41 protein-coding genes and 3 pseudogenes (2 of these 44 running past the window's edge) are annotated in these 57,671 nt (G+C 70.9%); 16 read left to right on the forward strand and 28 right to left on the reverse strand.

The window, feature by feature from the left end; translation table 11 throughout:
• A protein-coding gene (locus ACFY30_RS14395) for an alpha-galactosidase (protein WP_390845509.1) crosses the window boundary here: on the reverse strand, positions 1-1,549 show its 5' portion. The gene continues 623 nt to the left of window position 1, outside the view; 1,549 of the gene's 2,172 nt are visible here — the first part of the coding sequence; the start codon lies at positions 1,547-1,549; its stop codon lies off the left edge, out of view.
• Between the two features lie 69 nt (positions 1,550-1,618).
• Here ACFY30_RS14395 and ACFY30_RS14400 point away from each other — a divergent pair, with 69 nt between their 5' ends.
• Positions 1,619-2,692: a LacI family DNA-binding transcriptional regulator gene (locus tag ACFY30_RS14400; RefSeq protein WP_390845510.1), complete on the forward strand. Its 1,074-nt coding sequence runs from the start codon at positions 1,619-1,621 to the stop codon at positions 2,690-2,692.
• A gap of 50 nt (positions 2,693-2,742) precedes the next feature.
• On the opposite strand, the gene ACFY30_RS14405 is transcribed toward ACFY30_RS14400, so the two are convergent.
• Positions 2,743-3,528, reverse strand: coding sequence for a hypothetical protein (locus ACFY30_RS14405; protein WP_390845511.1), 786 nt, complete (start codon positions 3,526-3,528; stop codon positions 2,743-2,745).
• 213 nt (positions 3,529-3,741) lie between these two features.
• The gene (locus ACFY30_RS14410) at positions 3,742-4,929 is read right to left on the reverse strand and encodes a cytochrome P450 (protein ID WP_390845512.1); all 1,188 of its coding nucleotides are present in this window, start codon (positions 4,927-4,929) and stop codon (positions 3,742-3,744) included.
• A 334-nt stretch (positions 4,930-5,263) separates the two neighbouring features.
• On the opposite strand from ACFY30_RS14410, the gene ACFY30_RS14415 reads away from it, so the two are divergent.
• The 4 genes from ACFY30_RS14415 to ACFY30_RS14430 all read left to right on the forward strand — a co-directional run bounded on the left by ACFY30_RS14415 (position 5,264) and on the right by ACFY30_RS14430 (position 10,870).
• Complete coding sequence (locus tag ACFY30_RS14415) at positions 5,264-6,901, forward strand: serine/threonine-protein kinase (RefSeq protein ID WP_390845513.1); 1,638 nt, start codon at positions 5,264-5,266, stop codon at positions 6,899-6,901.
• A gap of 229 nt (positions 6,902-7,130) precedes the next feature.
• Positions 7,131-7,805, forward strand: a complete 675-nt coding sequence (locus ACFY30_RS14420; protein ID WP_390845514.1) for a glycoside hydrolase family 11 protein — start codon at positions 7,131-7,133, stop codon at positions 7,803-7,805.
• A gap of 450 nt (positions 7,806-8,255) precedes the next feature.
• On the forward strand, positions 8,256-9,464 hold the full coding sequence (locus ACFY30_RS14425; RefSeq protein WP_390845515.1) for a DUF3500 domain-containing protein: 1,209 nt from the start codon (positions 8,256-8,258) through the stop codon (positions 9,462-9,464).
• Positions 9,461-10,870, forward strand: coding sequence for a HupE/UreJ family protein (locus ACFY30_RS14430; protein WP_390845516.1), 1,410 nt, complete (start codon positions 9,461-9,463; stop codon positions 10,868-10,870). Before ACFY30_RS14425 ends, ACFY30_RS14430 begins: the two co-directional genes overlap by 4 nt.
• A gap of 129 nt (positions 10,871-10,999) precedes the next feature.
• Here the strand turns inward: ACFY30_RS14430 and ACFY30_RS14435 are convergent, their stop codons facing one another.
• The 5 genes and pseudogenes from ACFY30_RS14435 to ACFY30_RS14455 all read right to left on the reverse strand — a co-directional run bounded on the left by ACFY30_RS14435 (position 11,000) and on the right by ACFY30_RS14455 (position 14,958).
• Complete coding sequence (locus ACFY30_RS14435) at positions 11,000-12,091, reverse strand: pectinesterase family protein (protein WP_390845517.1); 1,092 nt, start codon at positions 12,089-12,091, stop codon at positions 11,000-11,002.
• A gap of 92 nt (positions 12,092-12,183) precedes the next feature.
• Positions 12,184-12,305 (reverse strand): annotated as a pseudogene (locus tag ACFY30_RS14440) (deaminase); the annotation flags it as partial.
• Between the two features lie 7 nt (positions 12,306-12,312).
• Complete coding sequence (locus ACFY30_RS14445) at positions 12,313-13,341, reverse strand: NAD(P)/FAD-dependent oxidoreductase (protein WP_390845518.1); 1,029 nt, start codon at positions 13,339-13,341, stop codon at positions 12,313-12,315.
• The gene (locus ACFY30_RS14450; RefSeq protein WP_390845519.1) at positions 13,326-13,874 is read right to left on the reverse strand and encodes an isoprenylcysteine carboxyl methyltransferase family protein; all 549 of its coding nucleotides are present in this window, start codon (positions 13,872-13,874) and stop codon (positions 13,326-13,328) included. Before ACFY30_RS14450 ends, ACFY30_RS14445 begins: the two co-directional genes overlap by 16 nt.
• A 7-nt stretch (positions 13,875-13,881) precedes the next feature.
• Positions 13,882-14,958 carry a type III polyketide synthase gene (locus ACFY30_RS14455; RefSeq protein WP_390845520.1) on the reverse strand — a complete coding sequence of 359 codons (1,077 nt, stop codon included), beginning with the start codon at positions 14,956-14,958 and terminating at the stop codon, positions 13,882-13,884.
• A gap of 108 nt (positions 14,959-15,066) precedes the next feature.
• On the opposite strand from ACFY30_RS14455, the gene ACFY30_RS14460 reads away from it, so the two are divergent.
• A complete protein-coding gene (locus ACFY30_RS14460) occupies positions 15,067-15,942 on the forward strand; it encodes a UbiA family prenyltransferase (protein WP_390845521.1) in 876 nt (291 codons plus the stop codon).
• A 184-nt stretch (positions 15,943-16,126) separates the two neighbouring features.
• On the opposite strand, the gene ACFY30_RS14465 is transcribed toward ACFY30_RS14460, so the two are convergent.
• The 3 genes from ACFY30_RS14465 to ACFY30_RS14475 all read right to left on the reverse strand — a co-directional run bounded on the left by ACFY30_RS14465 (position 16,127) and on the right by ACFY30_RS14475 (position 19,817).
• On the reverse strand, positions 16,127-16,369 hold the full coding sequence (locus ACFY30_RS14465) for a DUF5302 domain-containing protein (protein ID WP_390845522.1): 243 nt from the start codon (positions 16,367-16,369) through the stop codon (positions 16,127-16,129).
• 111 nt (positions 16,370-16,480) lie between these two features.
• Positions 16,481-17,896, reverse strand: a complete 1,416-nt coding sequence (locus ACFY30_RS14470; RefSeq protein WP_390845523.1) for a DEAD/DEAH box helicase — start codon at positions 17,894-17,896, stop codon at positions 16,481-16,483.
• Between the two features lie 280 nt (positions 17,897-18,176).
• Entirely contained in the window at positions 18,177-19,817 is a 1,641-nt protein-coding gene (locus ACFY30_RS14475; RefSeq protein WP_390845524.1) for an MFS transporter, read from the reverse strand.
• A gap of 375 nt (positions 19,818-20,192) precedes the next feature.
• Between ACFY30_RS14475 and ACFY30_RS14480 the strand changes: the two genes are divergently transcribed.
• The 3 genes and pseudogenes from ACFY30_RS14480 (at position 20,193) to ACFY30_RS14490 (ending at position 22,121) form a co-directional block, all read left to right on the forward strand.
• Positions 20,193-21,191 carry an Lrp/AsnC family transcriptional regulator gene (locus ACFY30_RS14480; RefSeq protein ID WP_390845525.1) on the forward strand — a complete coding sequence of 333 codons (999 nt, stop codon included), beginning with the start codon at positions 20,193-20,195 and terminating at the stop codon, positions 21,189-21,191.
• A gap of 46 nt (positions 21,192-21,237) precedes the next feature.
• Positions 21,238-21,548: pseudogene (locus ACFY30_RS14485) on the forward strand (helix-turn-helix transcriptional regulator); the annotation flags it as partial.
• A 57-nt stretch (positions 21,549-21,605) separates the two neighbouring features.
• Entirely contained in the window at positions 21,606-22,121 is a 516-nt protein-coding gene (locus tag ACFY30_RS14490) for a MarR family winged helix-turn-helix transcriptional regulator (RefSeq protein WP_390845526.1), read from the forward strand.
• A 120-nt stretch (positions 22,122-22,241) separates the two neighbouring features.
• Here the strand turns inward: ACFY30_RS14490 and ACFY30_RS14495 are convergent, their stop codons facing one another.
• On the reverse strand, positions 22,242-22,634 hold the full coding sequence (locus tag ACFY30_RS14495) for a nuclear transport factor 2 family protein (RefSeq protein ID WP_390845527.1): 393 nt from the start codon (positions 22,632-22,634) through the stop codon (positions 22,242-22,244).
• A 38-nt stretch (positions 22,635-22,672) separates the two neighbouring features.
• Entirely contained in the window at positions 22,673-23,305 is a 633-nt protein-coding gene (locus tag ACFY30_RS14500) for an MBL fold metallo-hydrolase (RefSeq protein WP_390845528.1), read from the reverse strand.
• Between the two features lie 500 nt (positions 23,306-23,805).
• Between ACFY30_RS14500 and ACFY30_RS14505 the strand changes: the two genes are divergently transcribed.
• Positions 23,806-23,958, forward strand: coding sequence for a hypothetical protein (locus tag ACFY30_RS14505; protein WP_390845529.1), 153 nt, complete (start codon positions 23,806-23,808; stop codon positions 23,956-23,958).
• Positions 23,959-24,267: 309 nt separating this feature from the next.
• Here ACFY30_RS14505 and ACFY30_RS14510 read toward each other — a convergent pair whose 3' ends face one another.
• From ACFY30_RS14510 to ACFY30_RS14545, 8 genes are all read right to left on the reverse strand, one after another.
• Positions 24,268-27,195, reverse strand: a complete 2,928-nt coding sequence (locus tag ACFY30_RS14510) for a discoidin domain-containing protein (protein ID WP_390845530.1) — start codon at positions 27,193-27,195, stop codon at positions 24,268-24,270.
• A 27-nt stretch (positions 27,196-27,222) separates the two neighbouring features.
• Positions 27,223-28,683: a glycoside hydrolase family 32 protein gene (locus ACFY30_RS14515; protein WP_390845531.1), complete on the reverse strand. Its 1,461-nt coding sequence runs from the start codon at positions 28,681-28,683 to the stop codon at positions 27,223-27,225.
• Positions 28,684-28,783: 100 nt separating this feature from the next.
• Positions 28,784-31,084, reverse strand: coding sequence for a glycoside hydrolase family 3 N-terminal domain-containing protein (locus ACFY30_RS14520; protein ID WP_390845532.1), 2,301 nt, complete (start codon positions 31,082-31,084; stop codon positions 28,784-28,786).
• Between the two features lie 152 nt (positions 31,085-31,236).
• Positions 31,237-32,121 (reverse strand): carbohydrate ABC transporter permease, encoded by an 885-nt coding sequence (locus ACFY30_RS14525; protein WP_390845533.1) that lies wholly within the window; start codon positions 32,119-32,121, stop codon positions 31,237-31,239.
• 6 nt (positions 32,122-32,127) lie between these two features.
• Complete coding sequence (locus ACFY30_RS14530; protein WP_390845534.1) at positions 32,128-33,114, reverse strand: carbohydrate ABC transporter permease; 987 nt, start codon at positions 33,112-33,114, stop codon at positions 32,128-32,130.
• Between the two features lie 33 nt (positions 33,115-33,147).
• Positions 33,148-34,446, reverse strand: a complete 1,299-nt coding sequence (locus ACFY30_RS14535; protein WP_390845535.1) for an extracellular solute-binding protein — start codon at positions 34,444-34,446, stop codon at positions 33,148-33,150.
• A 495-nt stretch (positions 34,447-34,941) separates the two neighbouring features.
• Positions 34,942-35,949 (reverse strand): LacI family DNA-binding transcriptional regulator, encoded by a 1,008-nt coding sequence (locus ACFY30_RS14540; RefSeq protein ID WP_390845536.1) that lies wholly within the window; start codon positions 35,947-35,949, stop codon positions 34,942-34,944.
• A gap of 187 nt (positions 35,950-36,136) precedes the next feature.
• Positions 36,137-37,138 carry a LacI family DNA-binding transcriptional regulator gene (locus ACFY30_RS14545; RefSeq protein ID WP_390845537.1) on the reverse strand — a complete coding sequence of 334 codons (1,002 nt, stop codon included), beginning with the start codon at positions 37,136-37,138 and terminating at the stop codon, positions 36,137-36,139.
• Between the two features lie 344 nt (positions 37,139-37,482).
• On the opposite strand from ACFY30_RS14545, the gene ACFY30_RS14550 reads away from it, so the two are divergent.
• Entirely contained in the window at positions 37,483-40,032 is a 2,550-nt protein-coding gene (locus tag ACFY30_RS14550) for a GH32 C-terminal domain-containing protein (RefSeq protein WP_390845538.1), read from the forward strand.
• 1,059 nt (positions 40,033-41,091) lie between these two features.
• Here the strand turns inward: ACFY30_RS14550 and ACFY30_RS14555 are convergent.
• The 4 genes from ACFY30_RS14555 to ACFY30_RS14570 form a co-directional block, all read right to left on the reverse strand.
• Positions 41,092-45,453 carry a trypsin-like peptidase domain-containing protein gene (locus ACFY30_RS14555; RefSeq protein ID WP_390845539.1) on the reverse strand — a complete coding sequence of 1,454 codons (4,362 nt, stop codon included), beginning with the start codon at positions 45,451-45,453 and terminating at the stop codon, positions 41,092-41,094.
• Between the two features lie 75 nt (positions 45,454-45,528).
• Positions 45,529-45,861, reverse strand: a complete 333-nt coding sequence (locus ACFY30_RS14560) for a CU044_2847 family protein (protein WP_390845540.1) — start codon at positions 45,859-45,861, stop codon at positions 45,529-45,531.
• A gap of 237 nt (positions 45,862-46,098) precedes the next feature.
• Positions 46,099-46,851, reverse strand: coding sequence for a DUF4241 domain-containing protein (locus ACFY30_RS14565; RefSeq protein WP_390845541.1), 753 nt, complete (start codon positions 46,849-46,851; stop codon positions 46,099-46,101).
• A 177-nt stretch (positions 46,852-47,028) separates the two neighbouring features.
• Positions 47,029-47,445, reverse strand: coding sequence for a hypothetical protein (locus ACFY30_RS14570; RefSeq protein WP_390845542.1), 417 nt, complete (start codon positions 47,443-47,445; stop codon positions 47,029-47,031).
• Here ACFY30_RS14570 and ACFY30_RS14575 point away from each other — a divergent pair.
• Entirely contained in the window at positions 47,444-47,947 is a 504-nt protein-coding gene (locus tag ACFY30_RS14575) for a tetratricopeptide repeat protein (RefSeq protein ID WP_390845543.1), read from the forward strand. The genes ACFY30_RS14570 and ACFY30_RS14575 overlap by 2 nt on opposite strands.
• A 179-nt stretch (positions 47,948-48,126) precedes the next feature.
• Here the strand turns inward: ACFY30_RS14575 and ACFY30_RS14580 are convergent, their stop codons facing one another.
• On the reverse strand, positions 48,127-49,011 hold the full coding sequence (locus ACFY30_RS14580) for a LysR family transcriptional regulator (RefSeq protein WP_390845544.1): 885 nt from the start codon (positions 49,009-49,011) through the stop codon (positions 48,127-48,129).
• A 261-nt stretch (positions 49,012-49,272) separates the two neighbouring features.
• Here ACFY30_RS14580 and ACFY30_RS14585 point away from each other — a divergent pair, with 261 nt between their 5' ends.
• On the forward strand, positions 49,273-50,391 hold the full coding sequence (locus ACFY30_RS14585) for a M20 family metallopeptidase (RefSeq protein ID WP_390845745.1): 1,119 nt from the start codon (positions 49,273-49,275) through the stop codon (positions 50,389-50,391).
• A gap of 59 nt (positions 50,392-50,450) precedes the next feature.
• Positions 50,451-51,254: a DUF6585 family protein gene (locus tag ACFY30_RS14590; RefSeq protein ID WP_390845545.1), complete on the forward strand. Its 804-nt coding sequence runs from the start codon at positions 50,451-50,453 to the stop codon at positions 51,252-51,254.
• Between the two features lie 580 nt (positions 51,255-51,834).
• On the opposite strand, the gene ACFY30_RS14595 is transcribed toward ACFY30_RS14590, so the two are convergent.
• Together ACFY30_RS14595 and ACFY30_RS14600 are read right to left on the reverse strand one after the other, a co-directional pair.
• Positions 51,835-53,634, reverse strand: a complete 1,800-nt coding sequence (locus ACFY30_RS14595) for a coagulation factor 5/8 type domain-containing protein (RefSeq protein WP_390845546.1) — start codon at positions 53,632-53,634, stop codon at positions 51,835-51,837.
• Positions 53,635-53,905: 271 nt separating this feature from the next.
• Positions 53,906-54,853 (reverse strand): annotated as a pseudogene (locus ACFY30_RS14600) (glycoside hydrolase family 16 protein); the annotation flags it as partial.
• 682 nt (positions 54,854-55,535) lie between these two features.
• Between ACFY30_RS14600 and ACFY30_RS14605 the strand changes: the two are divergent.
• Both ACFY30_RS14605 and ACFY30_RS14610 read left to right on the forward strand, forming a co-directional pair.
• Positions 55,536-56,840: an ABC transporter substrate-binding protein gene (locus ACFY30_RS14605; RefSeq protein ID WP_390845547.1), complete on the forward strand. Its 1,305-nt coding sequence runs from the start codon at positions 55,536-55,538 to the stop codon at positions 56,838-56,840.
• Between the two features lie 113 nt (positions 56,841-56,953).
• Positions 56,954-57,671 carry the 5' portion of a carbohydrate ABC transporter permease gene (locus ACFY30_RS14610; RefSeq protein WP_390845548.1) on the forward strand. Its footprint extends 230 nt past the window's final position, so the window shows 718 of its 948 coding nt (coding positions 1-718); its start codon is at positions 56,954-56,956; its stop codon lies beyond the right edge, outside the window.

The following is a 57,671-nucleotide window of genomic DNA, read 5'->3' on the forward strand; positions in this document are numbered from 1 at the left end:
GCAGCTGGACGACCGCGAGCTGGGCGTAGTCCATGCGCAGCCCGCCCGACGCGCAGTTCTCCAGGACGAGGCCGGGGTGCCGGTCGAGGAGGGAGCCCAGCCAGTCGAGGTGCGCGCGGTGGTGCCCGAGCAGGCCGGCGCCCGCGCTCTCGGTGCCGTTCTCGGTGCCGGGCCCGATGTTGACGTTGTAGTCGAGCTTCAGATAGCCCACCCCCCAGTCGTCCACGAGCCGGTCGACGACCCGGTCGAGGTGGGCGCGGGCGGCGGGGTGGCGCAGGTCCAGGTGGTGCCGGCCGTGTTCGGTGACCCGGACTCCGCCCCGCCGGAAGAACGCCTCGGGTGGCAGGGTGCGGGCCAACGGGCTGCGCACGCCGACCACTTCGGGTTCCAGCCAGAGTCCTGGGGTCATCCCGTGCGACCTGATGGCGTCCAGCACCCGCTGGATGCCGCCGGGAAAGCGGCGGCCCGAGGCGTCCCAGGCGCCGACGGCGTCCCACCAGCCCTGGCCGTCGTCGTCGTACCAGCCCGCGTCGACGACGAAGACCTCGGCGCCCGCGGCGCCCGCCGCTTCGACGAGCGGCAGGAGCTTGTCGGTGGTGGGGTCACCCATCAGGGTGTTCATGTAGTCGTTGTAGATCACCGGGAGTGCCGTGTGGTCCGGGTGGGCGCGGCGTATCCGGCGGCGGTGGGCGGTGAGTTCACCGAACGCGGCGTCGAGGCCGCCGCCCCGGGCTGCGACGAGGACGGCGGGGACGGTGGTGAACTCCTCGCCCGGTGCCAGGGTCTGGTGCCACTGGTGATGGGCGTCGTCGGGTCCGAACAGCGCGACGTAGGCGGCGCCCTCCCGTTCGCCGGTCTCGTAGCGCCAGCCCGCGCTGGACTCGATCTGCCAGAGCCAGGCGCGGCCCGCCCGGTCGGTGAGCGCGGCGATCGGCAGGTGCCGTCCCGTGGACCAGCTGCCCTGCGAGTACCGCTCGAAGCAGCCGCGTCCTTCGTGGCCGTGGGCCGGCCGGCTCAGGGAGACGACGTGGTCGCGGAAGGGCGAGTGCCGCCAACGGCACTCGGCGAGCCAGTCGTTGTCCGCCCAGTGGAGGGTCAGGCCGTCGAGCCCGCCCACGGCGTCCCCGATGCCGCCGAGGGCCAGGCTCGACACGCTCTCCAGCCGGAGCGGGGCGCTTCCCTCGTTGACCAGGCGCACCTGCGAGCGGAGGAAGCCGGCGCCGGGGCGGGTCCGCAGGGTGATGTCGGCGCCGAGCCCGGTCACCGGGTCCGCCAGCCGGAACGTCGTGCACTGCCCGTCCCCGTCCTGGACCGTCTCGTGGCTTCGGTGGGCCAGACGGCCGCCGACGGCGGTGTCGATGAAGCGTTCTCCCGACCAGGTGCGGCCGTGGCCGGTCGCGGTGACCTCGACGAGGGGGAGCAGGGTGTTCCAGTCCTGGCCCGGTGCCCCCAGCCGGACGGCCCCGGCGGAGTCCGCCACGGCGTGCAGTCCGAGGACGTCATGGGACCAGAGAAGGGACCGCTCGGCTGCTCCGACAGCGGTGGTCAACGCGGTTTCCCTCCCGCGGGTGCGGTCCTTCCCTTGACGGGCGGTGGTGTCACCGCTGACAATCCTGACATGGATGTGACCGGTCACACAAGCCCCGGCAGCCACTCGGGCCCCGGACGGGAGCCCCGGAAGGCGGCCGGCATCCGGGACGTCGCCCGGGCCGCGGGCGTCTCGTACCAGACCGTCTCACGGGTCATCAACCACTCCCCGAACGTCCGCGAGGAGACGCGCAAGCGGGTCGAGGCGGCCATCCAGACGCTCGGCTTCCGACGCAACCCCACCGCGTTCGCCCTGGCCAGCGGCGTGACCCGGTCGGTCACCGTCCTGACGTCGAACACGACCCTCCACGGCTATGCCGCCACCCTTCAGGGCCTGGAGGAAGCCGCCCGCGCCGCGGGCTACTCGCTCGGCGTGAAGGTGCTGACACCCGAGGACGACCTGGACCGCACGATCTCCTCGGCCGCGGCCGACGGGGGCGGACTGATGGTCATCGGCTTCGACCGACTCGGCGCCACGGCACTGGGCCGGGTCCCGGCGGACGTGCCGTGCGCCGCGGTCGTCGAAGCGCCGCCGCACGGCCGGACTCCGCCCCGTCCGGCCGTGTGGGCCGACGACCGCGAGGCGGCCCGTGCCGCCACCGCGTACCTGCTGCGGCTCGGGCACCGGACCGTGCACTACGTCGCCATCCCCACGTCAGCGGGCACCGGGCACGCGGAAGGCCCGCGCGCCCAGGGCTGGCGGGCGGCCCTGGAGGCGGCCGGCGTCACCCCGCCCGGGCCCCTCGGCGGCGGGGGCTGGGACGCGCGGGCCGGCTACGACGAGGGCCGAAGGCTCGCCGGCGACCCGGACGTCACGGCGGTCCTGTGCGGCAACGACGACCTGGCCCTGGGCGTGCTGCGCGCCCTGCACCACGCCGGGCGGCCGGTGCCGGAGGACGTCAGTGTCATCGGCTTCGACGACGCCCCGCACGCCGGGTACCTCACCCCCTCCCTCACCACCGTCCGCATGGACTTCCAGGGACTGGGCCGCGACGCCTTCGAGCTCCTGCGCGGCCGGTTGGAGCGCGACCACCGGCCCGCCGCCGCGACCTTCACCGGCACCGAGCTGATCATCCGCGAGAGCTCGGGCGGCGCCCGCGCGTGAACCCGGCGGCGCGACGAGCCGACGGCCGTGCGCGGCGCCGCCCCGCACCCTCACCTGACGTCGACGAAGTCGCCCGCCGCCGTGGCCGGGCCGGTGGTGGCGGTGCCGGTGAAGAGGAAACGGAAGTAGCCGTCGGTGCCGGCCCTGGTGGTGGTCCTGAGCGTGCCGCTGCTGCCGCTGGTGACGGTCTTCAGGGTCGTGTAGGTGGAGCTGCCCTTCTTGCGGAACTGCAGCAGCACCGGCCGGTCCCGGTAGCCGGTGTAGGTGCCGCTCTCCCAGTCGGCGCGGGTCAGCCTGCCGGTGACCGTGATGGTCCTGCCCTTCTTCACCGGCTCGGGCGAGGCGTTCACCGTCACCTTGGCGTACCGCTTGAACCGCGCCGTCCCGGCGGCGTCGATCTCGGTCCAGTCGTCGCCGGCGTCCTGCGCGCCGGCGAGCACCTGCCAGGTCCCGGCGAGGCCGTTGTGGTCGAAGTCCCGCGCGGCGTCCACCCCGAAGCTCACCTTGCAGGTGGAGGTGGTGCGGTCGGTGGGCGACACGGTGCAGGTGCCCGCCGGCGGGTAGGCCGGCAGGATGGCGTCGGCGTCGTCGGTGTTGGGCCCGTGCCACAGATAGGCCCAGGACGCGAGGACGCCGTCCGGGTCGGTCGCCGTCCAGGTGAGGGTGACGGTCTTGCGGGTGGTCAGGCCGAGCACGATGTCCTTGCCTCCGTTGACGACCACGTTCGAGAACGTCGTGTCGGACGCGGCTCGGTCCGCCGCTCGGGCGGCCGGGACCAGCGCGGCGGACAGGGCGGTGGCAAGGGACAGGAGGGCGAGGGCGGGGCGGGTGCGCATGGAATCCCCCTCAGGGATCGCTGGGCCCGCCGTCTCCTCACGGCGGAGCCTGATGAGGTGTCACATGGGCTAGACCCACGAGACCCGGTCCCGGTTGCCCTCTCACCGACCTCTGCCCCGCCGACACGGCCTCGGGAGCGGCCGCCGGTCGCCCGTCGCCGGCAGCCGCTCACGCCAGACCGCAGCCCCTCGCGTCAGGCCGTCGTCCTCGCCTCAGGCCGTCCTCCTCGCGACGAGCCGGACGGGGACCTCGGCGTACGTGTTCAGGATCGTGTTCTCCGCGATCACCGGATCACCGGTGAACTCCACGCGCTCGACGGACTCGAGCAGCGCGTGGAACAGGGCGTGCAGCTCCAGGCGGGCCACGCCGTGGCCGACGCATCCGTGCGCGCCGTGTCCGAAGGCGAGGTGGTCGCGGGGGTTGCGGCGGAAGTCGAACTCGTCCGCGCGCTCCCACTTGCGCTCGTCACGGTTCGCGGAGGCGAAGAGGGCCCACACCCGGGCGCCCTGCGGGATCGTCACCCCGCCGAGCTCCGTGTCGCGCGCCGCGACGCGGGTGAGGCCGCGCACCGGACTCTCGAATCTGAGCAGCTCGTTGATCGCCGACGCCACGAGTCCGGGCTCGGCGCGCAGTGCCGCCCACTGGTCCGGGCGCTCGGCGAAGACGACGAGGAGATGGCCGATCGCCGCGGCCGTCGTCTCCAGCGACGGGCCGATGAAGTCGACGAGGAGGAGGGGGCACTTCTCCTTGGGGATGACCCCCTGGTCGGCGGCCTCCAGCATGGCGGCGCCGGGGCTTTGGGGCGCGAGTTCCCTGTTCGCCGCGAGCTCGTGGGCGAACTCGAACAGGCGCCGCGTCATCTCCATGTTGTGCGGGGTGCGTTCGGTGACCGGGCCCAGGAGGTCGTTGCCCACCTGTCCCCACGCGTAGAGGTGCTCACGATTGCGGTCGGGCAGCCCGAGGAAGTCGGGGATGACCAGCATCGGTATCACCTGGGCCAGTTCGGTGACACCGTCGATCTCACCGCGGTCGAGGACCTCGGCGACGAGGTCGCGCGCCTTCCCGGCGATCTCCTCACTGCGCCCGCGCAGGGAGCCGGGCCGCAGTCCGGCCCCGACGACGGAGCGCAGCACGTCGTGTTCCGGCGGGTCGCTGACGAGGGTGACGCCCCGCATCATCCGGTTGACATCGGCGTTGAATCCCACGCCCTCGCCGGAGAGGAAGGTGCCGTGGTCGGCCAGCACGGCTCTCACCTCGTCGTAGCGCGTGATCGCGTACACGTCCGGTTCGCGCAGCCGGACGACGGCGCCCAGCTCCCGCAGGTGCCGGTACTGCTCGTAGCGGGTGCGCTGGTCCGAGGTCGCGAACATGTCGATCTCGGTCGTGGGCACGACGGCCACGGATTCCTCCTTGAGCGGCTGCGACGGTCGGCGAGCTGGGTCCAGGTACGGGAACGGGCGGCTGGAAGACGCCTCCAGAGCCTGCTCGGGGGAGATCACCGCAAACCCGGGGCGGGTGGCGATCTGACGGCCGGCGGTGAAGTGAGTTCGGCCGCCGGCTCGACCTGACGGTCACGCGCCTGCCGTCGAGCTGAGCGCGACGGCGTCGGGGCGGACCCTCCCTCCGCGGCCGCCCCGCCCGCCGCCGTATTCTTCTGCGCGCCCGCACTCTCCCGCACGGCGGCGCCGTGCCGCGAGGGAGCGGACACGGGGTGAGGGACAAGGGGGAACGTACGTGCAGCCATTGGAGGCCACGGATCCGGACGCCGTCGGCGGCTACCCGCTGCTGGCGCGGCTCGGCGCGGGCGGCATGGGCCAGGTGTACCTGTCGCGCACCCCGGCGGGCCGCCCGCTGGCGCTGAAGACGGTCCGCCCGGATCTGGCCGCGGCGCCGGACTTCGAGCCGCGCTTCGCCCGCGAGATACGCAGCAGCGACCGCGTCCGCTCTCCCTGGACCGTGTCCGTCGTGGACTTCAGCCGGCCCGGCCACCGTCCGCAGTGGCTGGCGACCGAGTACGTCGCCGCGCCCTCGCTCGCCGAGTGGGTCATGGCGCACGGCCCGCTCCCGCCCGCCGCCCTGCGCGCCCTGGCCGCCGAACTCGCCGCCGCCCTGGGCGCGGTGCACGCCTGCGGTCTCACGCACCGGGACGTCAAGCCGTCCAACATCCTGCTGGCCCGCGAGCGCCCGATGCTCATCGACTTCGGCATCGCCCGTGCCGCCGACGACTCCCGGCACACCCGCACCGGCGGTGTCATCGGATCGCCCGGCTACCTCGCCCCCGAGCAGGTGTCCGGAGGCGTGGTGACGGACGCGGGAGACGTCTTCTCGCTCGCCGCGGTCCTGGTGTACGCCGCGACCGGCGACAGCCCGTTCCAGCATCCGGGCGAGGACGTCTCGGCGGCCTCGCTGCTGTACCGGGTGGTCCACGACGACCCCCGCCTCGACGGTGTGCCGGATGATCTGGTGCCGGTACTCCGTCGCTGCCTGGCCAAGCAGCCGGAACACCGGCCGGGCAGCGCCGAGCTGACCGGGCTTCTGCCCCGCGAGCGGGAGTCCGGCGGCTGGGAGCACGCCCTGCCGCCCGGGCTCCAGGACGACCTCACCCGCCGCGCGGCGGAGGTCTCGGCCCTCTGCGCGACGGCCCCCGCCACGGTGCCGCCCCCGCCCCCGCCCCTGACTCCGCCGGTGCGTGCCGGGGCGGCCGCGACCCCGCCGATGCATCCCGGCGCCGTCGCCGCCCATCCCGTGCATCCCGTGCACCATCCGGGCGCCGTGGCGGCCCCACCGCCCGCCGCCGCTCACCGGCGTCGGCGGACCGCCCGGACCGTCGTCGCGGTGACCGCCGGTGCCGTCGCCGCCACGACCGCCGTACTGCTCCTGCGCCCCTTCGGCGACGGCGACGGGGAGAAGGGAACCGGGGCGGACCCGACGAGCGGCCCGACGGCTTCCACCACCACCGCCGCGCTGTCCCGGAAATGGGAGGGCGTCTGGACCGGCGAGGGTCCCGGCAACCCCGACGCCGACGGGCGGCTCCAGCCCCGCACCGACTCCTTCGTGGTCACTCTGACCCTGCACACCGCCGCCAAGGGGGACATCGCCGGCAAGCAGGTCAGCGAGGTCTCCGAGGTCGGCACCCGACGCGAGGTGGGCTGCACGGAGGCCCTCGAACTGCGGGGGGTGCGTGGCTCCACGGCCACGTTCGAAGCGGTGACCAGCCACCCGACCGATCGCTCGAACTCCTCGCTGACGTGCGAGAAGGGTCATGTGTACGTGGTTCAGCTGACCGCCGACGACACCCTCCGCCTCGGGGAGGAGGGTGCCCAGTCGGCCGGCGCCCCCTCCGAACTGCGCCGCGCTCCGGGCACGGACTGAGTTCCACCGGAAATTCTTCGAAACATTCGAGGCGAGGTCCTGGGTCATCCTCACCCCAAGGCCGTGATCACCGCGACCGAGGAGAGTGGCGTGGCCAAAACCCATGTATCACACGCTCTCCGGCGTCGAAACATTTCGTAACAGATGCCGAAACTATTGACGCTTGATGAGGGCAGGTCAACACTGCGACCACATTCCCGGCCTCACCAAGAGGAGGAGGAACCCTCGCATGAACGTCGTACCCGCACACCCGACGACCCGCAGGACCGCCTGCGCCATGCTGCTGGGCGCCGCATCGGCTCTCGTACTGCCCGGCACCGCCCGCGCCGCCACCGTCATCACCACGAACCAGACCGGCACCAACAACGGCTTCTACTACTCGTTCTGGACCGACGCGCAGGGCACGGTCTCCATGACCCTGGACTCCGGCGGCACCTACGGCACGAGCTGGAGGAACACCGGGAACTTCGTCGCCGGCAAGGGCTGGAGCAACGGCTCGCGCAGGACCGTGAGGTATTCGGGCAGCTTCAGCCCCTCCGGCAACGCCTACCTGGCCCTCTACGGCTGGACGTCCAACCCGCTCGTCGAGTACTACGTCGTCGACAACTGGGGCACCTACCGGCCGACGGGCGCGTACAAGGGCACCGTCACCAGCGACGGCGGCACGTACGACATCTACCAGACGACGCGGTACAACGCGCCGTCCGTCGAAGGCACCAAGACCTTCAACCAGTACTGGAGCGTGCGGCAGTCGAAGCGGACGGGCGGCACCATCACCACCGGCAACCACTTCGACGCCTGGGCCCGCGCGGGGATGCCCCTCGGCAGCTTCAAGTACTACATGATCCTCGCGACCGAGGGTTACCAGAGCAGCGGGAGCTCCACGATCACGGTGTCGGCATGAGCGCCGGACTGCGCCGGGTCACCCGACCCTGAGGACGACTTTGGGGACCGGGCCGGGCGCGCGGTGACACCCGGAGCGCTGACGTGCCGCCCGGGCACCCCTCTTCCCAAGGGGTGTCCGGGCGGATCGTCCGTCGCCCGACGTCACCGCCGGACGTGACGCGACGCCGTCACGGCGGCTGAAGCCGCGATGAGAGCAACCTGTCAACGAGCCAAGTACTTCTCATCGATATGCGGCCTCCGCCATCCAAATGGGACGCGCCCCGGGACTCGCGCATTGAGCTGTCAACAATTTTGCTGATAGTCCTCTCATCCATCACGCGCGTGTCCTCGACGGTGCCGCCCGCCAAGTCGGCGCACCGTACCCACTCTTGTCTTCAGGGAGTTGTTCGTGAGCAGAGAGAGAACAAGCCGGGCGCGTAGCCGACGGACTTGGCGGGGCATAGCCGGCGTGGCCGCCGGTGTGGTCCTCGTCGGTGGCGGCTTCGTGGCGGCCAACGCGGCGACGACCACGGGCGACGCGAAGAAGGCCGGCGTCCACTATCCGGTCGACAAGAAGGCCACCGGCGTCGCGGCCGTGGTCAGCGCCGCGAACGCGTTCCTGAACACGCTGGACTCCGACCAGCAGGCGGAGACGGTCCTGGACTTCTCCCAGGCGAACGCGACCGCGTGGTCGAACCTGCCGTGCGGCTCGTCCTGCCGGCCCGGCATCCAGACCGGCTCGCTGAGCGACGAGCAGCTGGCCGCCTTGAAGAACGTGCTGAAGACAGCACTGGGGACCGGCAAGGACACCGGCTACGAACACGTCCTGCAGACCCTCCTGGCCGACGACCAGCTGGCCTCGGCGGAGAGCTCCGGCTCCGGGCCCTCCGCGCCGTCGGGCAGCACGTCGAGCGACCCCTCGGCCACCGCCTCCGCCTCGGCGGACCCGAGCGCGACCGCCACCGACGCCCCGACGGGCACCCCGCCGTCCGGCGACCCCGGCGGCGGTGCCGGCGGCGGCGGGTACGGAAGTGACATCTACTTCCTGGCGTTCCTGGGCACCCCGTCGGCGGACGGCACGTGGCAGCTGCACTTCGGCGGCCACCACCTCGCGGTGAACATCACCTACAAGGACGGCAAGGTGTCCGGCGCCAGTCCGTTCTTCACCGGCGTCGAGCCCACCAGCTGGACCGCGGACGACGGCACCACGTACGAGCCGCTGGGGACGTTCCGCGACGGCCTGCTGGAGCTGACCGGCAGCCTGAGCACGGAGCAGCTGGCTGCGGCCAAGCTGTCCGAGTCGTTCAGCGACGTGCTGCTCGGCCCGGGCGAGGACGGCCAGTTCCCGGAGACCAAGCAGGGCATCAGGGCCGCCTCGCTGTCGCCCAAGCAGAAGAAGCTGGTCCTGGCGGCGATCCACCCGTGGATCGCCGGTGTGGACGACGCCACCGCCAAGCAGCTCATGAAGACGTACACGCGTGAGCTCGACCAGACCTACATCGCCTACTCCGGCGGCACGGGTCTGGACACCCAGGGCGACTACGTCCGCATCGACGGCCCCGGCGTGTGGATCGAGTTCGTCTGCCAGAACGGCTTCGTCTACCAGGACAAGGTCCACTACCACACCGTGTACCGGGACCACACCCGCGACTACGGCAGCGAGTTCTCCTTCTCATGACCCGACCGCGAAACTGGCTGACCACAGCACTGCGTCTGGTGGCCGGGATCGCGATCGCGGTACCGGCGGCGCTCCTCACCGGGGCGTCGCCGGCCGCCGCGCATCCGATGCCGCACTCGGTGGTGGAGCTCGACGTGTACCAGGCCTCGGTGAGTGCCCGTCTGGAACTTCCGGCCGACGACTTCTCCCGGGCCAGCGGGATCGATCTGAGCGACACCACCCAGGCCACGCTGTCCGGTAGGGCCGAGGCCGTCCGGACCTATCTCGGCCGGCACATCCGCCCGGCCACCACCGGGGGCGAGGCCTGGGACGTCAGCACCGGCAGCCTGCGTCTCAGCAGCACCGAGCAGACCTCCACCGGCCCCTACCGGGAGCTGGTCGCCGAGGTCGTGCTCACCCCGCCGGCCGGTGCGGACGTGCGCCACTTCACCTTCGGCTACGACGTCATCGTCCACCAAGTCGTCACGCACACGGCTCTGGTGACGGTACGTCAGGACTGGGCCGCCGGGCAGATCGGCGGCGAGGGCGCCACCCAGGTCGGCACCATCCGGATCGACACCCGGACCATGACCGTCCCGGCCCTGAAGGTCGACCTCGACGACGGCAGCGCCTGGCGCGGATTCCTCGCCATGGTGAGGCTGGGCGGCGACCACATCCTCACCGGCACCGACCACCTGCTGTTCCTGCTGATCCTGCTCCTGCCCGCACCGCTCGCGGCCGGCGGACGGCGCTGGGACGGCCTGGTCGGCGTCCGGTCCGCGCTCGGCCGGATCGGCCGCACCACGCTCGCCTTCACCGCCGGCCACTCCGTCGCGCTGGCCGCCACCGCGCTCGGCCGCCTGGACATCCCCGGCCGGCCGGTCGAGGCGTTCATCGCCGCCAGCATCCTCGTCGGCGCGATCCACGCCGTCCGCCCCCTCTTCCCGGGCAAGGAGGCGCTCGTGGCCGGGGTCTTCGGGCTCGGCCACGGCATGGCGTTCTCCTTCGTCCTGGCCGAGATGCACCTGTCCACCGGGCAGCTCGTGACCAGCCTCCTCGGCTTCAACCTCGGCATCGAGCTGGTCCAGCTCCTGCTGGTCTGTCTCGCCCTGCCCTCCCTGCTGGTCCTCGCGCGCCTGCGCGTCCAGCCCGCGCTACGGCTGGCCGGCGCCCTGCTCACCGGCACGGCGGCCCTCGGCTGGCTGGCCGACCGCCTCGGCCTGCCCAACCCCGTCGCCCGGGCGGCCGACAGCGCCGGATCCCACACCACCCCGCTGCTGGCCGCCCTCACGGTGACCGCACTCGCCGCCACCGCCTGGACCCTGGCCATCCGCCGCCCGGCACGCCCCGGACCGGCCGAGCCCCCCGCGGCGACGAGTCCCGAGCCTGAAGAGCGGCACGCGGCGGCCGGAGCGGGTACGGGATGAGGGCGCGCAGGTGCGCGACGGGAAGCGGCTGTTCCCGACGGCACCGGGCGGGGTGAGCCGGCCCGGTGCCGTACGGCGAAACGCCAGACATGGGTTCCGAGCGGCGACAGGGGCTGCTCGTTTCGCGGTCTACGCGGACGGCGTCCAGCCGTTCAGCCAGTCGGCGATCTCGTAGTCCGCGGCCTGGCTCGCCGTCAGGAAGGGCCGGTCGGAGCTCGCCGTGCCCGCTCCCGCACCGGAGTTGGCGTATTCGGCGAAGCGGTCGTCCTTCCAGGAGAACCCGCTCATGTCGGTCCATGGCGCGCTGCGCACGAGGGCGCCCAGCGAGCTGCTGCGGACGATCGCCTCGGGGTCGAGGGACGCGTCCCCGCCCGCGTGCCACGGGCGGCCGAGATAGGTCGCCCCGGTGGTGCCGGACCCGGTGATCGAGCTGTTGATGACCAGGAAGCCGTGGTACGCGGCCGGCGTCGACGGCGCGAACACGATCCCGTAGCTGGTGCGGTCGCTCTTCACCGTGATCGCCGTCTTGTTGATGACGGCGGTGGCACCGCCGAAGACGAAGTCGACGTCGCCGCTGATGATCGCGTTGTTGATGTACACCCGTGCCCGCAGCGAGGTCGACCGGCTGTGCAGCAGCAGCGTGTCCTGGTTGCCGTCGAAGATCACGCCGTCCAGCACGGTCCGGTCGCCGGCGGTGTAGAGCGCCACCGCCTGCTCGTTGGCGTAGTCGTGCGCCGCTTCGTCGAAGTCGTTGGCGACGGTGAGGTTGCGTGCCTGGAACTCGTCCGCGTAGGCGGTGACGGTCGCGCTGCCGCCCGTGCCGTAGGTGGTCCCGTCGCCCTTCGGGCTGCCGGAGGCCACTCCGTACACGATCTTCGTGGAGCTGCGGCTGCTGCCGGTGCCCTGGAAGGTGACATAGGGCTTGTCGGCCGGCACGGTCACCTTCTCGCGGTAGGTGCCGGGCGCGATGGAGATGATGACGCGTGAGGAATTGCCGGACGGTACGGCGTTCACGGCCGCCTGCACGGTGGTGTAGTTGCCCGAGCCGTCCGCCGCGACGGTGATCGTTGCCGCGGCCGACGCGGTGCCCGTGCCGCCGAGCGTCGCGCCGGCGGTGACCCCCGCCACGAGGGCGAGGACGGCCGGCCGTCCCCAGGCCGGCCGCAGCCGGCGGTGGCGGTGCTGCTGGGTTCGGGTTCGGTGTCCCGTGTTGGTCGTCATGGCCTTCAGTCGCTGCCGAAGCCGGAGGAGTTGCCGGTCGGCGCCGTCGCAGCCTGGACTCCCGTGGGCCCTCGCCTCATCTCGCCGGAACAGAACAGGTGGTGCGTCACACCGCCCGGGCTGGGCACGACCGCCGAGCGGAACCGGTCGAGCAGCTCGTCCGGGGAACCCGGAGTCGTGGTCCGGACCGGAGCTCTACCGGCGACACCGCCACACGCGCTTCACGCCAGGCCGTTGACCAGCCCGGTGAACAGGGAGGGAAGGCGTACGGCGGCGGGGACGATCAGGCCGGCGAGTCGGGGGTGGCCACGGAGGCGTACCAAGGTGTGGGTGAGCAGACGGTGGCGGCGTGAGGCCCGGCGCCAGGCGTGTTCGTAGTCCAGGGGCCGGCCGCCTCGGACGCAGCGGACGAGCTGGGCGGCACCGGCCAGGGCGAGGGAGATGCCTTCGCCGGTGAGCGCGTCGACGTATCCGGCGGCGTCGCCCACCAGCAGGACCCTGCCGGCCACCCGGCCGCGGACCCGTTGCCGCAGCGGCCCCGCACCGCGGACGGCCGAGGAGGCGTGTGTGGACAGGCGGGCAGCCAGCGACGGAAAGCCGGCGAGCTGCACGTCGAACGGTGCCCGCTCGCCGGTCAGGATGGCCACGCCGAGCAACCCGGGCCCCAGCGGGGTGACGTAGGCCTCGGCTCGCGCGGACCAGTGGACCTCGACGTGGTCGGTCCAGGGCGCCATGGTGAAGTGTCTGCGCAGCCCGTAGCGGTGCGGGCGCGGATCGGGCAGGTCCAGGCCGAGGTGCCGGCGGACGGGCGAATGCAGGCCGTCGGCGGCGGCGAGGTACCGGGCCGTCAGCCCGGCTGCGGTGACGCTGCCGGCGTCCTGGCGGACCGTCGCCGCGTCGATCTTGACCGGGTGCACCGGGACGCCCAGTTCCGCCGCCCGCCGGGCCAGAGCCGCGTGCAGGTCCGTACGCCGCACGCCCAGGCCGCGTCCGTGGCGGAAGCCGGCCTCGGCGTGCCGGCCGTCGTCCTCGGCGTCGAGGTAGCGGATGCCGCGCAGAGGGTGCCCGGGCGGGGCGATGCCCAGTTCGGCGAGGGCCCGCACCGCGCCCGGCATCAGCCCTTCGCCGCAGGCCTTGTCCACCGGCGTCGGCCGGGGTTCGGCCACGGCCACCTCGAGTCCGGCGCGGGCGGCGTGGATCGCGGTGGCGAGTCCGGCCGGCCCGCCGCCGACGATCAGCAGGTCGAGCACGGCGGGGTCGCGGAGGCCGAAGACGGGGCGGACCGGGCCAGGGCCGCGTTCTCGCAGCGGAGCCGGACGGTCAGGAGGGGCAGGTTGAGCAGGGTGAAGGCGGTCGCGGTCAGCCATGCTCCGTGGACCAGCGGCAGGGCGAGTCCCTCCACGACCACGGCGAGGTAGTTGGGGTGGCGCAGCAGACGGTAGGGGCCGGTGCTGACCAGCGGCAGGCCGGGCACGACGATGACGCGGGTGTTCCAGCGAGGTCCGAGGGTGCTGATGCACCACCAGCGCAGCGCCTGCGCCCCGAACGTGAGGGCCAGCATCGGCCAGCCGAGCAGCGGCTGGAAGGGCCGCTCGGCGAGCTGGGTCTCAGCGAGGCAGCCGGCCAGCAGTCCGGTGTGCAGGGCGACCATCACCGGGTAGTGGCCGTCCCCGTACGCCACGCCGCCGTGCGCGCGGCTCCAGGAGGCGTTGCGTCGCGCGACGACGAGTTCGGCGACCCGCTCGGCGGCCACCAGCAGGATCAGCAGGGTGTAGCCGGTCATCCGTCACCTACCAGCGCAGGAGCACGAGTTCGGAACTGAAGCCCGGCCCGAGCGCCAGCAGCAGGCCGGGTGTCCCGGCCGGGGGCGGGCGCAGGGCCAGGGTGTCGCGCAGGATGTGCAGTACGGAGGCGGAGGAGAGGTTGCCGACGCCGGCGAGCGAGCGCCAGGTCAGCTCCAGCGCGTCGGGCCCGAGGCCGAGTGTCTCCTGGAGGGCCTCCAGCACCTTGGGGCCGCCGGGGTGACAGACCCAGCCGGTGATGTCGTCCGGCTTGAGGTCGTGTGCGGCCAGGAAGGAGCGCACCTCCTCGCCCAGGTGGAGCCGGACCAGTTCCGGCAGTTCGGCGCCGAGCACGATGGTGAAGCCGCTGTCGCCGATGTCCCAGCCCAGGGCGTCCTCGGTGCCCGGGTACAGGCGGCCGCGGGTGGCCACCACCCGGGGTCCGGCGTACTCCTGGAGGCGGGGATGGTTCCGGCCGACGGCGACCAGCGCGGCGGCACCGTCGCCGAAGAGCGCGCCGGCCACCATGCTCTGCACGGAGGTGTCCCCCCGGCGCAGGGTGAGGGAGCACAGCTCGACCGAGAGCAGCACCGCGACCTGCTCCGGATGGCCCTGCAGGTAGTCGTGGATCCTGGCCAGCCCGGCGGCACCGGCGGCACAGCCCAGGCCGAAGACCGGCACGCGCTTGACGTCCGGCCGCAGCCCCAGCCGCCCGGCCAGCCGGGCCTCCAGTGACGGGGCCGCGATACCGGTGACGGAGGTGGTGAAGACGAGGTCCACCTCGTGCGGGACGAGCCCGGCCCGGTCCAGGGCGCCTCGCAGTGCCTCCTCGCCGAGCCGCAGGCCCTCCTCGATGAACAGGTCGTTGGCCTGGCCGAAGCCCTGCAGCAGGGCGTACCGCTCCAGTGGCAGGGCGAGGTGACGGGTGCGGACACAGGACGTGGCGTGCAGACGGTCCAGCACGCCGCGGTCCCCCGGCGGGACTCCGGCTCCGCGGGAGCACATCGCCGCGAGCGCATCGGTGATCTCGCGCTGGTGGTAGCGGTGGGCCGGCAGCACTCCTTGGACAGCGGCGATACGCGTCATTCGGCAAGAATAGAGAGGAGCATGACGAATCCTCACAAGGCGCACATCATGGGCATTTCGCGTGTGGCAGCCGAGGGAGCGAGGCGGCCACGCCTACCATTCGACGGCGTGCACAGCGTCGGAACCTCGTCCACTCCGGCCACCGCGGGCCCTCGCCGCGGGGCCGGGCGCGCCGTCGGCCTGCTGCTGGCCGCTCACCCCGCGCCCTCGGCGGCCGTGACCGCGGTGGTGACCGCGCTGGCCGCCGCATCGGGGCGGGGCGGCGCCGGTACGGTACTGATCGCGGCGGCGGTGCTGACCGGGCAGCTGTCGGTGGGCTGGAGCAACGACGTGATCGACGCCGACCGCGACGTGGCCGCCACGCGCCACGACAAGCCCCTGGCGACCGGGGCGGCGTCCGCGCGGGCGGTGACCATCGCGGCCGGCTGCGCCCTCGCGGCCTGTGTGCCGCTCTCCCTCGCGAACGGGTGGCAAGCGGGAAGCGCGCATCTGGTCGGCGTGGCCGCGGCCTGGGGCTACAACCTCGGCGTCAAGCGCACCGTCTGGTCGTGGCTGCCGTACGCGGTCGCCTTCGGGCTGCTCCCCGCGTTCGTCTCTCTTTCCCTGCCGGGCAGCCCGTGGCCGCACTGGTGGGCGTCGGCGGGCGCCGCGCTGCTGGGGGTGGGTGCTCACGCCGCGAACGTCCTGCCGGACATCGACGACGACCTCGCGGCGGACATCCGCGGCCTGCCCCAACGCGGTGGCCACCGCGGCGCGCGGACACTGGCGGCGGCGGCGCTGGCCGCAGGCTCGGCCGTGCTGGTCCTGGGCCCGGCGGGACCGGTCGGCATCCCCGCACGCGCCGGGCTCGCGGCGGCCTGCGCACTCTCACTCACCGTCGCGCTGTGGCCGGGCGGGCGGAGCCGGACCCCTTTCCTGTGCTGCCTGGGCCTGGCCGCCTCCGATGTCGCCCTCCTGCTCCTGCGCGGCGCGCGTCTCGCGTGACGGGGCAGCCGTGTCGAGCGTCCGGGTGCGTTCCTGACCGCCCGGCACGAACGAGGCCGCGCTGCGGGCCGAAGCCGGGGATCTGCCGACGTCCGGGCGGGGCGGCTGCGGCGTCTGCCGCGGGAGGTCCGGTGCCGTCGACGGCACCGGCCTGTCGCGCCGGCAGATCAAGGAACTGATCGGCTCAGCCGCCGCTCTTGCGCCGGAACGACCGCTGGCTCGCGGCCGGTCCGTGCGCTCCGCGGACCTTCGACCCCTCGGCGTTCGCAGCAGGGTCGGCGGCGTCCGCCTGCGCACCGCGCTTGCGCGCCAGTGCCTCCCGGAACTTGCGCTTCAGGTCGTAGTGGCCGTCGCTGTCGGGCGCCAGTGCGGACGTCTCGGGGTCAGCCGGCTCCGAACCTTCTGTGGACGCAGACTCTGCGGTCATGGTGATCTCCTGGGTTCGGGCAGTGGGATGCACAGCTTGTCATGCCGAGCGCAGTGCTGGGCGCCGACACCGTCATGGCTACGGCCCGGCAGGGTCCCCGCGCAGCCGCTCTCAGCCGCCGCGACGCACCAGGGCCGCCTTGCGGGCCTCCGCGAGCTTGCGGGCCTCGGCGGCCCTGCGTGACGTGCCGCCGGCCCCGCGGGAGGTGTCCTTGCTCGTGCCCAGGCCGCGGAACGGAGCGTTGGTGTTCTTGGGCCGGGGTACGGCGGGCCCGCCGTCGAGCGGGATGCCGGAGGGTGCCTTCGCCCCGGTGATCCGGCTCAGCGCCGCCTCTCCCGAGCGCACCTTGGTGACGGTCGCCTCGATGCCGGCCTCGGCCAGCACCCGGCTCAGCTCACGGCGCCGGCCCGACAGCACCAGCGTGACGACGCTGCCCGACTCACCGGCTCGGGCGGTGCGGCCGGCGCGGTGCACATAGTCCTTGGGGTCGGTGGGCGGGTCGACGTTGACCACGAGATCGAGGTCGTCGACGTGCAGGCCACGGGCCGCGACATTGGTCGCCACCAGGACGGTGACCTGGCCGTTCCTGAACTGCGCGAGGGTCCGGGTGCGCTGCGGCTGGGACTTGCCGCTGTGCAGGGCCGCGGCGGGCACTCCGCTCGCCCTCAGATGCCGGGTGAGCTGGTCGACGGCGTGCTTGGTGTCCAGGAACAGCAGGACGCGGCCGTCGCGGGCGGCGATCTCCGTGGTCACGGCGTAACGGTCGGGGCCGTGGACGACCAGTACATGATGGTCCATCGTCGTGACCGCGCCCGCGGAAGGGTCCACCGAGTGGACGACGGGGTCGTGGAGGTAGCGGTGGACCAGCTGGTCGACGTCGCGGTCCAAAGTGGCCGAGAACAGCATCCGCTGGCCCTCGGGGTGCACCTGGTCGAGCACCTCGGTGACTTGCGGCAGGAAGCCCATGTCGCACATCTGGTCGGCCTCGTCGAGGACGGTGATCCGTACCCGGCCCAGGCGGCAGGCCCCGCGCTCGACGAGGTCGTGCAGACGGCCGGGCGTGGCCACGACGACCTCGGCCCCGTCGCGCAGCGCGGCGGCCTGCCGGCCCACCGACATGCCGCCGACGACCGCGGCCATCCGCAGCCGCAGCGCGTCGGCATACGGCGCGAGCGCCTCGGTGACCTGTTGGGCCAGCTCCCGGGTGGGCACCAGGACCAGGGCGAGGGGCTGCTTCGGTTCCGCGCGCCGCCCGGCGGTCCGGGTGAGCAGCGGCAGGCCGAAGGCGAGCGTCTTGCCCGATCCGGTGCGCCCGCGCCCCAGGACGTCGCGTCCCGCGAGGGCCTCGGGCAGTGTGGCCGCCTGGATCGGAAAGGGCTCGCGCACACCGAGGTCGTCAAGCGTTCGCAGCACCTCGGCCGGCAGGCCCAGACCGGCGAAGGAGGCGACCGGAGGCACCGTGGGGGCAGTGGCCACGGACGGGGCGGGACCGCCGACGGAGGTGCCGGGGCGGGCGGGGTGAGTCATGGAGAGCCTTCCGCAGGGGGAACGTACCGAAGAAGGCCCGGCGGGAATGAGCATCCGATATCGGAGGGCCTGAGTGTCACGAGCACGCAAAAGTAGCAGGGTAACACAAAGTGACAGCCTCGTGCCGTGGAGCTGACCGCCCCTCCCTGCGCCCCGTCCCCGCGGTGAGCCCCGGCCGGGGAGCGGCACCGGCCGAAGAGCGGCCCCGGCCGGGGAGCGGCATCGTCCGCGGCCCGGTACCTGACCGGCGCGGACGATGCCCCTCCCCCTCCTCGACCGGTCAGGCGCGCTGGTGTCCCAGGGGCTGGGCCGGGCCGGCCTGGGCGTCCTCGGCGGCGTCCGGGCGACCGAGCCGTGCCGCGCTCCCGTCCTTCGCCGCGCCCTCTGCGACCTGCTGCTTCGAAGGGCGCAGCAGGACGACGGCGCACGCTGCGGCGAGCACCGCGAGCATGGCGGCCACCACGAGGCACAACCGCAGGCCGTCGAGAAGGGACTCGCCCAGGGCACCGTAGACCTGACCGGCTGTGGAGCCGAGGTCCATCCCGGCGACCGCGCCCAGGCCGCCCTCCTCGGCGGTGGCCACGACGGTGTGGGCCTGGGCGCCGGTCACACCGGCGTCGGCGAGGTGGCCGGGCAGGGTGTGCACGGCTCGGGTGGACAGCAGGGCGCCGAGGACGGCCGGGCCGAGCGCGCCGCCGACCTGGCGGAAGGTGTTGTTGGCGGCCGAGGCCATGCCCGCCAGGCGGTGCGGCACGGCGGCGACGGCCGTGGCCGTCATCGGCGTGGTGACGAGTCCGATGCCCACGCCCAGCACGATCAGCCGCCAGGCGATCGAGCCGTAGGAGGTGTCGGCGTCGAGGTCCGTCATGGCCAGCAGTGGCCCGGCGATCAGGAGCAGACCTGCGGTGATCATCCAGCGGGCCGGGACGCGGTGCATCAGTCGTCCGGCCGGGGCTCCGGCCACGATCGCGGCGACGGGTACGAGCAGCAGCCGTGCGCCGGCTTCCAGGGTGCCCAGCTGCTGGACCATGCCGAAGTACAGGCTGAGGACGAAGAAGAAGCCGATCAGTCCGAGGAAGGTGATCAGGGCGATCAGGGCGGTGGCGGTGAAGGCCGCGCTGCGGAACACCGCCAGGTCCAGCATGGGGCTCGCGCTGCGCCGCTCCACCAGCACGAAGGCGCCCAGCGCGACGACGCCCAGCGCGAGGGCGGCGGCCACCTTGGGGGCGGTGAAGGAGTCGGCGCCGCCCTCGATCACGCCGTAGACGAGCGCCGTGATGCCCACGGCCGCGGTGATCTGGCCGGGCCAGTCGAGCTTGCGCCCGTGCTGGGCACGCGAGTCGGTCAGCAGGGGGGCGGCGACGGCCAGCGCGACCAGCGGGAGGGGAACGGACAGCAGGTAGATCCAGCGCCAGGCGAAGTGATCGAGGATGACGCCGGCGATGACCGGGCCGACGGCCAGGGCCGCGAGCAGGGCCATGGCCCACATGCCGATGAACTTGCCGCGCTCACGGTGGTCGGGCACCGCGTGGCTGATCAGCGCCAGGGTGGTGGGCAGGAGCGCGGCCGAGCCGAGACCGGCGAGGGCCTGTCCGGCCCACAGCGTCTGGATGTCCTGCGCGCACAGGGCGACCGCCGCGCCCGCCGCGCAGCAGAACAGTCCTGACAGGAAGACCTTCTTACGGCCGTGCACATCGCCGAAGACTCCGGCGGTCAGGATGAAGGCCGCCATGGGCAGGACGAACGCGTCCTGCACCCAGGACAGTTGGGCGGTCGAGGTGTTCAGTGCCCGCTGGATGGCGGGCAGGCTGACCGCGACGGTGGTGATCGGCAGGTAGGCGACGAACACGCCGAGGCAGGCCACGACGATGGTGGCCGCCCGCCGGTCGGTCGGCCTGATCGCCGTTGTGGTGGCGTTCACGGACATTCTCCGCTTTCTCCCGTGCGGCGTGGTGGTGCCGCGGTCGGTTGGGTGGGGCAGGGGTGGGCGCACGGGGCTGCCGTGCCGGGGGCGGGCGGCCCTGACCTGCGGGCCGCCTCGTCCGTGCGGCGGGGCCCGGGGTCCGGAGCGCCCGCAGGGGGATGCGAGGAAGACGCTCCGGGCCGGTCAGGGAGTGGCGGCGACGCCCCGCCGCACGGACGGGCCGGCCCGCAGACCGCCCGCGTGCTCATGGGAGTCACGTCCTTCCCTCAGGACGTGGACCAGCATCCGCCTCGAAGCCTTCGGCCATGAACTCAGCGACCCGAAGCGAACAAAAACCTCTACACGACGGGGAGTGCATGGAAGACTCCCTCCATGATCGACGCTGTGGACAGGAAAATCCTCCACGCCCTGCAGTGCGCGCCCCGTGCCCCGTTCCGCCGCATCGGCGAGGTGACCGGGGTGTCGGAGCAGACGGCCGCCCGGCGTTACCACGCGCTGCGCCGCAGCGGGGTGATGCGGGTGGTCGGTCTGGTGGATCCGGCGGTGCACGGGCAGGCCCGGTGGGTGGCCCGCATCCGTTCCCGCCCCGACCGGGTCGGGCCGCTGGCGGACTCCCTGGCCAGACGTCCGGACATCGCCTACGCCGGCCTGGCCTCCGGCGGCTCGGAGATCATCTGCATGATCCGCTCCCCCGTGGAGGCCGAACGCGAGGACGTCCTGCTGCGCCAGCTGCCCCGCTCCGCCTCCGTCCTCGACGTCGGCATCGACCTGGTCCTGCACACCTTCGGCGAGACGGGGACCAGCGAATGGACCGGCTACGGCGCCGGCCTCACCCCCGACCAGGTACGGCAGCTCACGGGCGACGGGCCCCCCGTCCCCGCCGGCCCCCTGCGGACCCCCACGGACGAGGACGCCCCGCTGCTGGCCGCCCTGGCCGAGGACGGCCGTACCACCCACACCCGCCTCGCCGGGCTCACCGGCTGGTCCCACGCGCGCGTCGCCCGCCGGCTGGAGGCGCTGGAGACCTCGGGCACGCTCGTCTACGACGTCGATCTGCTGCCCGAACGCCTCGGCCATGCGCTCAACGCCACCCTCTGGCTGCGCGTCGCCCCCGCCCGCCTCGAACAGGCCGGCGAGGAACTCGCCCGGCACGCCGAGGTCGCCTTCGCCGGCGCCGTCAGCGGACGGCACAACCTGATGGCCACCGTCATCTGCCGCGACGCCGAGGACTTCTACCGCTATCTGACCACCCGCGTCGCCGCCGTCGACGGCATCGACGCCTACGAGGTCAGCATCCGCGTCCGCCGCCTGAAACAGGCCGCCTCACTCATCTTCCACGGCCGCCTCGTCCATCCGGCACCACCCGGCTGACCGCCGCGCTCCGGTCCGGCCACGAACGGGACGGCGGATCGGGTAGCACTACGCCGAGCCCTTCCGATCGAGGACGTGGCGCGGATGTCCGGCATGAGCGTCTCCGCCTTCCACCGCAACTTCCAGGCCGTGACCGCGATGAGCCCCATCCAGTTCCAGAAGCAGATCCGGCTCCAGGAGGCCCGGCTGCTGCTCCCGGCCACCCGGGCGACGTCACCGGAGTCGGCCACCGCGTCGGCTATGACAACCCGTCACAGTTCAGCCGCGAGTACCGCCGCCGCCTCGGCGCGCCCCCCCAGCCGGGACGCCGCCCGTCTGCGCCACGGCGTGCACGCTCCGGCGGGTGTCCTCCCCTGAAAAGCGGTAGCCTACAATTAACCTGTCCATGGAAGATAATTCTTCGGAAGACGAGTGATGGCTGACGCCGACCTGAAGCGGCTGTACCGGGAGCTGGTCTCGCTGGAGATCGAGCTGTGGGACGGCATCGAGGGGCGGTTGAAGGCCGAGTACGACCTGCCGCTGACCTCGTTCGAGGTGCTGCACCTGCTGCTGCGGCAGCCCGGGCGGCGGATCCAGGACATCGCGGAGAAGTTCTCGATCACCGTGGGCGGCACGAGCAAGGTGGTCGATCGCCTGGAGACGGCGGGCCTGTGCGAGCGGCGAGCCAATCCGAACGACCGCCGTTCCTCGATCGTGGAGCTGACACCCGAGGGGCGGAAGCTGGTGGACGGGGCGCTGAAGGTCTTCGAGGAGGAGCTGGAACTGCGTATCGGGTCGGTGATTCCCGAGCAGTCCGTACGCGAGGTGACGGCGGTCCTCAGCACGCTGCGGGCAGCCGGACGCGCCCTGGACGGGGAGCGGAGGGCCGCCGCGCAGACACCCCTGCCGGCCGTGCGGGCGCCGAAGCAGCACGGCCGACCGGCACCGTGAGCCGCGACGGCTCTGCGGTGCCGGTGGGCTGACGGCCGGGGCCGGACGAGGGGGACATCGGCCGGCAGGACATGGTGCGCCCTCGGCCCGCCGCCGGTGGAACGCTCGTGAGTGGTACTTCTAGCCCCAGAAGGCGTCTTCGGCGGCCGGGTCGGCGGAGAAGAGCCACATCTCGGTGATCTTGCCGTTCTCGATGCGCAGGAGGTCGACGCCGTCCATGCTCATCGACGCGTCGTCATGGCTGCCGGTGAAGTGGATGGTGGCGGCGACCAGGTCGCCGTTGCCCATGAGGGTGCGGATCTCGTCGATGGCGAAGGTGCCCCGGCTGGTCTCCATCATGCTGCCGAGCATCTGGAAGACGGCACCCTGGCCCTTGTGCTCGCCGGAGAACCGGTTGGCGCCGGGCTGGTGCCAGACGATGTCGGCGTCGAGGAGTTCGCCGAGAGCGGCCAGGTCTCCGGCCTGGACGGCCTGGAAGTAGGTGCGGGCGACGTCGATGTTCGCGCTGTTCATGTCGTTTGCTCCTGGATCCTTGTGCGGGGGGGTGGGGACTATCGGGCGAAGTCGAGGCGGTCGGCGAGGCCGGCTTCGGTGAACGCGGCCTCGATCTCGTTCCGGCCTTCCTTGTCGACGGGAGCGAACCTCCCGGCGATCTCCTTGACGTGCTCCAGTGCGGCGTTGTCACCGCTGACGTAGACCGGGGGCAGGTCGTCGGAGGTGAGCATGAAGCCGACGACGTCGCCGGTGACCGGTTCACAGCCGACGGGGCCGTGCCGCGCGGGTACGCCCGTGACGGTCACGGTGCCGCCGTCGGGCCGCCGGAGCTCGGCGGTCTCCCAGAAGGCCAGCCCCTGCGCGTCGCCGCCGAGACGACCGGCGCCGCCCTCGGTGGTGAAGACGACGGGCACCTCGGACAGGAAGGCGCGGCCGGCGTTGTCGAGGTTGTCGTCGTGGGTGTCGTGGGAGAGCAGGATGGCGTCGATGCCGCCCAGGTCGGCGGCGGTGACGGGCGACGGGTCGGTCTTGACGAGCTTGTGGTCGCCGGGCAGGGGCATGGGGTACTCGCCGGGCGGGTCGAAGGTGGGGTCGGTGACGAACCTGAGCCCGCCGTACTCGATCAGGGTGGTCGGGCCGCCGTACACGTGGACGGGGATCTTTTCGCTGGCGGCGCCGGCGTCGGACATCTGGGGCCTCCCGGTCGGGGAACTGTGAGGACGTGTGTGGGGGGACAGGCCGTGCGGCGGGTGCCGTGCGGGCCCGCACGGCCGGTCAGGGGGCGGGTGCGGAGAAGACGCCGAAGTAGTGGCCGGCCGTGTCCCGCAGCCGGGCGAAGGTGAAGCCCGCGGAGTCGGAGACCGGCTCCATCAGCACCTCGGCGCCCAGCCGGTGCCGAACTCGAACCAGGCGACCGAGTGGAAGGCGGGCACGGTCATGACACTCACTCCTGACGACGAGGACTCTCCGAGGCACGCCCGATCCGGAGGGTGATGGCCGCGCTCCGCTGGAGCGGCTCACAGGCCCGGTCAGCTGGAGCAGGCAACCAAGGCCCCGGATCGGCCGCCCGCCCAGCAAACCATTTAGATTCCACGGAAGCAACTTCCAGAGATTATTGTTCTCCGTGATGCAGATTCGGGAACGGGGCCGACCCGGGCGCGGGCGGCCGGCAGCAGAGAGGAATCCCGTCGTGGAACCGGTCGAGATCGAGGAACACCGCGAACAGCTCGACGCGATCGTGGCCGGCCCGCTGGCCGGGCACGGGCTGCGGCTGCGCTTCGACGAGGTCGTCCACCACGACGACAACGTCACCCTGCGGCAGCGGCCGGCCGGCCCGGCGTGAGCGCGACGCACCGGCGGCGGTGTCAGGTGACGGCGTCGGGCTCGGGGACCGCTCCGCTCTCACCGCAGCGGACAGGTCCGTGACCGCTGTGACCCGCGACGAGCACGCCGTCGTGGACGGCGCACACGTCGTGGCCGCCGCCTACTCCTCCCCAGCCGGCCCGCGTGGTGTTCTCCGCCAGCGGAGAACCTGTGTATCAGCGACTGCACGCCGAGCCACGGCCATCGGTCGCGAAGCAATTCGCGTCTCTTCTGTGACGCCAGAAGCCCCGGCCGACGAGAGCCGGGGCGATGGCGCCGCACCGTCATGTCAAGCGCCGTAGACGGTCAATTCTGCGATTGACCACCAGTTGCTCGCGACATCGCCGGTGTTGACGACCTTGATGTGGCGAGCCGTCTGGGCCGGGAAGGAAATCAACTCGACTCGCTGGCCGTCCGCCATGGACGAGACCTTGGTCCAGTCGGTTCCGTTCGCGGAGACGTACACGTCCGCGCTTCGCGCGTAGTCGCCGATGTTGCTGCCGCAATCCAGCAGGATCTTGTCGAACGTCCGCGTCTGCCCCATGTCGACCTGGATCCAGAGACCGTCGTACTGGCCTGTTCCGGAGCTGTACCGGGTGCCGGAATCGCCGTCCAGCATGTTCGCGGGGCCGTCGTCGTACGGGCTCGTGTCCGAGGTCGTTGCCGTCCAGCCCGTCCGCGACAGCGCCGGGCCCAGGTCTATGACGTCGAAGGAGGCTCCACCCGCGTCCGCTCCTCCGGCTCCGTTCACCGAGACCTCGTACGTCCCCACCGGCAGCCCGCTCGGCACGTACGCGCTGATGCTCGTGTCCGACCAGCTGTCGATCTCGGCGAAGAGTTTCCCGAAACGCACCGTACCCAGCCCCTGCGCGTCACCGAAATGGGAACCGCTGACCGTGAACTTGGCACGCGGTATGCCTCGCTCCGGCTTCAGGCTGGTGAAGACCGGTGCGGGGAAGCTCGACAGCTTCTGCGTGGTGAACATCGCCGACGTCCCGCTCGGCAGGGTGTAGGTGTACGAGCCGTCGGCGGACACCGGGAAGCCCTGGCTGCCGGCGGTGCCGTTGAACACCGCGGTGACCTGCGCCCCTTCCGGACTGGTCCACGTCTTCAGCTGGAGGCCCCTGGGCACCGCTGTCGGGGCTGCGATCGAACCGGTGCCGCTCGAGGATCCGTACACGTTGATTTCGGCGATGCCCCACCAGAAACCGGATGCCGCGACACAGACGATGCGAATGTACCGTGCCGTCCGAGCCGGCAAGGTGACGGCGATCTTCCCTATGTTCCCGCTGCCGTTCGCGACCGCGCTGCCCCAGTCGGCCCCGTCGTCCGAGACGTAGATCTGGTACTTGGTGACGTAGTCGAAGGAGCTGCCTTCTCCGGTGGCGAAGACGATCTTGTTGAAGCTCGTGGGACGTCCCAGATCGATCTGGAACCAGGCGCCGCTCGTCGTCCCCTGACCGAGATTCCACCGGGTGTTGATGTCGCCGTCGATCGCGTTCGCGGCCGCACCCCAGTCCGGGCTCGACGAGGCCGTCGCGGTCCACCGGCCACGGCTCAGTGACGTTCCGGGCGTCCGGATGGACGCTCCGACCGGAAGGGAGTACGTGAGCAGCTCGCTTCCGGTGCGGACGGCATTCTGGTAGGGCAGGAGTGCCGGGTCGTACGTGACCGTGATCGGACCGGACGACGACTTGAACGTGAAGTCATGGGTCGGATCAAAGACGTTGGTCGCCGCGGGGGTACCGCCGCTGCGCCGACCCGCATACGTGAACGTGACGGCGTCGCCGGCGTTCAGCGTGTAGTCGAAGGACTGTGTTCCGTCCGCCACGCTGAAGGTCTTCGCGGCGCTCGCCGAGTTGTACGCGATCAGGACCTTCGAGCCGTCCGGATTCTGGAACGCGACGCTCTCGATGCTTCCTTCCCCGAAGGTGTTCGAGTAGATGCGATGCGCTCCGGGCTTCACGAACCTGCTGGCGTGAGCGAGTGCGTGGTAGTCCACGTTGTAGGAGACCTGTCCGCTGTCCGGATCGACCGTGACCAGTCCCCGGCACATGGGGATGCCGTTGGTGTCGCTGTTGAGCGGCCCCAGCTTGGGGTCGAGCGCGGTGTTCCAGAGCATCACGCCGTTCGCCCAGTTGCGCATGCCCTTGATGATCCACGTGCCGAGCGCGTCATGGAACGCCGTCTCGTCGTCGCCCTGCCAGACGCCTCCGCTCGCCTCCGTGATGTACGTTTCCTTGCCCGGATAGTCGTTGTGGACCAGCGTCTGGTACGTCGGGTTGCCGCTGTAGATGTGCCATCCGGTGCCCACCGTGTACGGGGAGGCGGCGGGGTCGCTGAAGATCGTCTCGGGGTACGAGGGCACATCCCAGTTGTGGTCCCAGGCCAGGATCTTCGTGGAGATGCGGTTGGCCGCGAACGCCTGGCCGATCTCCTGGATCACCTGGGATTCCTGGTAGGCGGACAGGAACATGCCGGGCCAGCTGGGCGTGCCCATGGGCTCGTTCTGCGGCGAGATGTAGGAGATCGGCACACCGGCCTTGCCGTAGGCCTTGATGAACTTCACGAAGTAGTCGGCCAGCGCGGAAGCGTACTCACTCCTGAGGGTGCCTCCGATCATGGAGTCCGAGGTCTTCATCCAGCCTGGCGGACTCCACGGGTTGGCCATGATTTTGGCGGACGGGTTCAGTGCCAGAGCCTGCCGCAGGACCGGAATGATGTACTTCTCGTCGTGCTGGACCGAGAAGTGGGACAGCGTCGGGTCCGTCTGTCCCGCCGGCATGTCGTCGTAGGAGTAGTTTCCGGAGGCGTTGAAGTCCGTGGCGCCCATCGGCGTGCGGATCAGGCTGAGGCCGATGCCCTTCGAGGGATCGTACAGCTGCCGCATCAGCTTCGCTCGGTCAGCGGTGGACAGCTTGTCGATGAGCCAGGCGGAGGAGTCGGTCATGGCCGCCCCGAAGCCCTGGATCCTCTGGTACTTGACGCTGTCGTCGATCTTGATCGTGAGCGGGTTGTCCGTGCTCTTCGTCCGGAACAGCACATCGCTCTGGCCGGCGAGCCACTTCTTGGCCGAGATGTCGGTCAGCCAGACCTGCACGGCAGAATTGCGTGACGAGGTGGCGGCGGCAGCGTTGCCGGAAACCTGGGTCCAGGCGGCGGCGACGCCGATGGCGGTGGTGAGGAACTGACGTCGTCCAAGACCGTACGAGCTCATTGAGGATCCTCCTTCAGACCTGTTCGTTCAGTACTGCTCTGCGGCGCCGGTGGCCGGCGTCTTGATCACGAGTGGGTGCAGCTCCCACGCGTCGACCGCGTAGCCGAGGCGTGTGCCCGGTGCGGTGCGGGCCTGAAGTCGCCACGGGCCCCGCCCTGCCGGGTAGAAGCGCAGCGTGAGGACCTGGCCGGTGGTGGTCAGGAAGACCTCGGCGATGGAGTGGTCGACGACCACGCGCAGGTCGATGGGTTGCCCGATGGGGCAGGGCATCCGGTAGGAGCCACCGCGGGCCCGGGGGTCCAGGGAGGCGTGGTCACGGTCGACGACCAGTTCACCCGCGTCCGGATCCAGGCGGATGTCGAGGTGTTCGGCGCCGTCCGTGGTGGTGAGCAGCCGCAGGCCGACGGCTCCGGTGGGCTCCAGACGGGCCGTCAGGTCGAAGGCGCGGCCCACGTCACCGAGGTCCACCGGCTCCGGGCCATCGGTCGCGCCCTCGGCATGCAGGGTCTGCGCACCGCGCAGGGCGAGCAGTTCGGTGGCGGGCCGCTGGCGCAGCGTGCCGTCGGCGCCGACGTGGATCTCGCGGGGCAGGGTGAGGACGCCGGCCCATCCGTCCGCGGCGGCCCAGGCTTGGTCGCGGGCTTCCCATGACCAGCCCCACAGCAGACATCTGCCTCCAGGTGCGCGCAGCAGGGCGGGTGCGTAGCAGTCGGGACCGTGGTCCGCCCACACCGGTGCGCCGGCCTCGAAGTGGCCGGCGTGCTCTTCGCCGATCAAGGCCGCGACCCGCATCGGGCCAGTGGGTTCGGTCCAGGTGCTGAAGATGAGGGCCCCGAGTCCGCCGGCCGCCGGGAGGTACTGGGGGCATTCCCAGCCGTCGCCGGTCAGCTCCTCGGTGCCGCCGACGGGCTCCGGGTGACGGGCGGCGAAGGGGCCTCGGTAGGTCCAGTTCTCCAGGTCGGGCGAGTCGTAGAGGAGGGCGGCGGCGCGGCCGTCGGCGAGGGCGGCGCCGACCAGCATCCGCCAGCCGTCGCCGTCCTGCCAGACGTACGGGTCGCGGTACATGGTGCAGCCCTCGGGCCAGGCGGGGATAATCGTTTCTCCACGCGGGCTGAAGGTCTGGCCGCCGTCGTGGGAGACGGCACAGGTGACCGGCTGGTGCTGGAACGAGCGGTCCTCGCGGTGCGCGGAGTAGAAGGCGACGACGCGGTCGCCGTCGGAGACGGCGTTGCCGGAGAAGCAGCCGTCGGCGTCCACGCCACCGGGCGTCGGGGACAGGGCGACCGACCGTGGCTCCCAGGTCAGCAGGTCGGGGCTGCGGAAGTGGCCCCAGTGCAGGTTCGCGTGTGTCGCGCCGTACGGGTTGTACTGGTGGAAGACGTGGTAGTGGCCGTCGTGGAAGACCAGCCCGTTGGGGTCGTTGAGCCAGTTGCGGGGCGGCCGCAGGTGCGCCACGGGGTAGTGCGCATCGCGGGGTGTGGTGGACACACGCGTGCCTTTCGGTGGTTCGGAGGGGCCCGCCCAGCCGGGTCAGGGATCGGCTGGGCGGGGGCTTCGAGCGGCCTTCGCACGGCCTGCGAGCGGCGCTTCAGGCCCGGATGCGGAAGTGCGCGCTCAGCTGCTGCTCCCGCCGTGAGCTGGGGCCGACGCGGAGCGCGAAGTCACCTGGTTCGACCACGCGGCGGTTGTCGGCCGTGACGAGGGAGCAGCGTGCGGCGGGGACGCCGATGCCGACGTCCAGACTTTCGCCGGGCGGGATCTCGACCTGGGTGAAGGCCTTCAGCTCCTGCTCGGCCCAGGTGACGCTGGTGGTGAGGTCGCTGACGTACGCCTGGACCGTCTCCAGGGCCGGACGGCTTCCGCTGTTGGTGAGTCTCACAGTCGCCTGGACGGTGCCGTCCGCGGGCACGTCGTCCTCGTGCACGGTGAGGTCGGAGTAGGTGACGGTGGTGTAGCTGAGGCCCTCGCCGAACGCGAACAGGGGGTCCTGGGTGAGATCGGCGTAACGGTCCCCGTGCTGGCCGCGCACCTGGTTGTAGAAGACGGGCTGCTGTCCGACATGGCGGGCGAAGGAGACCGGGAGCCGGCCGCTGGGCTCGATCAGCCCGAGAAGGAGTTCCGCGATGGCGCGGCCACCGCGCATGCCCGGGTTGAACGCCTCGATGAGTGCTGCCGCGTTCAGAGCGGAGTCCGGGAGGCTGCTGGGCTTGGACTGGGCGAGTACGACGACCATGGGTGTGCCGGTGGCGGCTACCGCCTCCAGCAGGGCGAGCTGGCCTCCTTGGAGCTCGAGGGTGGCCGTGGAGCGCACCTCGCCGGTGAGGGCGATGGTGTCCCCCACGACGACGACGGCGTAGTCGGCGGCCTCGGCGGCGGTGGTGGCCTCCCGGAGCTGTGCCTGGTCGACCGGGGCCGGGGTGAAGACGGGCGGCTGCGGCTGGCCGTCGGGCCCCGTGGACCACTCGGTGGGGTCGAAGGCGAGGCTTTCGATGTCGGCTCCGCGGGCGTACGTGATGGTCCAGTCGGCCGGGGCGACGGCGCGCAGGCCGTCGAGCACCGTCTCCACCGACTCGCGTGGATGGCCTTCGGGCATCCACGGGACCTGTCCGGTGGCGCCCGCCCAGTCGCCGAGCATGGCTTGCGGGCTGTCGGCGTTGGGGCCGATGACCGCGATGGTCCGTGGTGTGCCCTGTCCTGCGGCGCGGCCGGTTCCGTCCGGGGCGAGCCCGCCTTCGAGGGGCAGGATGCCCTCGTTGCGCAGCAGCACCAGGGAACGGCGGGCGGTCTCCAGGTTGAGGTCGGCGTGTGCGCGGCAGCCGATCACCTGCGCCTGCCGCTCGGGGTCGGGCCTGCGGGGGTCCTCGAAGAGCCCGAGTTCGAACTTCAGCCGCAGCACCCGCCGTACCGCGTCGTCGATCTGCTTCTCCTCGACCAGGCCGCGGGCGACCGCCTCCTGCACGCCCTCGAAGAACGCCGGCGTGGCCATGATCAAGTCGTTGCCGGAGTTGACGGCGACCGCCGCCGCCTCGACGTGGTCGGCGCAGACCCGCTGGTCGTAGACCATCCGGCCGACGTTGTCCCAGTCGGTCACCAGCGTGCCGGTGAAGCCCCACTCGTCCTTGAGTACGTCGTTGAGCAGCCACTGATGCGCGGTGATGGGCACGCCGTCGATGGACTGGTAGCCGAGCATGAACGTCCGGCAGCCGGCCCGGGCCGCCTGCTCGAAGGGGGGCAGGAACCACGAGCGCAGCTTGCGTGGGCTGAGATCGGCCTCGCTCGCGTCCCGTCCGCCCAGGGTCTCGGAGTAGCCCGCGAAGTGCTTGGCGCACGCCAGCACGGCTGTCGGGTCGCTCAGGCCCTCCCCCTGGTAGCCGCGCACCATCGCCGCGCCCAGCTCGCCGATCAGGAAGGGGTCTTCGCCGAACGTCTCGTTGATCCGGCCCCAGCGCAGGTCCCGGGTGATGCACAGCACCGGAGAGAACGTCCAGTGGATTCCGGTGGACGCGATCTCGGTCGCGGCCACCCGGGCGACCCGCTGGAGCAGAGCGGGATCCCAGCTGCAGGCCATGGCCAGCTGGGTCGGGAAGACGGTCGCGCCCGGCCAGAACGAGTGGCCGTGGATGCCGTCGTCGCCGGTCAGCAGCGGAATGCCGAGCCGCGTCCGCCGGGCCAGCTCCATGGCCTCCGGCATCAGCGCGGGTGTGACGTGCAGGACCGAACCGGCCAGCTTGGCCGACACGATGTCCTCCAGGTCCCCGTGCTGTGCGTCGAGCGTCAGCAGCTGCCCGGCCTTCTCCGGCAGGGTCATCCGTGACAGCAGGTCCTCGATCCTCGCTTCCACGGAAGCTTCCGGATCCAGGTACACCGCGGTGCGGACGGGCTGTCCCACTGTGGGCTCCAAGTCATCAGTCGTCACAGGTCATCAGTCGTCACAGGTCATCGGTCGGGACGGGTCGGGACGTCGATGGCGGCCGGGTGGACGGTCGCCGCCGGTCAACGGGTGCCGCCGGTCAACGGGTGCCGCCGGTCGACGCCGGTGTGTCACTTCAGGCCGGTGGTGGCGATGCCCGCCACGAACTGGCGCTGGAAGAGGAGAAAGACGATCATCACCGGCAGCAGGACGATCACCGCGCCCGCGAGCAGGATCCCGAAGTGGGTGAAGGACTGTCCGCTGCTGGCCAGGGCGAGACCCACGGGGAGGGTGTACTGGCTCTCGTTCTGGGCCACGACCAGCGGCCACAGGAAGTTGTTCCAGGAGCCGAGGAAGGTGATGATCCCCAGGGTGGCGAGGGCCGGCTTGGTCAGCGGGAGGATGATCCGCCAGAAGATGGCCAGCTCGCGGCAGCCGTCGACGCGGGCGGCGTCGATCAGCTCGTCGGGCAGGGTGGAGATGAACTGCCGCATCAGGAACACGCCGAGCGGCGTGGCCAGGAACGGCAGGATCAGCCCGAGCAGGGAGCCCGTCAGCTTCATGTTGGCCACCAGCACGTACAGCGGTACGAAGGTGACCAGGGCGGGGACCATGAGCGTCCCCATGACCAGCAGGAAGACGGCGCGCTGTCCGCGGAACTCCAGCTTGGCCAGGGCGTAGCCGAGCATCGAGCAGAAGAGGAGGTTTCCCGCGGTGACGGCGAGGGCCACCGTCACGGAGTTGGCGAACATGCTCGTGAAGTCGAGCTTGCCGAACAGTTCGCCGTAGTTGGCGGTGGTGGGCCTGGTGGGGATCAGGACGGGCGGCGTCCTGCGGATGTCGGCCTCGGGCTTGAAGGACCCGGAGAGCATCCACAGGAACGGCGCGATCATCAGCAGCAGGGTGCCGGCGAGCGGTACGTACAGCCAAGGGTGTCCCCAGGTCCGGCGGACGTGGCGGCGTCGTAGAGCCCGGTCCGTGGTCGAGGGCGTGGCGGAGGAGGCGACTGTGGTCACGGGGAATCAGTCCTTGTCTCGCAGCAGCCGGAACTGCAGTACGGTCAGCGCGACGATGAGGACGAAGATGACGTAGCCGGCGGCCGACGCCATGTCGTAGTTGCCGTTGCCGAACTGGCCGTAGGCGTACAACGTGGCCGACAGGGTGGAGTCCAGCGGGCCGCCCTGGGTCATCACGAACGGCTCGTCGAAGAACTGCAGGTAGCCGATGCCGGTGGTGACGGCGGTGAGCAGCAGCGCGGGGCGCAGGAGCGGGAAGGTGACCCGCCAGAAGCGCTGCCAGGCTCCGGCGCCGTCGAGTTCGGCCGCCTCCATGAGGGACTCGGGCACGGACTGCAGTCCGGCCAGCATGATGATCATGACGGTGCCGAGATTGCGCCACACCGCCATCACGATCATGACGGGCAGGGCGAACCGGGTGTCGGTCAGCCAGGACGGACCGTCGATCCCGAACCAGCCCAGGACGGCGTTCACCAGTCCGGAGCGCGGGTGCAGGAGCGTCTTCCAGACCACGGCCACGGCCACGATGCTGGTGATCACCGGCAGATAGAAACCGACCCGGAACACGGCCCGGAAGCGGCGGATGCCACGGTCGAGGGCGACCGCCGCGGCGAGCCCGGCGGCCAGCGTCAGCGGCAGGCCGACCAGGACGAAGACGGCGGTGTTGCGCAGCGCGTGACGGAACTGCTCGTCCTGGAAGAGCCGGACGTAGTTGTCGAGCCCGACGAACGACACGTTCAGCGGGGTGCGCAGGTCGGCGCTCTTGGTGTCGGTCAGGCCCATCATCAGCGACCACACCACCGGCAGCAGCAGGAAGGCCGCGAAGAGTGCGAGGAACGGGGCGGCGAGCACCCAGGCGGCCCGGGCCTGCCGGCCGCGCGCCGTGCCCCGGGGCGCGGAGCGCCGGCGGCCGGCACTCCGCTCCGGCTGTGCGGTGCTCTGCTCCTGGGCGTCGCCCCGGCTGGGGAGCGTTTTCGTGGACATGGATCTCATCCGTCCGTCCGAGGGCTGCTCATGCGTCGGTGCTCAGCGGCCGGTGCCGATGCTGGTGGCCTTGGACTGCAGCGCCTGCTGCACCTCGGCGACGGTGGCCTTGCCGAGGGTCAGCTTCTCCAGTTCGGAGTCGATGGCGTCGGCGATCTGCTGCCAGGTCGTGATGGCGGGCGGCGCCTTGCTGACCTCGAGCTGCTCGGCGAACGCCTTCATGTTCTCGTCCTCGGTCAGCTTCCCCACCGTCCACGCCTCGGGGGCGGGGGGCAGGCTGCCGCTGGCCTTGGCATAGGCCGCGAGGTTCTCGGGCTCCGTGAGGAACTTGGCGAACTTCCATGCCGCGTCGGAGTTCTTGGCGTCCTTGAACACCGCCAGGTCGCTGCCGCCGGCGAACCCGGCGGGCTTCTTGGTGTACGGCACCGGCATGGTCTTCCACTTGCCGTCGAGCTCCGGGGAGTCCTTGTGGAGGCTGCCGCCGGCCCACGCGGCCTCCTGGTACGTGGCGGTCAGCCCGTCCCGGAAGTCCTGGAGGTTGTCCGCCTTGTCGGTCGGCGCCAGGCCCTGCTTCGGGACGCTCGCGTAGTACTCCAGCGCCTTGGCGACCTCGGGCGAGTCGAAGGTGAACTTCCCGGTCTCGGCGTCGTAGATGTCACCGCCCTCCTGCCACACCATCGGCAGCAGGAAGAGCCAGGAGTTGAAGCCCATCACCAGCCCGGTGGCGTGGCGCAGCTTGGGGTTCTGCTTGCCGGCGGTGGCCTGGACGGCCTTGAGGTCCTTCAGGTATCCGTCCCGGTCGCCGGCCAGGGCGCCCTTGATGCCGGCCTTCGCGGTGATGTCGGTCCGGTAGTAGACCGCCGTGGTGTCGGCGATGAACGGCACGCCGTAGGAGGTGTCCTTGTACTTGGTGGTGTCCCACTGGCCACGGTAGAAGTCCGACGACTTGATCGACGTCGGGGTGGCCTGGAAGCCGTTCATGGCGGCCATCTCGGCCATCCAGGTGGTTCCGACCAGGGACATGTCCGGTGTGTTGCCGCCGGCGATCGCGGTCGTCAGCTTGTCGTGGGCGCCGTCCCAGGGCACCGCCGTGATCTGGACCTCGACGTCGGGGTTCTGCTGCTCGAACTTCTTGGCCAGGCTCTCGAGGTTCTTGTCGGTGTCGCCCATGGACCACATGACGACCTTGCCGGTGGCCTTGCCGCTGCTGAGCTTCGCGGGCGCGTCCTTGCCGGTGCCGGAGTCGGCGCTCCGGCCGCAGCCGGTGGCCACCAGGGCTGCCGTGACGGTGACGCACAGGACCTGAACGGTTCTGACGGTGTGACGAGTAGTCGTACGCATGGGTGCGGCTCCTTGCCGTGGGAAGCGATACGGGCGCGGGGGGGGCGGCGAAGGGTGGAAACAGGCGGGGCCCGGACGGGGCGGCCCGCGAGGTGGAGGCCGTCCGCGGTGACGGCGGCATCGACGGTCGGCCGCAGGTCGCGGCTGGGACGTCCGACGCGGGGTGAGTGGCGGCCGGGCGGGGTGTGCCGGGCGCGCCGTCGGGTGTTCCGGATCGGAAGGCGCCGGAGGAAAGGGCGCCTCGGCGGTGACGCGTGAGCGCGGTCCCGCGTGGACGGTGGTGAAACCGGCCGGTGAACAGGCCGGTCGCGCAGCCGCGTTGAGCGGCTTCAGGTGGAGCTCAGTGGAGGCGGACGACCTGCCGCCCTGTCCGAGGGCCGGTCGGGTCGGTTCCGTGGCTTGCTGGAGTCCGTCCCCGCCTGCGGGGCGGGCCGGTCGGCGGAGACGTACGGTTCGAAGCGGTACTGACCTCGCGCGTGTCGCGATGCCGTGGCGTCAGTTCGAGCTCGGCTTCGACGTCGAGCCACGGACCACGAGGCTGGTGGGGATGATGCGCGACGGGACGGCCTCAGGCGATCCGCGCACGTGGTCCAGCAGCAGACGCGCCGCCGCCTCACCCATCTCCCTCATCGGCTGTCGGACGGTGGTCAGTGCCGGATAGGTGTACGACGCCATCTCGACGTCGTCGAAGCCCACCACGGCGACATCCTGCGGAACCCAGAGACCGGCCTCGTGCAGGGCGACGAGCACGCCGGCCGCCGAAGGGTCGTTGTGCGCGAAGACCGAATCGAACTCCAGGCCGTCCGCGAGAGCGCGCGCAACCACACTCCGGCAGCGGTCGAAGTCGAAGTCGCCCCGAACGATGCCGCGTTCGCCGATCTCGATCCCGGCTTCCGCGTAGACGTCGACGAAGCCCTCCAGCCGTTCCCGGGTGCAGCCGAACGCCTCGGGACCGGTGACCACCAGAGGACGACGGCGGCCGATGTCCAGCAGGTGCCGCGCGGCCTGCGCACCCCCCTCCCGATTGGTGGTGGCCACGTAGGGGAATCCCGGCCGCTGGAAGCGATCGTCGATCAGCACGACCGGCAGCCCCGCTTCGTGCAGTTCCGTGATGTACCCCATGGCGCCCTCGGGCTCTATCACCAGCAGGCCGTCGAACGACTTGGCGGCGACCTGCAGACCGAGCCTGCGCAGTGACTCCTCACCGCGGTTCCAGGTCAGCATGCGCAGCCCGAAGCCCTCGGTCTCCAGCGTCTCGACGACCGCCTGCACGATCCCGGCCCAGGCCCAGGCCATGTCCGGGACCAGCATGCCGATCATCTGGGTCGTGCCGCGTGCGAGCCCGACTGCCCCGGCGCTCGGCACATAGCCCAGCTCGGATATCGCCTCGCGGACCTTCAGGACGGTGTTCTCGTTGATCTCGCCTTTGCCGTTCAGCACGCGCGAGACCGTCGTCTTGCTGACGCCGGCCCGTGCGGCCACGTCGGCGATGGTGACTCCCATGCCACCTCCTCTCCCTCCGCACAGGGGCGGGAGACGTCCTCCCGCGCCGAAGGGCTGATCGTACAGACCCGGTGGAACCGGTACCGGCATCGGTTCCGGAACCGGTTTCGGTACCGGTTCCGGCAGTGAAGCACCGGGAGGCTCGCGCCGTCAACACACCGGAAACAACTCGTTCACGGGGAAGTCGTCAGCCGTCCCCGGGAGCGGGGAGTTCGCCGGAGCCGCGGGCGAGGTAGCGGGTGGGCAGCACGCGGTGACGGGCGGGTCCGTCCTCGCCCTCGAGTCGCTCGAACAGCAGGCCCGCGGCCTCCCGGCCGATCGCGGCGTGATCCTGGGCGATCACCGAGATGCCGGGTTCGAGCAGGTCGGCGAGGGGCAGGTCGTCGAAGCCGACCAGCGCCACGCGGCGCTGCAGCCCGAGCTCCTGCAGGGTCATGCGGGCCCCGACGGTCAGGAGGTTCTGGCCGGAGACGAGTGCGGTGGGCGCGTGTCCGAGGGCCAGGAGTTCACGGGTGGCGGCCCGGGCGGCTTCCGCGCCGTGCAGGCCGCGCCTCACGAGAGACGGGTGCAGGACGCATCCCACCGAGGCGAGCCCCTCCACGAATCCGGCGTACCGCTCTTCGGCGGTCCAGATCGAGCGGAGGTCGCCGAGGAAGGCGATGCGCCGGTGGCCTGCCTCACGCAGCCTTCTCACCGCCGCCCGCACGCCCGCGCGGTTGTCCACGGTCACGGTGTCCACCTGCGACGCCGTGCTGGGACGGTCCATGCAGACGACGGGTGTGCCGGTGCGGCGGGCCGCGTCGAGGTCGGTGTCGTTCCGCCCGGTGGGTACCACGACGAGGCCGTCGACCCGGCGGGCGGTGAAGGTCTTCAGCAGGCCGCGTTCCCTGGCCGGGTCCTCGTCGGTGGACCCGGCGAGGAGCAGCATGCCGTGCTCGGCGGCGGCGTCCTCCACCGCACGGTGCAGCGCGGCGGAGAAGGGATTGGCCGCGTCCTCCAGGACGAGGCCGAGGGTGCGGGTGCGGCGGTCGGCCCGGCGCAGGCTGCTGGCCGTCAGATCGTGGCGGTAGCCGAGCAGTTCGGCGGCGCGGGTCACCCGTTCCGCCAGGTCAGGGGTGACGGGCTTGCCGTTGACGACCCGCGAGACGGTGGCGATGCCGACCCCGGCCATGGTCGCGACGTCGCGCATGGTCGCCGGTCGCCGACCTGTGTCGTTCTGCTGGCTCGGCAACGTTTTCTCCCGCGGATCGATGGGCATCGGTGCAGCCCACTCGATCCTCGCATTCGGGGGTTTTTCTGCACAGGGTCTGGACTTCGGCGACAGGGTGCCCGTACGTTCGGCGAAACGTTTCCAGCCGCTGGCTGGAGCTGCCGGTGCCGCGCTGCCCCCACAGCAGGGCTCGCCCGTGGCCTTGGACCAGGCCACAGCGAAGCCGCCGCCCGTACCCGCGCCCGACACGCGTCAAGCGCCACTCGTCACGCGTCAGTCCCCCTACGGCTGAGCCGAAGCCCGCCCGCCTGCAAGGAGCCGCCATGTCCAGCACCATTCGTCCGCGCCGCAGACTCCTGGCCGCGCTGGCCGTCCTGTCCGGGCTCGGCCTGGTCGCCGCCTCTCCCGCCACGGCCGACACGCTCTACCACGAGCGGTACCGCCCCCAGTTCCACTTCACCCCGGACCGGAACTGGATGAACGACCCCAACGGCCTCATCTACTACAAGGGCCGGTACCACCTGTTCTTCCAGTACAACCCGTCCGGCAACAGCTGGGGCAACATGTCCTGGGGTCACGCCGTCAGCACCGACCTCGTGCACTGGAAGCAGCTCCCGGTGGCCATCCCCCAGGACGACCAGGAGATGATCTTCTCGGGCAGCGTGGTGCTGGACAGGAACAACAGCACCGGCTTCGGGACCAGGAAGAACCCTCCGCTCGTCGCCGTCTACACCAGCGCGCAGAAGGCCTCCGGCAAGCAGCAGCAGGCCCTTGCCTACAGCACCGACGGCGGCACCACCTGGACCAAGTACTACGACAACCCGGTGCTCGACATCGGCTCGAACAACTTCCGCGACCCCAAGGTCTTCTGGTACGCCCCCACCGGGCGCTGGCTGATGGCGGTCTCCCTCGCCGACCAGCACAAGATCGCCTTCTACAGCTCCGCCGACCTCAAGCACTGGACCCACCAGAGCGACTTCGGCCCGGCCGGCGCCACCGGCGGGGTGTGGGAGTGCCCGGACCTGTTCCCGCTCCCCGTCGACGGCGACCCGAAGAAGACCAAGTGGGTACTGGCCGTCAACCTCAACCCCGGCGGCATCGCGGGCGGCTCCGGCGCCCAGTACTTCGTCGGCGACTTCAACGGCAAGAAGTTCACCTCCGACGACGACGGCACCTACACCCCGCCGAGCGGTACCGTCATGCAGGACTTCGAGTCCGGCTCCTTCGGCGACTGGACGGCCACCGGAACCGCGTTCGGCAGCGCGCCGGCGACCGGGGCGGTGGACTGGCAGTCACAGGTCACCGGCTTCGAGGGCAAGGCCTTCGCCAACAGCTTCCACGGCGGCGACGCCTCCACCGGCACCCTCACCTCGTCCGAGTTCACGGTGACCAGCGACTACATCAACTTCAAGGTCGGCGGCGGCAACCACCCGTACCAGCCCGGCACCGTCATGGGCGACCAGCCGACACCCACCGGCGAAACCCTCGCCGACTTCGAGGGCAGCACCTACACCAGCCCCATCGGCGACTGGACCACCACCGGCGACGCCTTCGGCACCGGACCGGCCCGGGGCACCCTCCCCAACCAGGGCCAGGTGTCCGGCTACCTCGGCAACGGCCTGGTCAACAGCTTCCTGAACGGCGACGCCTCCACCGGCACCCTCACCTCACCGGCCTTCACCATCGACAAGAAGTACCTGGACTTCCTCATCGGCGGCGGCTATCACCCGGCGGGCTCCGACGCCCCCACCGCCGTGGAGCTCGTCGTGGACGGCAAGGTGGTGCGCTCCGCCACCGGATCCAACGGCGAAGCCCTGAACTGGTCTTCCTGGGACCTGTCCGACCTGCAGGGCAAGCAGGCCCAGATCAAGGTCGTGGACGACAACACGGGCGGCTGGGGTCACCTCAACCTCGACCAGGTCGTCCTCTCCGACACCCAGGCCAAGCCCCCCTCCGTCGAGACCGGCGTCAACCTGCTCGTCGACGGCAAGGTCGTCCAGAGTGCCACCGGCGCCGACTCCGAGAACCTCGACTGGGCCTCCTTCAACACCATGGCCTACAAGGGCAAGCAGGCGCAGATCCAGATCGTGGACGCCAACTCCGGCGGCTGGGGACACGTCCTCGCCGACCGGTTCACCGCCGCCGACCAGCCCGCCCTGACCACCACCCAGCGCGCCCACTGGCTCGACTACGGCGCGGACTTCTACGCCGCCGGCACATGGACCGACGCACCCGGCGGCCGCCGCGTCATGATCGCCTGGATGAACAACTGGAACTACGGGCAGGCCATCCCCACCAGCCCGTGGCGCAGCGCCGACTCCTTCCCCCGTCAGCTCTCCCTGCGGACCGTGAACGGCGAGGTCCAGCTGATCCAGCAGCCGGTCCGCGAACTGACCGCCCTGCGCGGCGCCGGCACCAAGGTGCCCAGCACGCGCGTCACGAACACCACCACCCCCCTCGCGGTGCACGGCGGCAGCCAGGAACTCCAGGCCGACCTCACCGCCGGCACCGCCGACCGCTTCGGCCTGGACGTCCGTACCGGCGGCGGACAGCGCACCCGCATCGGCTACGACACCGCCACCGGCGAGGTCTACATCGATCGCACCGACTCCGGCGCCACCGATTTCGACCCCGCCTTCTCCGGCGTCCAGCGCGCTCCCCTCGGTCTGCACGGCGGCCAACTGAGCCTGCACGTGCTCGTCGACGCCTCCTCCGTCGAGGTCTACGCCCGGAACACGCGCGGCGAACAGGTGGTCCTCACCGACCAGGTCTTCCCCGACCCCTCCAGCACCGGCATCGACGCCTTCGCGGAAGGCGGCACCGCCACCCTCGACCACCTGCAGGCCTGGCAGCTGAAGTCCATCTGGCGGTGACGAGCCCGAGGTCCGTGCGCCGGACGGCCGGAGCGGCTACGGCGTGCGGCTCCTCGGCGAGGTGGGCGCCGAGCGGACTCCTCGCGCGCCGGCCACCGTCCCGCAGGGCCGCGTCCTCCCCGGTCCGCGGCGGAACTCACAGTCGTCAGCTCCCCGATGAACTCGTGCGGTGCCCTGTCGTGCGGGCAGCGGCCGGCCTCGGCGCCGAGCAGGGTGGCGGTGACCGGCGGTAATCAGAGGCTGGAGCGGTGACGACTCGGGCCGTTTCCCCGGTCTGGCGGACCGCGGCAGCAGACCAGCAAGCCAGACGTTGCGAGCGCCCCGACAGCGGCCGACCCGGCGCACACCGCACCGGCTCCGCGACGCCCGAAGCCCTGAATCCGCACGCCAGATGAGACGTTTCCGCAGGTCACAGACCTGCACAGTGGGGCGGGTGGGACTCGAACCCACGGCCGACGGATTATGAGTCCTTTGAGGATCTTGGCGACCCTTGTCGATCAATGCCCGTCCTGGCCGTTTTCCCAGGTCAGACGAGGTCTGGCGCCGCACTCCTTCTCGACCCTTGTCAGTCTTTTCCGATCCTTGTGTCCAACCTGCGTCCAGAACGCGTCCTGGAAGGACAAGCCCAACCAGCTTCCGAGACGATCGCCCCAGCTCGGGAGTGCGCCTCGAACTCGCCCGCAGCGGATTGCCCTTCCAACGCGCAAGAGCTTCGTCCCTGCACGTCGGGGCGAAGCCTCTGTGCCACCACGTCCCCGTTGACGAGAAGCGGGCTCTTATCCGGCCATCGTCATCGGCATCGCCTCCCGCTGCGTGGTCGGCTCCTCGCGCTCGCTGCTGGTCAGCCCGTCACGCTCACCCCCCGTCGGCCTCGGCCCGTCTGCCCCACAGCCGCACCGGAGTCGGAGTCTGGGTGAGATCGAAGACCTTGGCCACCTGACCAGCCGAGCGATCACTACATCCGCACAGCTCAATGATCTCGGTCCATGACGGACATCCGGGACTGCTGCAGGATCGGATGACAGTGCCACTCGACCTTGCAGCAGTCCCCTCTCCATCTCACGGGCATGTGCGTGTGTACGGCAACGACGGAATTGACGACCGCCACACTTCCTTGCTGAGCGCCGCTCCAGCTATGTCGCAGGCGTAGCGATCCGGAGCGCGATGCAATGTGGTGAGGGCGGCGAGGTCCCATCGCTTCAAGGCACCGTCGGAGCCGACGGTCAGCAAAGTGCTGCCGTCCGGAGTGAAGGCCGTGGCGAGGATGGGGCTGTCGTGGGCGGCGCGTGGAACGCCGTTGAGGTTGAAGGGGCCATCGCTGTCCGCTCCGAGTGTCCAGATCAAGAGGGTGCCGTCGGCCGCTCCGGTGACCACTGTGGATCCGTCGGGTGAGAAGGCGATGGCGGAGACCGGGGCGTGGTGTCCGGCCTTGGGCAGGGCTCGCCTGTGTGCTTCAGACCTTGAACTGCCGTCGAGGTGCCACAGGGTCAGGCTGCCGTCCCCACCGCCCACGGCCAACTCATCTCCTTCAGGAGTGAACTCGACCGCCGAGCCCATGCTTCCAGGACCGTGGAGGTTCACGGCTGCGCTACCAGGCTGCGGGCCGACCGCCGCCACGCCGTATCCTTCGATGCCGTCCTTCAGCACCGGCCACAGTTCCACCTGGTCACTCACCCCGTCTCCCGCGGTCGGGTACATCGGGTCACGCGGTTTCACGCGGGCCATGGTGTTCGTCTGGGGACTGAAGGCAACCCTGCCGGGCGGTGTCCGGTGGTAGGCGCCGTACGGGTTCAGAGTCTCCGACGTGGTGTCCCAGCGGACCAGGTATGTGCCGTCGGCTGCCTCCAGGATCTCCCCGTCCCCGCTGTACCGCAGCAAAGTGATGGGCCCCGTGAAGAGGTACTCGGTCGCGCGTCGCACCGGCCGGGCCATGTCGGTGATGTCCCACAGCTCCACGTATCCGGAACTCCCGGCAACGGCCAGGGCTTTCCCGTCGCGCCGATACGCCAGTGCCGTGATCACTTGATCGCGGACACCCGGGCGCACCTCACCAAGACGCACACGTGAGGAGAGGTCCCGGAAGACCAGGCGACCGTCGGTACCGGGTGTGACGACCACCCGCCCGTCGGGGCTCACGGCGAGCGCGGGTGCGGTGACCGGCAGGGTCTTGCCCACCGTCCGTGGCCAGACAGGGCTACGCAGGTTCCATACCACTGTGTACTCACTGTCGAACAGGCCCTGACGGCAGTCGCGCTCCATCTCGATCGCCCCGCAGGCGGCGATCGAGCCAGCGGGGTGGTAGCCGACCACGAGCCGAGTGCCGTCCGGGGTGAAACGGACGGCGTTCGCGCCCCCGGACTGAGGTGCCGGGAAGGTGTCGGTACGGCGGGGCCGGTCAGGGGTGGTCATGTCCCATACAACGGTGGCGCCTTTCTCTTCGCTGGTGGCAACGCTCTTGCCGTCAGGACTGAACGTCACGTTGTGCCCACCTAGGACAGGCACGCCCAAGTGGACGGGATGACGCAGGTCGGCGATGTTCCACAGCACCACATGGCCGGTCGTGGCCGCCGCGACCACGTGTCCGTCCGGGCTGAACGCGACGGCGTGGACCTGGTGGGGGCTCAGCCGGTCCGTGCGCTTCGGGAGGGACGGCAACCGCAGCACAGCCGCTCGGCGATGCCGCGCGCCGGCCTCCCACAGCGTGACAGCTCCGTGCGTCGCGGACGCGATCAGGCGGCCGTCGGGTGAGAACGGCTGCACGTCGACGTCACGGGAGTAGAAGTCCTTCTGAACTACCTCGAAGGGGGCGCCGATCGCCGTCGGTCGCCTCGGGTCGGACACGTCCCAGACCGTGATCGTTCCCTCGCGGTGCCCGACCGCCAGCCGTCGTCCGTCAGGGCTGAACCGGGCCGTGGCGACGTCCGCACCGAACGCTGCCGGGCCGGCGGGAACGGGACGTTCTCCGCTGCCCATGGCCCACAGCCGGACCTGCCGACGCGCGCCGCCCGATGTCGTCACTAGAAGTCGGCCGTCCGGGCGGGCAGCCAGCACAGTCGGTAAGGGCGTTGTCTCCGTTCGCATGTTCGGCGAAAGCCCCGTGCTCGCCGTATCCCATGTGGCGATCCTGGTCTTCGTTCCAACGGTGCGAGCCAGAACGAGTCCGCCGTCGCGAGTGACGGTCAGCGGCCTCCCCGTCGTACTGCCGAAGAGCCGCGTGGTCGCCACGGTCTGCGTAAGGCTGGCCCTAACCTGGGAATCTCGGTCTGTACGGTAGGCCGCGATGCCCAGTTGCAGGGCCAGCCAGGGGTTGGTCCGGCGCAGCTGCTCGGACTCCGCGACGAGTTGTTTCGCGACGGCCTTGCGCTCGGCCGCCTGGGTCTGCTCCAACGCTTGCTGCTTCTGGTCCAGTTGAACCAGGGCCACGACCATCGCCCCGCAGGACAGCACGAGCAGGATCGACAGGGCCGTGATGGCTCCGGTCAGCCGGCGCAGTCGATGCCGGCGGCTTTCCTTCACGAACCGGTCCACGGGGGGTTCCAGGATGCCCTCGCGAAGCCACTGGAGGCCGAACTCCAGGTCGGGTCCGTCCAGAAAGGAGCGCCGTGGTCTGCGCCCCTTCTGGTTCCACCGGTCTCGCCGCTCCTTGATACGGCGACGCCAGAAGTGGTATTGCTCATCGCGTGCGACCCAATCCTGCAAGTCGCCCCAGTCGGTGACGAGTCGGTCGTGGATGAGTTCGGCGTACGGTTCCCTCGGCGCGCTGTCGGGTCTGCCGGGGTCCGGCCCTGTGGTGACGATGAGCCGTTGGCCCACCAGTGCGGCGAGGATGTCGTCGGCGGCAGGATGGGCGGTCAGTGCGCGCAGCTCGGACAGGGGAACCCTGTCACGAATGTCCGGCATGCGACCGGCCTCGTCCCGGCGCACGAGGGCGGTGAGCATCCTTTGGGCCGCGACCTGCTGTTCGGCGGGCAGCTGATGCATGGCGCGCAAGGCCCAGGAGCGAAGGCTGCCGGTTACACCTTGGTAGGCCCTGTCGACCAGTCGTCCGTCCTCGCGGTTCTCCCACAGGTGCAGGAGTGTGATCTCCAGCAGGGGAAGCAGCTGGGCGGGAGCCCTGCCCGTCTCGGCACCTCCGGGGGTTGCGGCCAGGACGTCGCTCGTGATCCGGTCCGGCAGTCGTTCGTCCCATGTCGCTCCCGCAGCAGCGGCGGGTTCGGTGATGATCGCCTTCAGGTCGTCTCGGCTCAACTCGGAGGGTAGATGCAGCTCGCGGCCGACAGCGTCCAGCAGGACACGTGCGATGTCCATCATGCGGGGAAGGAAGTCGCTGCGCATGATCATGACGACTTTGACCGGGGCGAAGGACGTGATCAGCTCGGTGAGTTCACGCAGAGCGGCATGTGATCCGTCGACCGCTCCGTCGTGCTGCCGGTGCGCCAGCAGCTCTTCGAACTGGTCGATTAACAGAATGAGTCGATCGCAGTCCGGTTCGGCGGCCATGCGCTGCTCGACAGCCGCCGCGATCCCGTGAACGGCTGCCCCGGGGAGCCGGTCCTCCCGGTCCAGGGTGTCCCGGAGGTCACGTCCAGGACGCGGCACGAATACAACCGAAGGCCGTGGGAAATCAGAGGACTTGAGCCTGGGCAGCACCCCTGCACGGATCAGCGAGGACTTCCCAGACCCGGACGGGCCCACGACCAGCATGCCCCTTTTTCCGGACGCGTTCAGCTTGTTCAGCACCTCGTCGACCGCCTCGGCACGGCCCCGGAACCATCGTGCATCACCCTCCTCGAACGGCCGGAGGTCACGGTACGGCTGGACATCGCTGCCGACCTGCAGGTCCGGCCACACTCGGCGCAGTGTCTCCGTGGGGATGGCCATACCGTGATCGTGACCACGCTGGTACACGTCGGGCGGGGTGATGGCCCGGACCATGCCGAGCACCAGGCCGGTCGCTTCGTCAACGAGCGGCGCACCACTGAAGCCGACCGTCAAGGAGTTGGCCTCACGCAACTGCAGAACCGGAAGATCCCCCGAGTCCTGAAGCACTCCGTCCGCAACAGCGGTTCCGGACCGGCCCCGCGGATCAGCATGATGGGGAAACCCGATGGTGCTGAGCCGATGGCCGGCCCGGTGCTCCGCGGCGCCGAGAGCCAATGGGGGAATGCCAGGGACAGGGCCCGTGAGACGGATGACGGCGACGTCTTCGCGGTCCTTGTCGGTCCACGCGTCGGCCAGCACGGTGCCCTCGACCCGCGGCGCCCCGGCAGCCTGAGGAAAGACCAGCAACACTCGCGAGCCTGGGCCGTGCTCACCTTTCTCGATCACGTGGGCACAGGTGAGTACGACTTCGTCACCGGCCCGCCCGCAGAGGAAACCCGCGCCCACCACCCGACCGGTGGCGGAGAGAACCTGGGCCACCGCCCTCTGCACGCGAGGGGGCGGCCACTCGGGCCCGGCTCCCGCCGGTTCCCCTGCTGTGACCACCGCGGCCTCTCACGCCCCGTCGGCGTTGGCGTCGGAAGCCCAGGTCATGGTGACCTTCAGGTGACAACCTGTCTGCGTCCGGGCGATCACCGCACCAGCCTCTGCCGCGAGATTGACCCCGAACTCCACTTCGACGCCGTCCGGGCGCGCCTGCCGCAACTGTTCCAGTACCGTGCGGGCCATGTCCGTGACGGGCCCCAACGCGGTGTGCAGATTCTGGGGCAGCTCACGAATCGCCTCCCCGATCCGCCCCGCCATCACCGGACCGTCGGCGCTCTCCTCGGCCTCGACGAGAACCGATCCCCCGCCCTCCAGCGGAATGCGCGCAATGGCCTGCCCCATGACACCCTCCCCCATCCCCGGACATGACATACATCCAGGACAACCTCGCTCACGCTAGCCGATCGAGCCGCCCGGCAGTCCCGCAATCACGAACTTGCTGGCCGGTCGGGGCAGGGCGGACAGCATGAATCGGCGAGGAGCAGATTTCCCTTCCAACGAACAGCGGCTCCGCCCCTGAGGGGCCCCGAAGATCCCAGTCTCGGGCAGTGCGGCCTCGCGCCGGTGGTCGGCGGCTCCTTACTCTCCCCCGTCGGCGGAATGGAGCTGGAAGTCGACGACGACGCAACCAACCTGTCCGTCATCGGTGCGGCCGATCCAGACGGGGTAGGCCCCGTCGCCCTGGCCGGCACGGAAGGCGATGAGGTTCGGCTCGGTCTCCGTGCTGGGCAGTTCGACGGTGAAATGGCTGTCGAGGGGTATGAAGAGGTCCTCGTCCAGCTGGTCTTCGATCACCGTCCGAGTCGCATCCATGAAAGCCGCTGTGCCGGTATCCACGCCAACCCCGTAGAACTGGCCCTCGCCGAGCAGCCCCAAATCCTCGTCGGGCCGGAGGGCCATTTGCCACTCGCGGGTCGGGATGTCCAGGAACGTCACCCTGGCCGCGGCGACACCGGCCCCGCGTGTCGTGCGCAAAGGCGACAGCGTGACCGGGAACTCGCCCGGTGGCACTGCCACAGTCCGCGGGGCCTCTCCGATCCAGCCGGGGTCCGAGACCGCCAGCTGCCCTGACGTGATCCGCAACAGGCTGGCGTCAACGGGCTCGACGACGGCCAGCCCCTCCGGAGTGTCGCGCACGCCCGGACTGAACAGTTGCTCGATTCCGGTGGCGCGCAGCGGTCCCGCCCCCTCGTCCACCGACACGTCGCTCAGGACCACGGTCGTGGCGGGCTCGTGGCCCTGCTGGGCGAGGAACGACGCGAACACCTGCCAGTCGCCGAATTCCGGTGCGGGGCAGAGGAAGTCCTCGACGGGCGCCGGGAGCAGCCGCACGGGGGCGTGCTCCGGGTCGGAGCTCGACCGGCCGGGTGCCCGAGCGTGCAGTGGCTGCGTCGAAGCCCCCCTCGGCCCGGCGAACTCGGACCTCACCTCGACCATCCTGTCGGCAATGACGGTCGTGGTCTCCTGAACATCCCACTCGGCGGCGAGGCAGGCGGTCGCCCAGTCACCCTACGCTCTCGCGGGCGGCGCGCTGCACGAGGGCGTGCAGCGCGCCGCGCATCGCTGGAGAACATCCGGCGGGACGCCGAGCGGATCCTGGGCCCGAGGAACCCGGACACCCTGACGGTACGGCTGCACGAGGCCCGCTTCCGGATTGAAGAGGGCGCGGTGGCCGCCGCTCTGAACGACTTCACCGAACTCGCCGACCAGGCGGCCGAAGCCCTCCGCACGGGCCATCCCCTGGTACTCGACGCGCGAAGCCACGCTGCGCTCTGCCGTGGCCTGGCCGGCGACGCCGTCGGCGCGCGGGACGCCTGCCCCGCCCTCGTCGAGATGCTGGAACAGCGGCACGGCCCCGGCCATCTGCTCACGCTGAGCGCCCTCACCGATCTGGGCAGGTGGGCCGGCGAGGCGGGCGACACGCATGCGGCGGTTCGACATCTACCTGCGGGCGGTGGCACGGTTGGAGTCCGCCGTCGGCCGCTTTCACCGGGACACCCTCATCGCCCGGCACAACCTCGCGTACTGGCGGGGACTGGCGGGCCAACACGAGCGCGCGGTCGAGGAGTTCACCGCCGCGGCCGAGGACGCCGAGCGCGCGCTCGGCGCCGACCATCCGACCACTCTCACCTACCGCGTCAACCTGAGCTTCTGGCGCGGCCTCGCCGGCGAGCCGGCCATGGCGCTCGCGGAGTTGGCCGAACTGCAGCCCAGAGTCGACAGCGTGCTCGGCGCCGACCACCCACGTGCGCTGCGAACCCGCCAGCAACGCGCCGAGCTCCTGGAACGCTCGGGCGACAGGGGCGGGGCTGCCACCCTGCTCACCTCGCTGCTGGCCGACATCATCCGTGTCCAGGGCAGCGGCCACCCGCGTACACGCGAGGCCGCGGAGGCGCTCGCCCGCTGCGGCGAGCGGGATATCCGGTGAGGTTCGTCGGTCCCGGTCAAGTCCTCGTATCCGCCTCGCCGAGACGGCCCGGCGGGGAGGAACCGCAGGGCGTTCGGCAGGAGGGTCAGGACCCTTGCGAACACCGCACGATCACCCGGAAGACCATCACCGTCCGGCCGATACCGACCTTGCACCGTGCTGATCGCCCTGGAGACGGTTCAGTCGACGGCGTCGCGCAGCAGATCCCGCAGTTTCAGTGCCGCCGGTAGCGGGGCAACAGGCAGTGCCACGTGGACGGTCCGGCGCAGGGCCGAGTCGGTGAGGCGGCGCAGGACGAGTTCGTCGGGGACTGCCCGTGCGGCCAGCGAGGGCACCAGCGCCACTCCCAACCCGGCGGCCGCGTAACCGAACTTCGCCGTCCACTCCGCGATCCGGATGATCTTCCTGGGTGTGAAGCCCGCCCGCGCGCAGGCGTCGGCGAGCATCGTGGGACGGTCGCCGTACGCGCTGTGAAGCCATGCCTCGTCGTGCAGTTCACGCAGGTCGACCGCCCCGGCTCCGGCCAGGCGGTGCCCGCGTGGGAGAGCCACGAACAACTCGTCCTCGCACAGCACGGTCGTCGTGACACCGTCGGCCGACGGCAGACCGGACGGGTAGTCGCTGACGACGGCCAGGTCCAGCGCCCCGTCCGCAAGACGCTGCGTCAGCGTGTCGGTCCAGCCCTCCACCGCGACGACCTCGACATCCGGCCTGGCGTCCCGGAGCGCCCGCAGGGCGGTGGGCACCAGCGAGATGTTGGCGGTGGCGAACGCGCCTACGTGCAGCACTCCGCCGAGCCCCGCATTCAGCACGGCCAGCTCCCGCTCCGCCCGCGACAACCGGTCGAGCACCTCCATGGCGTGCCGGTGCAGCGTACGGCCGGCGGGATTGAGCCGTACGCCCCGGGGGAGGCGCTCGAACAGCGGCCCGCCGGCCTGCTGTTCCAGCGCGGCGATCCGCCGGGACACCGCGGACTGTGTGTAACTGAGGCGCACCGCCGCCTTCGTGAACGACCCCGTCTCGGCCACGGCCACCAGCAGCCGCAGCGCGTCGATCTCGAACACGTTCCTCCCTCCGAGATCCGTCTTTCTGCAGCGCCATCCTCCCACGACACATTCCTTCAGCGCATAGATCCCATGCGATTCAGTCGCTGGTGGAATGCCAGGCCTGCCCATACCGTCGTCCGTGCGGCGGGGCTCCGCAGGGGGAAGGCGCCCCGCCGCACCCGTGGCTCACGAGTTCCGAGGGGGAAGTGTGGTGTGTCGAAGGGAAGTCGCGACGGGATGGGACCGGTGACCCGGGGAGCCGCGCTCTCGTTGCCGACGATGCTGGCCGATCTGGAGAGGCTCGTGCTCTGCGAGTCCTTCTCATCCGACCACGCGGCGGTGGCGCGCAGCGCCGAGGTGGTCGGCGCCCTCGGGACGGCGCTGCTGGGCGCCGGACCGGAGACGATCGTGATCGACGGTGTGACCCACCTGCGGTGGACCTTCGGCACCCCGCGGGTCCTCCTGGTGGGACACCACGACACGGTGTGGCCCATCGGCTCGCTCGAGGACCACCCCTGGTCGGTGACCGACGGAATCGCCCGCGGCCCCGGGGTCCTGGACATGAAGGCGGGCCTGGTGCAGATGCTCCACGCGCTGGCCTCCCTGCCCTCCCCGGACGGGGTGTGCGTACTGGTCAGCGGGGACGAGGAGGTCGGCTCCGCGACCTCCCGGGAGCTGATCGAGGAAGCCGCACGGGGGTGCAGGGCCGCTTTCGTACTGGAGGCGTCCGCGGACGAGGAGGGTGCGCTCAAGACCGCCCGCAAGGGCAATTCGCGGTACGAGATCGTGGTGCACGGCCGGGCCGCGCACGCGGGTCTGGAACCGCGGAAGGGGGTCAACGCGGCGGTCGAGGCCGCTCATCAGGTGCTGTCCATCGCCGACCTCGGGGCCTCGTTGCTCGGAGCCTCGTCGGGTGCCGACGGCGGCGCCCACTCCGTCCTGGGCCTCGCGACCGTTACGCCCACCCTGCTGTCCGCCGGCACCGCCCGCAACACGGTGCCCGCGCTGGCCCGGGTGTCGGTGGACGTGCGCGTGCCGACGACTGCGGCGCAGGACCTGGTCGACGAGCTCATGAGGGGCCTCGACGCCCGGACGCCCGGAGCCCGGCTCGAGGTGCTGGGCGGCAGGCAACGGCCGCCCATGACACCGGAATCGTCCGCCGAACTGTTCGCCCTCGCCTCTCGACTCGCCACGGAGTCGGGCCAGGAACCGCTGCGGGGGATCGCCGTCGGCGGCGCCTCGGACGGCAACTACACCGCGGCGGTGGGCTGTCCGACGCTGGACGGCCTGGGCGCCGTGGGCGCCGGCGCGCACGCGGACAGCGAGTACGTCGAGGTGGCGCGGATGGTCCCCCGCGCCCGTCTGCTCGCCCGGCTCATCGAGCACACGACCAAGTGAACACGCGACCAGCTGAAGCGGCTCGACGAGGTCGCTCCGATATGAAACCGAGGCCCTGTATGAGCGTGCCGGGTTCCCTGTCCCCGGAAGTCGCCGAACTGGCTTCCCGCAAGAACCTCGGCCGACTCGAACACACCTTCCTGCCCAGGAAGGAGGTCGACGTGCAGGAGAAGCGCAGCGGACTGCTCATCGCCGCCTACCTGGCCGCCATCGCCTGCCTGGCGACCGGGGGCATCCTGTTGTGGCTCTTCGTGGACCGGGTGCTCGCGTTGTTCCCCCTGCTCGTCGCCGTGGGCATGGGTGTCCTGTACGACGGCCCGCTGTTCCCCGCGAAACCGGGCGGCCAGTGCCTGTACCTCTTCGAAAAGGGTCTGCTCATGGACCGGGGCGCTGGGCAGTTGTTCGCGGTCTCGTGGGACCAGGCGGTCCATTACCAGGCGACAGTCACGCAAACGATCAGTTACATGGGCCGGCATATGACGTCATCGACCTTCCACACCTCCACCCTGGTGGCGCCCAGCGGCGCCACGGTCAAGATCTCGAACACGTTCGCCGCCGACTTCAGGACCTGGATGCCCCTGATAGCCGAGGCCATCGGCCGCGCCCAGGCCCAGAAGGCGTGGGACGCGGTCCAGGAGGGGCGGAAGACGCCCTACGGCCCGTTCGAACTGGATGCCACCGGCATCACCGCCACGCGCAAGGGAACCCTGCCCTGGCCGATGGTCGAGGCGATCGATGTCCACGCCGGCGTCGTGGTCGTCCGACAGTACGGACGGCGCAAAGCATGGGCGCAGGCCGAGGTCAAGACCGTGCCGAACCTCCTGGTCTTCCTGACCGTCGCCTTGAACCTCTGCGGCAGGTGACCTGCACACTGCCGACAGGCTGTTGTGTGCGTGGGCCAATGAAGCGGGCGTTCCTCTGTCCGACGGCATCCGGCGGAAGCGGTGGCTGTAGCCGCGCTGGGTGGCCGTTCCGACGAGGACACCGTCGCGCTCGACCCGGTCCGTCCACGGGTGGCCGCGCAGGTCGCGGGGCATCATGTCCATGAAGGTGTGGTGCGGGCCGCCGCCGTGTCAAGGGGGCCGTCTCCCCGGGGCAAGGGGTCCGTCTCCCCAGGGCAAGGGGTCCGTTTCCTCCGGCGCTCAACTCCCGCCGCGGCAGCGGACCAGCGATTCCAGACGTCGCACAGCACCCCGGCGCGATTGAGCCCTCGTCCTTCCTGATTCGTTCGGGTCCTTCCGGCACTCTGCCGGCGAGCAGTGGAGCGGCCGCGGCCAGCTGGGCCCGGCCGTCCCGCCGGCGCCTGCGGAGGCAACCCGCTGTGCGACACGTACCCGCGCCGACGGACGGTCCGCCTCAGCCCGGACTGGTCAAGGCACGGCGTGGCGGGCGCAGCGCGTTCCCGCGAATTCGCGTTCCCGGAGCGCCGCGCCCGCACCCGGCTCAGGGGTAGCTGATCACGGGGCTGGTGCCGTACGAGCCGACGACCGGGGTGCCGGCCTCGTTGACGGTGCGCTCGATGCCGCCGCTGCCGTCGAGGAAGACAGTCACCGCGTCGTGGAATCGCACCCCGGCCCGGCGTGGCGCCTCGACCGCCCGGTCGCAGCGGATGTCGACGCCCTGGCTGAAGTACGCGTAGACGCCCAGCCCCCACGCCTCGTGCTCACGGACGTGGTCGGCGACCCTGTACGACGCCCAGCCCCGCCCGGTCGGGCTGTGCCAGGCGGCCTGGCTCGGCGGATCGTACGGCAGCTCGCTCTGGTAGAAGACGGTCCGGCCGCGCTCGCCGTTCCAGACGGTCTGCCACCGCTGGTAGTGCTCGACGAAGAGCCCGTACGCGGTCACGTCGTCACCGTTGACCACCACGCCGGTGTCGGCGGTGTTGACGGTCCAGCCGAAGGTGCCCGCCTTGCCGTGGTCGGCCCGCCAGGCCCAGATGTTGTCGATCAGGGTGTGCCGGCTGTTGACCACCAGGCTGGTGACCGCCCGGCCCGCGTACGGGCCGCCGATCCGGAAGAAGACGTCCTGGAGCGAGATCGGGTTGGTCGCGTGCGACCGGTGACTGTGCCGCTTGCCGACCTCGACCAGCACCTCCGACTCGACCGGCCCGGCGTCGACCAGCACCCCGGCGATGCGTACGCCGTCCACGTCCTCGATGCGCAGGGCCGCGTCGCCGGTGGTCGGGGCGAGGCTGGGCATGCCGAGGCCGAGCACCACGGTGTCGGGATGCTTGACCCGCAGCGCCCGGTCGAGGTGGTAGACGCCGGGGGTGAGCAGCAGGTGCCGGCCTCGGGACAGCTCCTGGTTGATCCGCTGGGCCGAATCGGTCGGCCTGGCGATGAAGAAGTCGGCCAGCGGCAGCGCGGACACCGGCCGGGCGCCCGCGCCCCAGGTGGTGCCGGCGGTGTCGCGCCGCAGCCCGGGTACGGCCACCCGCCAGCAGCCCTTCCCGTCGATGAAGAGGTACGGCTTCTCCCGGCTCAGCGGGCTGGTCGGCAGCGTGGTGTACGGCGGGTCAGGGAAGCCCTGCGCGGGCGCGCCGACCACGCCGGAGAAGACCTGGTTCCAGACTCCGTTGGTCCAGTCGCCGCCGAGTTCGCTGTCCCGGGTCAGCCACTGCTGCTGAGAGCCGTTGATGGTGATGCCGTCGACCTTGGAGTCGGCGATGTACCCGCCACTGGAGTAGCCGCCGTTGCCGGGCTCCAGCCAGAGGATGCCCTTGATGTGCACCCGGCGCATCGGTGACGCCTGGGAGACCGCCCACTGGTTCGACCAGTCGGTCGGGCTGACGGCGAGGTTCTCCACCGAGCGCCAGAAGTTGGTGAGAGCCGAGATCCCGGCCGGCGAGTGGGGGTCGGGCTGGCCGATCACGCGTACCGCGCCGTGGATCTCCACGTCGTCCGGGTGCGCGCCGAGGCCGGCGACGGTGGTGTAGTAGCCGAGCTTCGCGTCGACCTCGTAGCGGCCGGGCTTGAAGAGCACGGCGTACCGGTCGGCGCCCATCTCGTTGCGTTCCTGCGCGGCGAAGAGCCGGTCCAGGGTGGCCTGGATCTCCTCGGCAGGGGTGGTCGGGCCGTACACGAAGACGTTCGGGCCGAGATCCGGGTCGGCGCCGTCGGCACCATCGGCACCGCGGGGCGCGGCGGCGGCCGGCAGGGCCGGGAGCCCGAGGGCGGTGAGGGACGCGGCCGAGGCGGCGGTGAGGGTGAGGAAACGACGGCGGGAGCGATCGAGTGGTCTCATCTGCCTGCTTGTCTAGGGAGTGGGGACGGGCCTACCACGAGGCGAGGGAGCGCTCTCATGGTCGGCATTGCTGTTCTTGGGGCCGTCGGTCCGCTGCAGTCCGCCCTCACCACGATTCTCGGCTGGGCGAGCAGCGATGCCGGACACGAGGGCTCTTGGGTCGCGAGGCACCTGGCGCGCCGCAACATCCCGGTGACGTACGGCCGACCAGGAGGAGGCGAAGGCGCCCGACGGTGGGACGACGCGGCGTCGTCCCACCCGATCAGTGCTAGGACTGGAGGACCTGCACATAGTCGACGACCATCGGGTGGCCGGGCTCGGTGGCGCCGGTCGGACCCCCGCCGAACGCGTTCGGGAAGGCGCCGCCCATCGCCACGTTCAGGATGAGGAAGAAACCGTGGTTGGTGGCGTTGGCCCAGGTGGTCGCATCCATCTGGTTCGCCGTGACGGTGTGGTAGTTGACGCCGTCGATGGAGAACCGGATCGTCTCCGGGCTCACCGAGCGGTCCCACTCCATGGTGTAGGTGTGGAAGCCGGACTGGCACGTGGTGTTCGGGCACGCGGTCGAGTTGCCGATGCCGTTGGTCTCGTTGCACGGGCCGCCCGGGTTGGTGCCGCAGTGCATCGTCGCCCATGTGGTGTTCAGACCCTGGACGTTCTCCATGACATCCAGCTCACCGATCCCCGGCCAGTTCTGATAGTTGCCCCGGAAGGGTGCGCCCAGCATCCAGAACGCGGGCCAGTAGCCCTTGGCGGCGGTGCCCGTGGCGTTCGGCATCTGCAGGCGCGCCTCCACGCGCAGCTTGCCGCCCGCCGGAGGCTGGAAGTCGGAGCGGATGGTCTCGATGCGCCCCGAGGTCCACTTGCCCGCGCTGCGGCGCGGGGTGATGAGCAGGTTGCCGTTGCCGTCGAGCGCGACGTTGTTCGTGCTGGAGGTCATCGTCTCGACCTCGCCGGTGCCCCAGTTGGCGGAACCGCCCGGGTACGACGTCCCGGTGTCGTACTGCCACTTCGACGTGTCGACGCCGGAGCCGGCCAGACCGTTGAAGTCGTCGAGGAAGACCTGGGTCCAGCCGGTCGGTGGAGCGGGAGCCGAGGCGTCCGCGGACGGTGCGGCGGCCGTGGCGACGGCCACAGCGAGTCCCATCGTGCTGAGGACGGCGACGAGCGCCCGTCTCAGGGAGCGCCGTCTGCGGGGGATGCCGGAGGAATCACTCATGGGGGCCTCTCGGGGTACGGGGAGTTGACGCGCGGGTGCTTGAGAGCGCTCTCAAGCGAAAGACCGGCTCAATGTGCTCTCCACCACTTCGGCTGTCAAGAGGTGAAACGGAGGGAGTCTTTCCGGGGAAGGGAGGGAGAAATCCGGGCATGTCCGGCCGAAGGTGCAGAGAGATCGGCCGGGCGCCGCTCCCTCACGGCGACTGGCGGCGGCGCGAGGCTCCCTCACGGCGACTGGCGGCGGCGCGACCTCCCCGCGCCGTGGCCCGCATCGTCAACCGCCCCCTTCCCGCCGTCGCCCCTCCTCGCGGTGCGTGCCGTGCACTCCGGTCACCGGCCCCTCGCTCCGGCACACCCCTCGGGCCTGCCGGTTCCATGAGCCAGGCCGAGGCCTGCCGGCGAACTTCCCCACGCGGCCGTACCCGCCAGGGGTACAGCAGGACGCTCCCGGTTCGCCCCCTTCTCGGCTCGCGAAACAAGCCCGCCCCTGAACGTCGCCGCCGGCGACCCCCGGCGGACGGGGCCGAGGCCGGGGCCGACCCGGACCAGCCCGCTGCACATTCGGCTCTTGACGTAGCCCGCGCCACTGCGGCAGTCTCCTCGACGCCGTCTGAGAGCGCTCTCAAGAGTCGCTTCCGGCATCTCACGCCCCGCATCCCGCCCCAAAGTCATGGGAGGCTTCCATGCCCATCTCCCGAGCCGTCAGACGCGCCACCCTCAGACTCGGGGCGGTCGCACTCGCCAGTGCCCTCCTCGCCGCCTGCGGGGCCGGGTCGTCCAAGTCGTCCGCGGACGGCGACGGCAAGGTCACACTCACGATCGATCTGTTCGGCACGTTCGGCTTCAAGGAAGCCGGCCTGTACGCGGAGTACGAGAGGCTCCACCCGAACGTCACGATCAAGGAGTCCAGCACCGAGAACGAAGCCGACTACTGGAAGGCACTGCAGACGCGGCTCGCCGGCGGCGGAGGGCTCGCCGACATCCAGGGCATCGAGGTCGGCCGCGTCGCCTCGGTCACCCAGCAGCAGGCCGACAAGTTCGAGGACCTCAACGCCTTCGGGGCCAAGGCCCTCAAGAACGACTACTCCGCGGCCAAGTGGGCTGCGGCCACCACGTCCGACGGCCGCACCCTGGGCCTGGGGACCGACATCGGCCCCGAGGCGATCTGCTACCGGACCGACCTGTTCAAGAAGGCCGGACTGCCCACCGACCGCGACGAGCTGGCCAAGAAGTGGGCCACCTGGGACGGCTATCTGCAGCTGGGCAAGCAGTACCAGGCCAAGGCAGGCTCCAAGAGCCACTGGATGGACAGCGTCGGCAGCCTCTACTCACTGATCGTCGGACAGCAGAGGGAACGCTACTACGACACCTCCGGCAAGCTGATCTACCAGGACAACCAGGCCGTCAAGTCCGCCTGGGAGACCTCTGTCAAGGCCGCCCAGGACGGGCTGAGCGCCAAGCTCGCACAGTGGACCCCCGCCTGGAACCAGGCGTTCAGCAGCGGTTCCTTCGCCACCATCGGCTGCCCCGCCTGGATGCTGGGCTACATCAAGGGCCAGGCCGGTACAGCAGGCAAGGGGACGTGGAACGTGGCCTCGCTGCCCGGCGGCGTCGCGGGCAACTGGGGCGGCTCGTACCTGACCGTCCCCAAGGGCTCCCCGCAGGCGAAGCAGGCGTACGACCTCATCAAGTGGCTGACGGCGGCACCGCAGCAGGAGAAGCTCTTCAAGAAGCAGGGCAGCTTCCCCTCCAACCTCGGCGCCGTCAAGGCGGTCGACGACGTCACGGACCCCTACTTCAGCAACGCCCCGATCGGTGAGATCTTCGGCAAGGCCGCCGAGACCTCGCCCGTGCAGGTGCTCGGCGTGCACGACAACGACGTGAACACGCAGATCACCAACGCGCTCGGCGAGGTCGAGCGCAAGGGCACCAGCTCCGGCACGGCCTGGGGCCACGCCGAGAAGGGCATCGAGAACGCGGTCGGCTGACCGGCTCTCCCCCCAGCGGGGGCGCGAAGGACCCGCCTCCCCGGCCCTGCCGCTCTCCTTCGCGCCCCTGCCTCCTCGACGTCCTCCGGATCTCTCCGATCGAAGGTCCCACCATGACCCTGACCGCCCCCGCCGCGCCGCGGACGGCGCGGCCACCGGCCCCCCTGCGGCGGCGCCTGTCCCAGCTGTCGCCGTACACGTACATCACCCCGTTCTTCACGCTCTTCGCCGCCTTCGGGCTGTTCCCGCTGCTCTACACCGCGTACGTCTCGCTCTACCGCGTCGAACTGCAGACCCCGGGACAGATGGAGTGGCGGGGCCTGGACAACTACACCGCGCTCTTCGGCGACGAGTACTTCTGGACCGCGCTGCGCAACACCTTCACCATCGGTGTCATCTCCACCGTCCCCCAGCTGCTGATGGCCCTCGGCCTGGCCCACCTGCTCAACTACAAGCTGCGCGGCCGCACCTTCTTCCGCGTCACCATGCTGCTGCCCTACGCCACCTCCGTGGCCGCGGCCACCTTGGTCTTCGCCCAGCTCTTCGGCCGCGACTTCGGGCTGATCAACTATCTGCTCGGCCTGGTCGGCATCCACCCGGTCGACTGGCAGTCCGGCACCGTCGCCTCGCAGATCGCCGTGTCCACCATCGTCACCTGGCGCTGGACCGGCTACAACGCGCTGATCTACCTCGCCGGCATGCAGTCCATCCCGGCCGACCTGTACGAGGCCGCCGAGCTCGACGGCGCCTCCCGCTTCCGGCAGTTCCTGCACGTCACCCTGCCCGGACTGCGCCCCACCATCCTGTTCACCGTCGTGGTGTCCACCATCG

This window comes from Streptomyces sp. NPDC000345 (assembly GCF_042898825.1).
GTDB lineage: Bacteria > Actinomycetota > Actinomycetes > Streptomycetales > Streptomycetaceae > Streptomyces.

Coding starts and splice junctions, on each gene's coding strand:
- ACFY30_RS14400 (WP_390845510.1), top strand. CDS start 1,619: ATGGATGTGACCGGTCACACAAGCCCCGGCAGCCACTCGGGCCCCGGA.
- ACFY30_RS14405 (WP_390845511.1), bottom strand. CDS start 3,528: ATGCGCACCCGCCCCGCCCTCGCCCTCCTGTCCCTTGCCACCGCCCTG.
- ACFY30_RS14420 (WP_390845514.1), top strand. CDS start 7,131: ATGAACGTCGTACCCGCACACCCGACGACCCGCAGGACCGCCTGCGCC.
- ACFY30_RS14430 (WP_390845516.1), top strand. CDS start 9,461: ATGACCCGACCGCGAAACTGGCTGACCACAGCACTGCGTCTGGTGGCC.
- ACFY30_RS14435 (WP_390845517.1), bottom strand. CDS start 12,091: ATGACGACCAACACGGGACACCGAACCCGAACCCAGCAGCACCGCCAC.
- ACFY30_RS14450 (WP_390845519.1), bottom strand. CDS start 13,874: ATGACCGGCTACACCCTGCTGATCCTGCTGGTGGCCGCCGAGCGGGTC.
- ACFY30_RS14455 (WP_390845520.1), bottom strand. CDS start 14,958: ATGACGCGTATCGCCGCTGTCCAAGGAGTGCTGCCGGCCCACCGCTAC.
- ACFY30_RS14465 (WP_390845522.1), bottom strand. CDS start 16,369: ATGACCGCAGAGTCTGCGTCCACAGAAGGTTCGGAGCCGGCTGACCCC.
- ACFY30_RS14470 (WP_390845523.1), bottom strand. CDS start 17,896: ATGACTCACCCCGCCCGCCCCGGCACCTCCGTCGGCGGTCCCGCCCCG.
- ACFY30_RS14480 (WP_390845525.1), top strand. CDS start 20,193: ATGATCGACGCTGTGGACAGGAAAATCCTCCACGCCCTGCAGTGCGCG.
- ACFY30_RS14490 (WP_390845526.1), top strand. CDS start 21,606: ATGGCTGACGCCGACCTGAAGCGGCTGTACCGGGAGCTGGTCTCGCTG.
- ACFY30_RS14495 (WP_390845527.1), bottom strand. CDS start 22,634: ATGAACAGCGCGAACATCGACGTCGCCCGCACCTACTTCCAGGCCGTC.
- ACFY30_RS14500 (WP_390845528.1), bottom strand. CDS start 23,305: ATGTCCGACGCCGGCGCCGCCAGCGAAAAGATCCCCGTCCACGTGTAC.
- ACFY30_RS14510 (WP_390845530.1), bottom strand. CDS start 27,195: ATGAGCTCGTACGGTCTTGGACGACGTCAGTTCCTCACCACCGCCATC.
- ACFY30_RS14530 (WP_390845534.1), bottom strand. CDS start 33,114: ATGAGATCCATGTCCACGAAAACGCTCCCCAGCCGGGGCGACGCCCAG.
- ACFY30_RS14535 (WP_390845535.1), bottom strand. CDS start 34,446: ATGCGTACGACTACTCGTCACACCGTCAGAACCGTTCAGGTCCTGTGC.
- ACFY30_RS14540 (WP_390845536.1), bottom strand. CDS start 35,949: ATGGGAGTCACCATCGCCGACGTGGCCGCACGGGCCGGCGTCAGCAAG.
- ACFY30_RS14545 (WP_390845537.1), bottom strand. CDS start 37,138: ATGCGCGACGTCGCGACCATGGCCGGGGTCGGCATCGCCACCGTCTCG.
- ACFY30_RS14550 (WP_390845538.1), top strand. CDS start 37,483: ATGTCCAGCACCATTCGTCCGCGCCGCAGACTCCTGGCCGCGCTGGCC.
- ACFY30_RS14560 (WP_390845540.1), bottom strand. CDS start 45,861: ATGGGGCAGGCCATTGCGCGCATTCCGCTGGAGGGCGGGGGATCGGTT.
- ACFY30_RS14575 (WP_390845543.1), top strand. CDS start 47,444: ATGCGGCGGTTCGACATCTACCTGCGGGCGGTGGCACGGTTGGAGTCC.
- ACFY30_RS14570 (WP_390845542.1), bottom strand. CDS start 47,445: ATGCGTGTCGCCCGCCTCGCCGGCCCACCTGCCCAGATCGGTGAGGGC.
- ACFY30_RS14585 (WP_390845745.1), top strand. CDS start 49,273: ATGCTGGCCGATCTGGAGAGGCTCGTGCTCTGCGAGTCCTTCTCATCC.
- ACFY30_RS14590 (WP_390845545.1), top strand. CDS start 50,451: ATGAGCGTGCCGGGTTCCCTGTCCCCGGAAGTCGCCGAACTGGCTTCC.
- ACFY30_RS14595 (WP_390845546.1), bottom strand. CDS start 53,634: ATGAGACCACTCGATCGCTCCCGCCGTCGTTTCCTCACCCTCACCGCC.
- ACFY30_RS14605 (WP_390845547.1), top strand. CDS start 55,536: ATGCCCATCTCCCGAGCCGTCAGACGCGCCACCCTCAGACTCGGGGCG.